This window comes from Mesorhizobium sp. B2-9-1 (assembly GCF_006439455.1).
Taxonomy (GTDB): Bacteria; Pseudomonadota; Alphaproteobacteria; order Rhizobiales; family Rhizobiaceae; genus Mesorhizobium.
The window spans coordinates 1-53,875 of sequence record NZ_VFTP01000022.1 but is presented as its reverse complement, the minus strand read 5'-3'; the positions used below and the strand labels follow the sequence as shown (position 1 = coordinate 53,875).

Sequence of the window (53,875 nt, the reverse complement as noted above, 5' to 3'; positions counted from 1 at the left end):
CCGGCTGCTGCACGGAATGGGTGGCGTCGAAGATCACCGGGGCGCCGATCTCGGCCATGACCGGCAGAGCACGCATGTCCGAGACTAGCGTGTTGTAGCCGAACGAGACGCCGCGCTCGGTGGTGAGCACATTCGGGTTGCCGGAGCCGGTGATCTTGGCGACGACATTCTTCATGTCCCAGGGCGCGAGGAACTGCCCCTTCTTCACGTTGATGACCTTGCCGGTCCTGGCGGCGGCGACCAGCATGTCAGTCTGGCGCGACAGGAAGGCGGGAATCTGCAGGATATCGACGTGGGGTGCTACGATCGCGCATTGCTCCTCGTTGTGGACGTCAGTCAGCACAGGAAGGCCAAACTCCTTGCGCAGATCGTCGAAGATCGGCATCGCCGCATCGAGCCCCGCGCCGCGCGTCGCCGACAGAGAGGTGCGGTTGGCCTTGTCGTAGCTGGTCTTGTAGACGAGGCCGATTCCCAGACGTTCCGTCAGTTCCTTCAGCGCGCCGGCCATGTCGAAAGCGTGCTGGCGCGATTCAAGCTGGCACGGGCCGGCGATTAGCGACAGCGGCGCATTGTTGGCGAAGACGACCTTGCCGACGGTTACCGATGCGTTGGGCGCCAGGGGCTTGCTCATGGGATCTCCCGGAAGATGAAGGCGGCGCCCTGTCCGGGCGCCGGCGGAACGACGATGTCACTGCCGTTCATGTCGTGATCGATGGCCCCGGCCACAAGCGCGTGCGCCGCTGTAGCTTTGTCGCGGATCGAGAAAACAACCGCCTGAAACCGTAAATGCGGTGAGGGTTCGGCCGCCAGGCCGAAGCGCTGCGCGTAGGTTTCGGGCGTGACGATGCTCAGGACCCCATTTGGCAGCCGCACCGCGTCACCGTCTGCCTCTGAGCCGGCGGCGATCGAGATCAATGCGATCTGCGCGGCAGGCACATCGCTCACGGCGATCACCTCGACGATGCCGGACACGCCATTGGCATGGGCCTGCAGCGCCGTGCGATCGATCTTCGGCGGGTTCACGCGCTCGCAGGCGAAGAGGAAGGCGTCCGTCGCTCCCTTGCCGGCCGCGAAGGCCAGCTTGAAGGACGCCGTGTCGCTCTTTCCGTTCGCATCGGTGAACGCGCGTGAGAAACGCAGCGTATCGCCGGCTGACAGACCGGCTTCGACAAAACGCATATGGTCGGCATCGGCATTGCCGGTTCCAAGCACGACGGCGGAAAAACCTTCCTCGCCCAGCCGCTCGCGAAAAAGGCGGTCGCGCGCTATGAAAACATTGCCGGCCGAAATCGCTTGTCTTGCCGCCCGTTCATTTCCCACCGCTAGCGGCTCGAGATAGGTGCCGTCGGCAAAAAAGACGCAGGCGTTCTCCGAGCCGAACGGGTGGATGCCCGTGGGGGCGACGACGAAGCCGAGCGAGGCCAGACGCGACCGCGCGGCATCGAGGTTCCGTGTCGGCAACACGAGATGGTCGAGCGGATGGGCGGAGTTTCTGGTCATGCCGGCGCGGTGTGCCTCATTCCGGCCGGCTGTTCAAGAGCGGCGGCCCGACGGACCGTGCTCTGCCGCTTCAGGCAGCGGCCACGACATCGGCCGAATAGCGCAGTTCGCGCAGCGGCTTCACCTTGCTGGTCGTATCCGCATAAATCGGATGCGCCTTGTAAGCGGCAAGCGCCGCCTCGTCCTCGAACTCGGCATAGACGACGACATCGATCGCATTGGAGAACTGATCGACCTTGGTGTTGAGCGTCACCTCGAAATGCTTCGAGTGCGGAATCTTGCCGAGCGCCAGCAGGCCCGAGCGCACAGTCTCGACATCTTCCTTGCGCCGCACGCTGAAGAAAACGATGTGCCGGATCAAGCCAGCCTCCCTGGTCTTCGTTTCAGCGGCGTTTTTGTGGGAGCGATGCCCAGGCGTCAACCGGCAACGATGTCGCGCCCGCTATGCGAAACCGGCGAGACCTTACCCGGTGACGTAGCGCACGATGCGCGAGACTTCCCGCACGGTCACGTCGAGGTAGTGGCCGCGATTGTAGAGGCCGTCCCAGAACAGGAAGAAGGTGATGGAGGCGATGACGATCACATAACGCATGGCTAAAACTATCCCATGCGGACGGCCGGAACCAGAGCGGCCGGGGCAGCGATTTTGGCAGTTCACTGCTTTTTGCCTGAAGCGCTTTCCCGTCAGCGACGGCGCGGGCAGCCGCGCAGGCAGCCGCGTCGACGCTGCACGATGTCAAAGCGTGATGCGGTATTTGGCGAAGCCTGCCTCGCCCTCGCCTGCCGGCTCGATCTTCAACGACTTGACCTCGGCAATGAAATCCTTGGCCCTCGGGCCGGTCTCGAAGACGACGCTGGCGCCGGGCAGAGGCGCGAACGACCAGTTGCCGTCTGCCGACGGATTGATGGTGCCCTCGCTGACGACGTAGCGCACGATCACGTCGCGGTTGGTGTCGGGCGCCTCATAGATGATCTTCGAGGCGTTGATATCGGGAAAATTGCCGCCGCCGCCGGCACGGTAGTTGTTGGTGGCAACGACGAATTTCGCTGCCGGATCAATCGGTTTTCCGTCGAATTTCAGGTCGGCGATGCGGTTGGAGCCTGCGTTCGCGACGCCGCCCTTGGCATCGTATTTCGGCGGCTGCGACAGGTCGATCCTGTAGGTGACGCCATCGATGACGTCGAAATTGTAGGACGGGAAATCGGTGTTGATGAGCGGCTGATCCGCCTTGCCCGGCTCGATATGGTTGAAGATGCCGGCCGACATCTCCAGCCATTCCTTCACCTCGGCGCCGGTGATTTCGACGGCGCGCACCGTGTTCGGATAGAGATAGAGATCGGCGACGTTCTTGATGGCAATATCGCCCACTGGAACGTCGGTATAATAGTCGGCGCCGTTGCGGCCGCCGGCCTTGAAGGGTGCCGCCGCCGATAGCAGCGGCACGTCCTTCCACCCAGTGCTCTTCAATATGTCCTTGAGATACCAGGTCTGCGCCTGGTTGACGATCTGCACCGACGGATCGTCGGCCACCAGAGCGAAATAGGAATAGAGCGGCGCCGAGGTCTTGCCGACGGCGCGGCGGACATAGGCAAGGGTTGCCTCGTGGTCCTGCTCGAGCGCCGCGATGATGCGCTTGTCGTCGCCAACCGTCGCCTTGTTCTTGTTGTCGACGCGCTCATAGATCGGCCGCGCCTCGGAGGTGGCCGAGACGACCCGCCATGTCGAGCCGTCGCGCTCAAGAAGCAGGTCGATCAGACCCATATGCGAGCCCCAGAAGCCACCCATGACCGCCGGCTTGCCCTGCAGCGTGCCCTTTTCGGTGTCGACGCCTGCGAGCGCCTGGAAATCCTTCTTGCCGGGGAAGACCAGGTGCTGGTGGCCGGTGAAGACCGCGTCGATGCCCTCGACGCCGGCGACGAAGAAGGAGGCATTCTCCATCTTGTCGCCCTGCTTGATGTCGATGCCGGAATGCGAGAGCGCGATGACGATGTCGGCGCCTTCTTCCCTGATCTGCGGCACCCAGGCCTCGGCCGCCTCGACGATGTCGCGCGTCTGGACGTTGCCTTCGAGGTTTTTCAGGTCCCAGACCATGATCTGGGGCGGCACGAAGCCGATGACGCCGATCCTGATCGGTTGCTCGGCACCCGACCCATCCTTGATCTTCCTGTCGAGGATCACATAGGGCTTGAGGTAGAGCTTGTCGTCGCGCGGGCTCGTGGCAAGCGTGGTGCCGCGGACCAGGTTCGCGCAAACGAAGGGAAAGTTGGCCCCGGCCAGCACCTTGTCGAGAAAGGACAGGCCGTAATTGAATTCATGGTTGCCGAGCGTCGAGCATTCATAGCCGAGCAGGTTCATGCCCTTCATGACCGGGTGCAGGTCGCCATCCTTCATGCCCTCCTCATAGGCGACATAGTCACCCATCGGGCTGCCCTGCAGCAGGTCGCCATTGTCGATCAGCATGGAATTGGTGGCTTCCTTGCGCACCGCATCGATCAGCGAGGCGGTGCGCGACAGGCCCATCGTGTCGTTCGCTTTGTCGGCGTAGTAATCGTAAGGCAACAGGTTCACATGGATGTCGGTCGTCTCCATGATCCTGAGATGCGCCTGGTTGGCCGCGGCGCGGGCGGAGAACGGATGCAGCATGATCAGTGCGCTGCCGGCAGCGACGCCGGCCAGGAATTCGCGACGGGAGATGGGCAGTCGTGACATTTTCTTCTCCTCTTCGACAACGCGACAACCCCTTGCCCCAGGCACGGAGCATGGCGCTGAAGGCGCGTTGAGTCCACGTGCGCGGACAGCCGTTCAATCACGACAAGGTGACGCGTCGATGAAGCAGGCTACAGCTGGCGATCAGCTTTTGTCGTCGTCGCCCTGCGTGATCAGGCGCGCGCTGCGCTGGCCCGTAAAATATATCCATAGCCAGCTAAGCGAGACCGCCAGGCGGTTGCGGAAATCTATCAGGAAATAGATGTGCGCTATGCCCCAGAGCCACCAGGCGAGCCAGCCGGTGAGCTTGATCCAGCCGAAATCGATGGCGGCGGCGCGCTTGCCGATCGTCGCCAGATCGCCGTCATGACGGTATTGGAAAGGACGCGTCGCCATGTCGCCGGCGAGCCGCGCCTTGATCGTCGCGGCAACATGCTTGCCCTCCTGCTTGGCAGAGGGTGCCACACCCGGCACCGGCTTTCCATCCGGCCGCAGCACATGCGCGGTGTCGCCGATGACGAAAATGTCTGGACTGCCCGGCACGGTGAGGTCGGGTTCGACGATTACCCTGCCCGCCCGGTCGGCCGGCGCTGCCAGCCATTCGGCCGCCGGCGAAGCGGCAACGCCAGCCGCCCAGATGATCGTTCTTGCAGGCAGGCGCTTGTCGCCGAAGACCACCCCTTCGGCATCGAGGTGCGTGACGGGGCGCCCGAGCTCGATGGTGACGCCCAGCCGTTCCAGCGCCTTGCGGGCATAGTCGGAAAGCTGCGGCGCGAAATTGGCCAGGATCCGGTCGCCGGCTTCGATCAGCACGACGCGCGCCTGGCTCGGGTCGATGTTGCGGAACTCGCCGCGCAACGTGTCATGCGCGAGCTCGACAATGGTACCGGCGAGCTCGACACCGGTCGGCCCGCCGCCGACGATGACCAGGGTCAGCAGCGCCTGGCGCTTCGCCGGATCCGTTTCGCGCTCGGCCTGCTCGAAAGCGAGCAGGATACGGCGCCGGATCGTCGTGGCATCCTCAAGCGTCTTCAGACCCGGCGCGAACGGCTCCCATTCGTCATGGCCGAAATAGGCGTGGCGCGCGCCGGTGGCGAGCACCAGCGTGTCATAAGGGATCGAGCTGCCGTCCTCGATCAGCACGCGCTTGCCGGCGCGGTCGATGCCGGTGACATTGCCGAGAAGCGTCGTCACGTCCTTGCGCCTGCGCAGAAGATGGCGGATCGGCCAGGCGACTTCCGAGGTCGCCAGCGACGTCGTCGCCACCTGGTAAAGCAGCGGTTGGAAGAGATGGTGGTTGCGCTTGTCGATCATGGTGATGCGCACCGGAGCTCCCGCCAGCGCGCGCGTGAGTTCGAGGCCGCCGAAGCCGGCGCCGACGACAACGACTTTATGCTCGGTTTCGCTCATTTCATTCCACCTCGCCAAAGTGCAATCCTACCGATGATGTAAGTATTTTTGTGCACTGCAACAATATTGCGCGTGGGCAACGGTCATGCCCGGGAGTCGTCGTGCGGCGTCGTGAATGCACATGCGGTCGCACAGGCGCGAGTATAGCGTGAAACAAAACGACAGGAGCCAAGCATGGCTGACAAACACGACGACGAAGGCCCGGCCCAATACGCCTCACCGCCCTGCTTCATGCACGAACTCGACCCGGAATACCGGGAGCCGCTCTCCGACTGGACGGATGTTCGGCGATGGCGCAAGGCCGAGCGAGAGCGACTCATCACCGGGCGCCTCGCCGTTTCAGCCGACGCGCGCGCCGCCATGTCGGCACGCATCGCGGAAGGCCTCGACGCGCTGATCGGCGACATAGCCGGCCGGATGGTCAGCCTCTACTGGCCGTTTCGCGGCGAGCCGGATCTGCGTGGCTGGATGGCCTCGATCAACGATCGCGGCGGGCGCACCGCGCTGCCCGTCGTCATCGAGAAGGGGCAGCCGCTGGTGTTTCGCGCCTACAAACAGGGCGACCGGCTGGAAAAGGGCGTGTGGAACATTCCGATCCCGGCCGAGGGCGACCCGGTGCTGCCCGACATCGTGATCTCGCCGATCGTAGGCATCGATCCAGGTAACTATCGGCTGGGTTATGGCGGCGGTTTTTACGATCGCACGCTTGCCGCAATGCCGTTCAGGCCGCTGGTCATCGGCGTCGGCTACGAATTGCAGCGCATCCCGACCATCTACCCGCAGCCGCACGATATCCCAATGACTACTGTGGTGACCGAAGCCGCAGCGGTCTAAGCCATCTCAGGCCGCAGCCCGACCGCCGTGCGATCGACGATCTCGCGCAGCGCGAAGGACGAGTTGATCTTGGTGACGTGCGGCATGGCTGACAGCCATTCCTTGTGGATGCGCTCATAGTCGACGAGATCCTTCGCCGCGATGCGCAGGATGTAGTCGTATTCGCCCGACATCAGATGACAGGAGAGCACGTTCGGGCAGCGCTTGATCGCCGCCTCGAAATCCGACAGCGTCTTTTCGAATTGCCCCGACAGCGATATGTGCACGATCGCCGTCATCTGGTGGCCGAGCGCGGAATTGGACAGCCGCGCGTGGTAGCCGCGGATGGTTCCGGACTTCTCCAGATTGTCGAGCCGGCGCGAACAGGCCGATTGGGAAAGGCCGACCTTCTCCGCGAGCGCCGCATTGGGGATCCGGCCATCCTTCTGCAAAGTCTCCAGAATGGCGATATCAATCCTGTCGAGCCGCATTTTTCGTGGTTCCTGCGAATTTCAAGTCGTTTTGCGCAACGATTATCGAAGAGCGACCATTGCCGCAAGTGCATTCGCAAACACATACGGAACGATTCGTGGTTGACTGCGGTTACTGCGTGTCCACCCTCCGTATTTTCGACCCGGTGACATGCACGAGCGACAGTGAGAGCGCCCCTTGAAGGGCGCGGACAGGGAGAAGAAAGATGCGTGTCGGCTGCCCCAAGGAAATCAAGAACCACGAATATCGCGTCGGCCTGACGCCGGGCTCGGTCCGCGAATATGTCGCGCATGGCCATGAAGTGCTGGTCGAGACCGGTGCTGGCGCCGGCATCGGCGCCGACGACAACGCCTATCGCGCCGCCGGCGCCACCATCGCCAAGACGGCCGCCGACGTGTTCGCCAAGTCGGACATGATCGTCAAGGTCAAGGAGCCGCAGCCCAACGAATGGGTGCAGCTGCGCGACGGCCAGATTCTCTACACCTATCTCCATTTGGCTCCGGATCCGGAGCAGACCAAGGGTCTTCTTGGCTCGGGCGTCACCGCGATTGCCTATGAGACCGTGACCGACGACCGCGGCGGCCTGCCGCTGCTCGCGCCGATGTCGGAAGTCGCCGGCCGCCTGTCGATCCAGGCCGGCGCGACTGCGCTGCAGAAGGCCAATGGCGGCCGCGGCGTGCTGCTCGGCGGTGTGCCCGGCGTGCTGCCCGGCAAGGTCACCGTGCTCGGCGGCGGCGTCGTCGGCCTGCATGCAGCCAAGATGGCTGTCGGCCTCGGCGCCGACGTCACCATCATCGACCGCTCGATCCCGCGTCTTCGCCAGCTCGACGACATCTTCGGCGGCCGCGTCCATACACGCTACTCGACCGTCGAAGCGCTGGAGGAAGAATGCTTCTCGGCCGATGTCGTCATCGGCGCCGTGCTGATCCCGGGCGCCGCCGCGCCCAAGCTCGTCACCCGCGAAATGCTTTCCGGCATGAAGAAGGGCTCGGTGCTGGTCGACGTCGCGATCGATCAGGGCGGTTGCTTCGAGACCTCGCATGCCACGACGCACGCCGATCCGACCTATGAGGTCGACGGCGTGATCCACTATTGCGTCGCAAACATGCCTGGCGCCGTGCCGGTCACTTCGGCGCACGCGCTCAACAACGCGACACTGCACTATGGCCTGCAACTCGCCGACAAGGGCCTGAAGGCGCTGGTCGACGATCACCATTTGCGCAACGGCCTCAATGTCCACAAGGGCAAGATTACCAACCGCGCCGTCGCTGAGGCGCTCGGCTACGAAATGGTCGAACCGAAGGCGGTCCTTGCCGCCTGATAAGTCGCAACGATTTCCTTCAGTCGCCCGCTGGGTCATTCCGGCGGGCTTTTTCTTGCGCGGAAACTGCGCTTCCGTCGAAAATCTAGGCAACAAAAAAGCGGAGCAAAAAGCCCCGCTTCCTCGACTGTTGCGATCTGCCGCCGGTCCATCCGCGGTCGACACATCGCAACCACTGCTTTTTAGCGCAGCAGTACGACGAGAATACGACGGTCTTGAAATGCGCCTCTTTTCGTTCTTCCGCCATTATGCGGCCTTGTGTGAAACGCTTCACATTCGCTCGACGAGAAACACGCCTAGAGACTGACCGTTACTGGCGGCCCGAGCTGCTTGCCGGGTCGGACGAGTCCGGCCCGGACGGCACTGGCCCGACAGCTTCTGTCAGACCCTCCAACAGCCCGTCCGACCATCGGCGGGCTTCTTTTTTGGGTCATGCCCGCTCGATGCGGCATTGATAGCAATTGTTGCGGGCCGAGCGGACATGGATGTAGGCGATGTCGGCGCGCCCAAACAGCGTCCGCGCGCGGGCGGCAATCTCGCCGGTCGGCGTGACGGCGCCGCTGCCATAAACGATGCGATCGTCCCTGCCGTAACCCCTGACGATATAGTCGCTGCTTTCGAGCATCTCCGGCAGCGCATCCCCTTCGGCTGCGCGCTCGCATTCCTCGGCATGCAGGAAGATCGGGCCGGTTTCGGCATAGGGCTGCAGTTCCGGAAACGGCCGGTAGGCAACGATCAGATAGCCGTCACCTTCGGCGACGTTCCTGAGGCAATGCCTGCATGGCACGCCGTCGCCGTCGGAAATGCGGTGCTCCGGGGTGCGGCCGTAGGCATCGGGCCCACCCCGCTGCAAGGCGCGCACGGCTTCGGTCGGCAAGGCTTTGAACTGGATGCTCATGGCAGATCTCCGGTGTCGATCTCCGGAAATTATGCCTCCTCGACGACGGCTCCCACCCGATTCCTGACTGGCGGAACCGTTTCTCACCAGTCCTGGAATTGCTCTAGGGTCGCATGACGCTGGCCGACCGCTCGGCGAAGGTCAGCGGATGCACGACCTCTCTCTTCTGCGCCACCGGCGTGAAGCCCAGCTTCTGGTAAAGCGGCAGAGCTGCCGGATGGTCGAGCGTGCAGGTCTGCACGGTGACGCGCCTTGGCCCATATGCCCAGGCCGCCGAGATGGCGGCGCCAAGGAACCAGCGGCCGATGCCTTGGCCGTGCGCATGCTCCATCATGCCGAAATAGGCGAGCTCCACCTCGTCCGGCAGATGCGGCTTCAGGTCGAAGAAGCCGGCGGGAGCGCCGTCGAGATAGAGCACGCGGATGTCGCGGTCCTCGCGGTGCAAGCCGGCGGCAAGCTCCTCGTCGCTGAGCCTCAGCACATTGACCCAATGCCATTTGCGACCGACGCGATCCATCAGATAGCGGTAGAAATGAAGCGGGATATCTTTCGTCTTCAGCAGCGCGATCTGGCGATTGTAAGGGATCGGCGGCGAAACCGTCGGAGCCGCGTGCATCTCCAGGAATGTAACCGTGACTTCGATATCCTGCGGCGTGCCGTTTTCCATCATTCTTTCCCCGTCACCACCGGTGTGTCGCTGAGACTGCCCCACTCAGTCCAGGACCCGTCGTAAAGCCGGTTGTCGGTGTGGCCGAGCGTCTCGAGCGCCAGCGTGATCGCCGCCGCCGTGATGCCCGAGCCGCAGGACGTCACGACCGGTTTCGACAGGTCGATGCCGGCATCCTCGATCACCTTGCGCAGGCGATCCTTCGGCAGCAATTCGCCATTCTCGGCAAGCGCCGTGACCGGAACGTTGTGCGCACCCGGCATATGGCCCGAACGGACGCCCGGACGCGGCTCCGGATCGGTTCCGGCAAAGCGGCCGGCCGAGCGCGCGTCGGCGATCTGGCTCTCATGGCTGCCGACGATCCTGCGCATCTCGTCGAGGCCGACAACACGGCCGGCATCGAAATCGGCATAAAAGACGCTCGGCGCGATCTTTGTCGGCTCGGCCGTCACGGGTCGCCCCTCGGCCTTCCAGCGGTCGATGCCGCCGTTCAGGATGTAGACCTGGAAGACGCCCATGACACGGAACATCCACCAGGCGCGCGGCGCCGAGAACAGGCCGGGGCCGTCATAGACGACGATGGTGTCGTCAGCCGAAACGCCCATGGCGCCGACATATTGGGCGAAGTGCTGCGGCGCTGCCAGTGTGTGCGGCAGTTTCGAATCCGGATCGGACACCGCATCCTGGTCGAGGAAGCGAGCACCCGGAATATGAGCGGCATCGTATTCGGCGCGGGCGTCGCGCTTTTGCGCCGGCAGATACCACGAAGCGTCGACAATGGTGAGACCCGGCTCGCCAAGTCGCTTTTCCAGCCAATCGGCGTCGACGATGAAGGGACTGTCCTGCGCCATTTTATTCTCCTGCCCCGCCTAGCTTTAACGTCAGTTCGCCGGCTTCGGTCCGAATCGGATGCGGAAGCGCCGGTTCTCGCGGCCTTTCTTCTCGATCTTGCCGATATGAATCTCGCCGACCTCGCCGGTCGACCTCACATGCGTTCCGCCGCATGGCTGGCTGTCGATCGAGCCGCTCTCGCCGATGCAGACCAGGCGGATCTTGCCGGTGCCGACCGGCGGGCGAACGTTCTTCGATTTGACCAGGCCGGGATTGGCGGCGAGTTCCTCGTCGGTGATCAGCCGGGTGAAGATCGGATGGTCGGCGCGCACCAGCTCCATCAGCCTCGCCGTCACATCCTCCTTCGTGAAGCCGGCGTCGGGAATGTCGAAGTCGACGCGGCTGTCGTCTTCTGCGACCGCTGCCCCGGTGATTGGGAAAGGGCAAACGACAGTCAGCAGGTGACAGGCGGAGTGCATGCGCATCAGGAGGTGCCGCCGCTCCCAGTCGATCAGGAGCTTCAGCTTTTCGCCGACCGCGGGCAGCGCCTGCTCCGGTGCCGGCACATGAACGATCTCGTCCTTGGTCTCGCCGGTGATGGTGGCGGCGATCGCAATGCGGTCGCCATCGGCGCGCTCTAATATCCCGGTGTCGCCCGGCTGGCCGCCGGACGTTGCATAAAAGACTGTCCGATCGAGAAGGATGCCCCCGCGATCGTTGATCGCGACGACCTCGGCCTCCGCCGTCTTCTGATAGGCGTCGTCGCGAAACTGCGCCTCGGTTTTGTACTCCATCATGCCACCTTTTCGAACGGCACTGAAATATCGGCTTTTTCTTCCATCCAGCCCGGCACCGGAAGGCTCTTGCCGCGCAGGAACTCCGGATTGAAGAGCTTGGCCTGGTAGCGCGTGCCGTAGTCGGCAAGGATCGTCACGATGGTGTGGCCGGGTCCGAGCTCGCGCGCCAGCCGGACGGCGCCGGCGATGTTGATGCCGGTCGAGCCGCCGACGCAGAGCCCCTCTTCCTGGATCAGGTCGAAAATGATGGGCAACGCTTCCTCGTCCGGGATCTGATAGGAGAAATCCGGCGAGAAGTCTTCCAGATTCGCGGTGATGCGGCCCTGGCCGATACCTTCGGTGATCGAGCTGCCGTCGGATTTCAACTCGCCGCTGGTGTAGAAACTGTAGAGGGCGGCACCCAGCGGGTCGGCGAGCGCGATCTTGACGTCCTTGCTCTTGCCCTTGAGCCCGAGAGCGACACCCGCAAGCGTGCCGCCGGAGCCGACGGCCGAGACGAAGCCATCGATCTTGCCGCCGGTCTGAGCCCATATCTCCTGGGCCGTCGTGCGGATGTGGCCGTCGCGGTTGGCGACATTGTCGAACTGATTGGCCCAGATCGCGCCGTTCGGCTCCGAACGTGCCAGTTGCTCGGCAAGGCGGCCGGACAGTTTTATGTAATTGTTGGCGTTTTTGTAGGGCACCGCCGGCACTTCGATGAGCTCCGCGCCCAGGATCTTGATCGTGTCCTTCTTTTCCTGGCTCTGCGTGTCGGGGATGACGATGACGGTGCGGTAGCCAAGCGCCTTGGCGACCAACGTCAAACCGATGCCTGTGTTGCCGGCAGTGCCTTCGACGATCAGCCCCCCGGGCTTGAGCAGGCCGCGCTGCTCGGCATCGCGGATGATGAACAGGCCGGCCCGATCCTTTACCGATTGCCCCGGATTCATGAACTCGGCCTTGCCGAGGATCTCACAGCCGGTCGCTTCCGAAGCCTTGTTGAGCCGGATCAGGGGCGTGTTGCCGATCGCTTCGATCACAGAACGGGGCATGCGGGATTCCTTTATGTGTGCGGCGAGACCCTAAAAACCGGACGCCCCGGTTTCAAGGTAAGATTTTGTCTGGTCCAGTCGCATTCTGGACGCTGCAATGCTTGCGATCATTTCAACGCCAAGCGCAAAAGCGCTCTTTTCATTCGATTTCTTCGCCGCTACAGCAAGCCCGAACATTCGCAGGACATCACATGACACTCTACCGGGCCAATCCGAAGGACGGTGTCGCCTGGATCACGGGCGGCAGCAGCGGGCTTGGGCGCGCGTTGGCCAAGGATCTTGCCAATCAAGGCTATGCCGTCGCGGTGACCTCTCTGCCGGAAGATCCGGCCGACACGCTGGTCGTCGAAACGGCGCAAATGTCGGGACATGTGAAATCCTTTCCCTGCGACGTCACCGACGAGCAGGGCATGGCGCGTACGGCCGCCGCAATCGAGGAGCAGATGGGGCCCATCGTGCTTGCCGTCTTCAACGCCGGCAACTACATCGCCACCCCCGGCGAGAATCTTGTTGTGCGCGATTTCCACCGCTCCTTCGCCGTAAACTATTTCGGCATAGTCAACGGCGTGGTGCCTGTCGTCGAGCATATGCGCGTGCGCGGACGCGGCCATATCGTTCTGGTGGGATCGGTCACCGCTTATTCCGGCTGGCCGACCACGGCGGCCTATGGCGGCACCAAGGCCGCGATCAACATCCTGGCGGAGTCGCTGAAATACGATTTCGACAAGATGAATATCCGCATCCAGGTCATCAACCCGGGCTTCGTCGACACGCCGCTGACGGAAAAGAACAAGCTGCCGATGCCGGGCCTCATGCCTGTGCATCGCGCGTCGCGCCGCATGGCACGCGGTATCCGGAAGGGCGGCTTCGAAGTCACCTTCCCGTACCATATTAGCTTGCCGTTGAAGGTGCTCGGCCTGCTGCCGCGGCCGATCGGCCGCTTCGTCATCGGGCTCACCACCCACTGGTGGGGGCGGCCATTGCATTTCGATCGCAGGCTGCCTGGCGACAAGAACCCATCCCGCGACAAGGCGGCATAAGCCGGCGAAACGGCGATTGCCTGCCGGCGGGGACGGCCATAGGTTGAGAATCATTGCTTGGAGACTGTAATGGGGCGGCGGATCGTGCTTGCGGTGCTTGGCCTTGCAGTCGTCCTGACAGCCGTTTTCTTCCTCGGCCCACGCGTGCCGGTCGACACCACAATCCGGTTCAATCCGTCGGCGATCGGCGACGATCCGCAGGCCTATCTGGCGCGTGAAGAGGCCGCCGTGCCCAACATCCGCGACGGGCTCGACAAGGAGATCATCTGGGCGAACCCGATGGTCCATGCCAAGACGCCCTTGGCCATCGTCTATATCCATGGCTTTTCCGCCTCGAAGGGCGAGGTCCGCCCCTTGCCGGACGACATTGCGGATGAACTGGACGCCAACCTCTTCTACACGCGTCTGACCGGCCACGGCCAGAACGGCGCGGCCATGGCGCAAGGCAGTGTCAATGCCTGGGTCAACGACTATGAGGAGGCTTTGGCCATCGGCCGTGCCATCGGTGACAAGGTGATCGTCATCGGGACCTCGACCGGCGGTTCGCTGGCGGCATGGGCCGCAACCCGGCCCGGTGCATCGGACGGCGTCGCCGCTATCGCGTTCATATCGCCAAATTTCGGCGTCAAGGCCTCCGGCGCTGAGGTTCTCACCATGCCCTGGGGCGGACAAATCGCCGAGCTTGTCGGCGGCAAGGAGCGCAGTTTTCCCGCGCGCAACGCACTGCACGAGAAATTCTGGACCACCAAATATCCCATGAAGGCGGTGCTGCCGATGGCGGCGCTCACCAATCTCGCCTACGAGGCCCCGGTCGAGAAGGCGAAAATCCCTGCCCTGTTCATCTTCTCGGATGCCGACAAGGTGGTGCGGCCGGACCGCACGCGCGAGATAGCCGGGCGCTGGGGTGCGCCGCATGAGCTGGTGCCGGTCGACGACACCGGCGATCCGGACAATCACGTCATCGCCGGCGATGTGCTGTCGCCGCAGACCACAGCCTTCCTTACCCAGCGTATCGTGGTGTGGGTGAAGGCGCTGATGCAGCAGCAGTCGGGCCAGTGAAGTCAGCCCAATGGAATGAAAAACGGCCGAAGCATCATCGCTCCGGCCGTTCCTGTTCGCGTGGTTCTGCTAGAGCATGATGCCGAAAAGTGTGGAGCGGTTTTCGGACGACATCATGCTCTATGTCTTTGATTTAGAGCCGGATTCAGATTTCAGGTCGACTCGACCTGAAATCATCCGGCTCTTGGCTCAGGCAGCCCGGTTCGCCGGACGCTTGCCGCCGAAGCGGCGCTTGTTGTTACCTTTGAAGCGCTTGAAGCCATCGGGCTTGCTCGAGCCGTTCGGCTTGGCCGCGGCCGGGCGTTCGCCCTGCGGCTTCGGAGCGCGCTCGCCATGAGGCTTGCCGCCGAAGCGCTTGTTGTCGCCACCGTTGCCCGGGCGGCGGCCATCGCGACGGGCACCGTGATGCTCGCGGTCATTGGCCGGTTCGAAATGACGCTCGGCCTTTTCCCTGGGGTCGCGCTGCGGATCCGGGCTGCCGAGATGGTCGGCGACGACCGGCAGCTTCATGCGGATGATGCGCTCGACCTGCCGCAGCTTGGCGTTTTCCGAAGGATCGCACAGCGTGATCGCAATACCGTCCCTGCCGTTGCGGCCGGTGCGGCCGATACGATGGACATAGCTCTCCGCTTCGTCGGGCAAGTCGAAATTCACGACGTGGCTGATGCCGGGCACGTCGATGCCGCGCGCCGCGATATCGGTCGCGACCAGGATGCGAACCGAGCCGTCGCGGAAATCGTTGAGCGCCTTCTGGCGCGCGTTCTGCGACTTGTTGCCGTGGATGACGGCCGCCTCGAAACCGTCACGGGCAAGGTCCTTGGTGACGCGGTCGGCACCATGCTTGGTGCGCGAGAACACGATCACCGAGCGCATCGCCTCGTCGGCCAGCATCTTTGACAGCACCTGGCGCTTCTGCTTGGTGCGGGCGAGCACCAAGCTCTGCACGATCTCGACCGCAGCGGTGCTTTGCGGCGAGACTTCGATGCGGACGGGGTTCTTCAGCAAGCCCTTGGCAAGCTCTGCGATCTCATCGGGCATGGTGGCCGAGAACAGTGCCGTCTGCCGGTCCGGCGCGGTCGCCTTGGCAATACGCTTGACATCGTTGATGAAGCCCATGTCGAGCATGCGGTCGCCCTCATCGAGCACCAGCCATTTGGTGTCGGCAAGGATGAGGTCGCCCTCGCGCACCAGGTCGGTCAGGCGGCCGGGCGTGGCGATCAGAATGTCGACGCCGGGCGCAACCTTCTTGACCTGACTGAAGCGCGAGACGCCGCCCAGCACCAGCGCGGTCGAGACATGCGCGCCCTTGGCGAGGATCTTGATGGTGTCCTCGATCTGCACGGCGAGCTCGCGCGTCGGCGCCAGGATGAGCGCCCGCGTCGTCTTCGGCCGGCGCTTGGTGCCGAGCCCGATGATCTTCGAGAGAATCGGCAGCGCGAAGGCCGCCGTCTTGCCCGAGCCGGTCTGGGCGATACCGAAAATATCGCGCCCTTCCATCTGCGGTGGGATCGCCTGCGTCTGGATAGGCTTCGGATCGGTGAACCCGGCGGCATGGGTCGCCTTGAGCAGCGCGCCGGAAATTCCCAGTGCTGCGAAACCGTTCAGTTCCGCTGTGTTTTCGTTGGTCAAAATAATCTTCTTTCACGCGGCCTTGTGGCCGCAAACATCAATGGCGGCAGGGCGCAACCTGCCGTCGGATAAATTGTCATGAAACGACAAGGCGGCGGACGGTTCCGTCCGCGCGGCTGCGCTGTCGTGCCCGCAAGCATCATGCCTCGGGGCTTTTTCGCCAGCTTGCCGATCGACCAGGGCCGATTTGCCGGAAAGAGGGAAAACAGACGCAACCAGTCTCATTCGTCGAGAAGGCCGGATTCATTCCCGGCCCAAGCGCCTATACCGCTGCATATGGCTGAGTTCGTCCCGAAATGCAAGGGGCGTCATGTTGCGGTGCAACAAAAAGCCAGAACGAGGAAGCCTAGATGTCATCAAATGTCGTCCGGCCACGCCCTCGCCCTAGCCAGCACGTTGGTTAAGCCCATATCCGCCTATTCTCCATCAAAATCGACCAAGACGGAGTTATCGTCAGCTATCGCGCGGATACTAATAATTTGTAGGACGTATTCCTCAAGAAGAAGGAATTCTTCTTTCGATACTAAAGAGTTTATATTTACTTTTGCGAGTATATCTTGGGACGACGAAGGAGCATCTGAGACCAGTGTGATCCATGTATATCTGAATCGGAGATTGCCCGTCGAATATCCACGGATAGCTTCGAATACTGAGGCATAGTCTCCTTGGCTTATTTCGTCATTCATTGCCGCTCTGGCCCACTCGGAGTCAATGCCCATTGGTGGTCGTGTGGGTTGGTATGGACAACGGGCCTTTCATGATCTGTATCTTAACCGGTCCCCATCGGCGTCAAATTCTGTCGCTTGCGGTCCTTTTTCTCGGGGAAGCGGCTGTGCTCCCTTCCGTTGCTGGATCCGGCGCGGGCCCGATGAGTTAGCTCCCAATCATCAGGAGACAGCCTGCCAACGGAGCCTAGGCTGGCCGGTTAACGCAACACAAATTGCTCGATCCCACCACGCTTGCGCTCTCCTGCGGGTGCCATTACCACAAAATGCAGCCTGCTCTGGAGATCGGCCATGAAGGATGTACTCAGGGAACTCGAGCGCCGCCGCGAGATTGCCCGCATGGGCGGCGGCAAGGACCGCATCGAGGCGCAGCACAAGAAGGGCAAGCTTACCGCGCGCGAGCGTATCGAGATATTCCTCGACGAGGGCTCGTTCGAGGAGTTCGACATGTATGTCGAGCACCGCTCGACCGATTTCGGCATGGAGAAGACCAAGATTGCCGGCGACGGCGTCGTCACCGGCTGGGGCACCGTCAATGGGCGCCCGGTCTATATCTTCGCCAAGGATTTCACCGTGTTCGGCGGCTCGCTGTCGGAAGCGCATGCCGAGAAGGTCATCAAGGTCCAGGAGATGGCGCTGCGCAATCGCGCGCCGATCATCGGCCTCTATGACGCCGGCGGCGCACGTATCCAAGAAGGCGTGGCGGCGCTTGGCGGCTACGCGGAGATCTTCCAGCGCAATGTGCTCGCATCCGGCGTCATCCCGCAAATTTCGTTGATCATGGGTCCCTGCGCCGGCGGCGACGTCTACTCGCCCGCCATGACCGATTTCATCTTCATGGTGCGCGATACATCCTACATGTTCGTCACCGGACCGGACGTGGTGAAGACGGTGACCAACGAGACGGTGACCGCGGAAAGCCTCGGCGGCGCAAGCGTGCACACCACCAAATCCTCAATCGCCGACGGCGCCTATGACAATGATGTCGAGGCGCTGCTGCAGATGCGCCGGCTGGTCGATCTTCTGCCAGCGTCGAACACGGCCGAAATCCCGGAAATCGAGTGCTACCAGTCGGTGACGGACCACGACCTGTCGCTCGACCGGCTGATCCCCGATAATGCCAATAAGCCCTACGACATCAAGGAGCTGATCCTGAAGGTCGCCGACGAAGGCGATTTCTTCGAGATTCAGCAGAGTTTCGCCAGGAACATCGTCACCGGCTTCGGCCGCGTCGAGGGCCGCACCGTCGGTTTCGTCGCCAACCAGCCGATGGTGCTGGCCGGCGTGCTCGATTCCGACGCCAGCCGCAAGGCGGCGCGCTTCGTGCGCTTCTGCGATTGTTTTTCCATTCCAATCGTCACTTTCGTCGACGTGCCGGGCTTCCTGCCGGGCACCGCGCAGGAATATGGCGGGCTGATCAAGCATGGCGCCAAGCTGCTTTTCGCCTATGCCGAGGCGACCGTGCCGAAGATCACCGTCATCACCCGCAAGGCTTATGGCGGCGCCTATGACGTGATGGCCTCGAAGCATCTGCGCGGCGATATGAACTATGCCTGGCCGACGGCGCAGATCGCGGTGATGGGCGCCAGGGGCGCGGTCGAGATCATCTATCGCAAGGATATCGGCGATCCGGAGAAAATCGCCGCCCATACAAAGACTTACGAGGACCGCTTCCTGTCGCCCTTCGTCGCCGCCGAACGCGGCTATGTCGACGAGGTGATCATGCCGCATTCGACCAGGCGCCGCGTAGCGCGAGCGCTGCGCATGCTGCGCAACAAGGACATGCAGAACCCTTGGAAGAAGCACGACAACATTCCGTTGTGAAAAGCTGCACCGATAAGAAATGCGCATAACCCTTGCAGCCCAGAGCCTTATTCCAGCGATGGGGTATGGCGGCACACAGCGCCAGGTCGAATGGCTGATCACCGAACTGGTCAGGCTCGGCCACCATGTGGTCCTGATCGCCGCGCCGGGGTCGTCGCATCCGCTCTGCGAGGTCAGGCATGCGATCAGCGATGCCGAATGCCGGGCGGCGATCCCACGCGACACCCAGATCGTCAATCTCCACGCCTGGAAGGTCGAGGTACCCTTTCCGACGCTCAACACCGAGCACGGCCATCTTCCGGATTATCCGCGGCCACAGCCCAACTGGAATTTCCTCAGCGCCCGCCATGCCGAGCTGCATGGCCGCAAGACCTTCGTCTATAACGGCTTTCCGGTGGACGCCTATCAGCTAGCGCCGTCGAAGAACGACCATCTGTTTTTCATGGCGGCCATCGCCCGGGCCGGAAAGGGCTTGAACCGGGCGGTGGACTTGGCAAAGAAATTCGACTTCACCCTCGATATCGCCGGCGGCTCGCGCTGGAAGCTGCTCGGCCGCAGCAAGACGCGTCGCGAGGGCGTGTTCTTCAAGAGCCTTTCCGCCCGCTACCGGTTTCACGGCATGGTCGACGGCCAGGACAAATTGCGCCTGTTGGGCGAATCGAAGGCATTCCTCAACCCGATCTCCTGGGAGGAGCCGTTCGGCATGGCGCAGGTCGAGGCCATGCTATGCGGCACGCCCGTGCTCACCACGCCGCGCGGCGCGCTCGTGGAAACCGTCGATGCGGATACCGGACGCTTCTTCGAGTCCGACGAGGAGTTCGGGCGCGCCCTTGGCGAGATCGGAGACCTGTCCGCGCAGCGATGCCGGCAGTCTGCCGCGGACAGGTTCCCGATCGAGAAAACGGCGAAAGCCTATCTGGAGCTCTATCACCGCGTCCTTGATGGCGAAGCGCTTCCGTGACAAATCACCGTCATGCTCGCCATTGGCAGCGGCTGTTCCGGATCGAAAAGGTAGCGCTTGTTGCGTCCCATCCTCGTCTTCTGCTTGCCGGCGATCGGTGACTTCATCCGCTGCCATTCGGCAATCCGGATACTTGCCGAGAAATTTCCCGGGCATCCGATCGACGTCGCCACCTCGCCGCTCGCCGCGCCGCTGGCGCGGCTGATGCCGCATATCCGCAAAACCTGGATCGTTGAGAAGCACTGGAAGCCCGGGCTGAAAGAGCGCGCGGGTCTGGCACGCGAAATCCGCAAGGAGAACTACCAAGCGGCCTATATGCTCACCAGCAGCACCAAGGCTTCGCTGGTGCCGTGGCTCGCCGGAATTCCGGAACGCATCGGCTATCCGCGCGAGTTCCAGTTCGGCATCATCAACCGCCTGCCCGCCGGCTGGCCGAAGAGCTTCGTGGCGTTCGGCCCGCGCAAGACAAGGTTGTTCGAGCAAGTCTGCGCGATCGCGATGCTGGGCGAGAAACCTGGCGATGACATGCGCCTGCCTGCTCCGCAAATGGCGGTCTCAGCCGAGGAACTTGCCGATTGGCGCGCCCGGCATGGAATCGATCCGGCGAGGCCGGCGCTGGCGCTCTACACCTCGGCTTTCACCAATTTCCGTTCATGGCCGGCGGAGCGTTTTATCTCGGTTGCGCAGGATCACGCCAGGCGCGGCTGGTCGGTCTGGCTCATCGGCGGCCCGCGCGAGCGCGAGGCCGCGGCTCAGATCCGGGCTGCGCTCCCCGAGGCGGTGGATTTCACATCGACGCCGCAACTGACCGACGCCATATGCCAGATCGCCGCCTCGACTGCGTTTCTCGGGGTCGATGGCGGGCTCTGCCACGCGGCCGCGGCCTTGGGCGGACCATGCGTGCTTATCTTCGGATCGAACCGCTCCTATGAGACCGGACCGGTGAACGACCAGGTGCGCTATCTCGAGCCGCCGATTTCGACACCGAGTTGGGTCCAGGACACACGCGGTGTCAGCGAGGAACGCGTTCTTGCCGCTTTGGCCGACGCCGTGAGGCAGCCGCGCTCGAGGTAGGTTGCCTGACCTATTCCCCGGCACCCGCGCCCATGCGGGGTCGGGCGCGCCGCTTCATAGGACAGCGCTCTGCGCCAGCTCGCGAAGAACCGGCACCATGGCCAGAGGCAGGTCTTCTGCGATCAAACCCGGCCCGAACCGGCTGCCGGCTTCGGCATGGACCCAGACCGCGGCGCAAGCCGCTTCGAAGGCCGGCATGCCTTGCGCCAGGAGCCCGGCAATGATGCCCGCCAGCACGTCGCCCGAACCGGCGGTGGCGAGCCATGGCGCGCCGTTGCTGTTGATCGCGGCGCGGCCGTCCGGCGCGGCGATCACGCTGTCGGCGCCCTTATAGACGATCACGGCGTTGGCGCGCAGCGCGGCTTCGCGCGCCTTGGCCAGCTTCGACGACGTCTTGTTGCCGGCAATGTCGGCAAACAACCTGCCGAACTCACCCTCATGCGGCGTCATGATCAACGCCGGCGCATCCGGTCTGGCCGCTGCCTCGAACAGCGTCGAGGCCGCATTGCGGAAAGACGTGATGCCGTCGGCGTCGAGCACGAGGCCCTCGACACCGCCGTCCTGCCGGTTTTTGGCGAGCACGGCGAGCGCGAAATCGCGCGCCTTGTCACCGATGCCGAAGCCGGGGCCGAGGACGAAGGCGGACGGCCGGCGATCGCCGATAAGATCATGCACATCCTCGATCGCGTCGACCTTGCGCAGCATGATCGAGGTCAGATGCGCCGCGTTGACCTGCATGGCCTTGGCGGGCGAGAGCACGGTGACGGCCCCTGCTCCGCTTCTGGCGGCCGCAAGCGCCGACAGCCGCGCCGCGCCCGTCGCCGATGGTCCGCCCGAAAAGACGCTGGCATGGCCGCGCTTGTATTTGTGCGTGTCCAGGGCGGGCGCGGGAAAGCTTGCGATCCAGAGCCCGGGGCGGTTCTCAAAGGCCCGCGGCGCGACCTCGTCGATGATCTCGTCGCGGATGCCGATGTCGGCCAACACGATCTCGCCGCATCGCTCGCGGCCAGGCAGCAGCAGATGCCCAGGCTTCTTTCGTGCGAAGGTCACCGTGAGAGCCGCGCGAAATGCCGAGCCGAGGACTTCGCCGCTTTCGCCTGAAACGCCCGAAGGCAGGTCGATCGCGACAACCGGCAGGTTCATGCCCGTCGCGGTGTCGACCGCGCCTCTGGCGTCGCCGGCGAGAGGCTTCGACAGGCCCGCACCATAGATGGCGTCGACAACCAGCGATCCAGCTTCCGCGGTGAAGGCTGAAAGCGGGTGCCGCTCCAGAGCGCAATCAGCCGCCGCGAGCGCGGCGTCGCTGCCTGCCTTCGGTTCGCCTGACGCCCACAGGGCCACATCGACGCCGGCCTCGGCCAGCAGCCGCGCCACGACGTAGCCGTCGCCGCCATTGTTGCCCGGGCCGCACAGCACATGCACCTTCTTCGCGCCAGGATAGCGCGCCAGCACGACGGCAGCGACCGCCTCGCCGGCGCGTAGCATCAAGCGATAGCCGTCGAGCGGTCCGGCCGCGATTGTCAGCTTGTCGGCCTCGGCCATTTCCGCCGGCGATAGAAGTTCATTGCGCATGGGATTGCCGATCTCCATGCGATCAAGCATTGTCCAGTTTTCGGTTCGAAGCAAACCAGTGACCGCGCATTGTCTTGCAAATGCGGTCGCATCCGGGAGGGGTTCAGCCTGCAAATTGCGCTGTCTGCCCATTTTTTGCGCAGACGCGAGGAGGAGCGATGTATACGGTTTGGGCGTCCATGACGCATCCGATGCAGCCGATGACGCGAATTTGCATCCGGACGCGGCATGGGCGCGAAAACGCCCCTCCCCGTCTGCACTCCTCAGGATTGGCACGCTTCGTGCTTAATGAAGGCGCAAGCGGGGCACACAACCCGTCTTCTTGGCAGTGGAGGCCACTTTTTACATGAAAAAGATCGAAGCGATCATCAAGCCATTCAAGCTGGACGAAGTGAAGGAAGCGCTTCAGGAGGCCGGACTGCAAGGCATCACCGTCACCGAAGCGAAGGGTTTCGGCCGTCAGAAGGGCCATACCGAGCTCTATCGCGGCGCCGAATATGTCGTCGATTTCCTGCCCAAGGTGAAGATCGAGGTGGTGCTTGGCGACGAGGCTGTCGAAGGCGCCATCGAGGCCATCCGCAAGGCGGCGCAGACCGGCCGCATCGGCGATGGAAAAATCTTCGTCTCCAACATAGAGGAAGTCGTGCGCATCCGCACGGGCGAGACCGGCATCGACGCCATCTGACCAAAACCTACAATCCATTTCCGGACGTCATCACACAGGGAAGAAATGACATGACGACAGCCAAAGACATCATGAAGCAGATCAAGGACAACGACGTGAAATTCGTTGACCTGCGCTTCACCGATCCGCGGGGCAAGCTGCAACATGTGACGATGGATGTCGTCGAGGTGGAGGAAGACATGTTCGCCGACGGCGTCATGTTCGACGGCTCCTCGATCGCCGGCTGGAAGGCAATCAACGAATCCGACATGGTGCTGATGCCGGACACCGATACCGTCCACATGGATCCGTTCTTCGCCCAGTCGACCATGGTCATCCTGTGCGACATCCTCGATCCGATTTCGGGCGAGGCTTACAACCGCGATCCGCGCGGCACCGCCAAGAAGGCCGAGGCCTACATGAAGGCGGAAGGCATCGGCGACACCATCTATGTCGGTCCCGAGGCCGAATTCTTCGTGTTCGACGACGTCAAGTACAAGGCCGATCCCTACAACACCGGCTTCCGTCTCGACTCGACCGAACTGCCCTCCAATGACGACACCGACTACGAGACCGGCAATCTCGGCCACCGTCCGCGCATCAAGGGCGGCTATTTCCCGGTGCCGCCGATCGATTCCTGCCAGGACATGCGTTCCGAGATGCTGACCGTGCTCGCCGAAATGGGCGTGCGCGTCGAAAAGCACCACCATGAGGTCGCCGCCGCGCAGCACGAGCTCGGCATCAAGTTCGACACGCTGGTGCGCAACGCCGACAAGATGCTGATCTACAAGTATGTCGTGCACCAGGTCGCCAACGCCTACGGCAAGACAGCCACCTTCATGCCGAAGCCGGTGTTCGGCGACAACGGCTCGGGCATGCACGTCCACCAGTCGATCTGGAAGGGCGGCAAGCCGACCTTCGCCGGCAACGAATATGCCGGCCTGTCGGAGAGCTGCCTCTATTACATCGGCGGCATCATCAAGCACGCCAAGGCGATCAACGCCTTCACCAACCCGCTGACCAACTCCTACAAGCGTCTGGTGCCGGGCTATGAGGCGCCGGTGCTGCTCGCTTATTCGGCGCGCAACCGCTCGGCTTCCTGCCGCATTCCGTTCGGCAACTCGCCGAAGTCGAAGCGCGTCGAGGTCCGCTTCCCCGATCCGGGCGCGAACCCCTATCTCGGCTTCGCCGCCATGCTGATGGCCGGCCTCGACGGCATCAAGAACAAGATCCACCCTGGACAGCCGATGGACAAGGATCTCTACGACCTGCCGCCGAAGGAGCTGAAGAAGATCCCGACCGTTTGCGGCTCGCTGCGCGAAGCGCTGCAGAACCTCGACAAGGACCGCGGCTTCCTGAAGGCCGGCGGCGTCTTCGACGACGATCAGATCGACTCCTATATCGAGCTCAAGATGGCCGAGGTCATGCGCTTCGAAATGACCCCGCATCCGGTCGAATACGACATGTATTATTCGGTCTAAGCTTCTGATCGGATAGAAAATTCCGCCCTTGGAAGGCACTCCCTTCCAAGGGCTTTTCATTTCAGAAGACGGGTTTTCGCGCTGGCGCGGCGCGTGCCGCTCGGCCTGGCGCGTGCGGGCACTATCGGCTCGCATTTCTCCGGCAACATCTTCATCGCCTTGGTCAACCGCGACGGGAACCGCACGCCGCGCCCTGCCCCACGCCAAGATATGGCGGGCAGCGCTCAAATCGCGTGACGTCATTGCCACCTGACAGCGGCAGGCGGACCTGTATTGCCGGCTTATCCCATGCAAAAAAAGCCCCAGCGGGTTTCCGCTGGGGCTTTCCTAGCGTGCTCATCGTGCCGGGGGGCCTGCGCCCCTAGCAAGCGAGGAGATCAGGCGGCGGCCGAAACCGCGGCGGTCGAAACCTGCGAGATCGTCTTCAGCACCTGCGAGGCGATCTGGTAGGGGTCGCCCTGCGAGTTCGGGCGACGGTCTTCCAGGTAGCCCTTGTAGTCGTTCTTGACGAAGGAGTGCGGAACGCGGATCGAAGCGCCGCGGTCGGCGACGCCGTAGGAGAACTTGTTCCACGGCGCGGTTTCGTGCTTGCCGGTCAGGCGCTTGTCGTTGTCCGGGCCGTAGACCGCGATATGATCCATCAGGTTCTTGTCGAACTGCGCCATCAGCGCCTCGAAATAGGCCTTGCCGCCGACTTCACGCATGTACTTGGTCGAGAAGTTGCAGTGCATCCCCGAGCCGTTCCAGTCGGTGTCGCCGAGCGGCTTGCAGTGGAACTCGATGTCGATGCCGTATTTTTCGGTCAGACGCAGCAGCAGATAGCGCGCCATCCAGATCTGGTCGGCGGCCTTCTTGGAGCCCTTGCCGAAAATCTGGAATTCCCACTGGCCCTTGGCCACTTCGGCGTTGATGCCTTCATGGTTGATGCCGGCGGCGAGGCAAAGGTCGAGATGCTCCTCGACGATCTGACGGGCGACATCGCCGACGTTCTTATAGCCGACGCCGGTGTAATACGGACCCTGCGGGGCCGGGTAGCCGCTCTCGGGGAAGCCAAGCGGACGGCCGTCCTTGTAGAAGAAATATTCCTGCTCGAAGCCAAACCAGGCATCCTCGTCGTCGAGGATGGTCGCGCGGCTGTTGGATTCATGCGGGGTGACGCCATCCGGCATCATCACTTCGCACATGACCAGAATGCCGTTGGTGCGGACCGGGTCCGGATAAAGCGCGACCGGCTTCAGCACGCAATCAGAGCTGCGGCCCTCGGCCTGGTTGGTGGAGGAACCGTCGAAGCCCCATAGCGGCAGCTGCTCGAGCGCCGGGAACTCGGCGAATTCCTTGATCTGGGTCTTGCCGCGCAGGTTGGGGACCGGTGTGTAGCCGTCCAGCCAGATATACTCGAGCTTGTATTTGGTCATTCTAGAGCCTCTCGTTGCTTGATCACCGCCAAAGGGTGGCGACGCTCGGCCGGCTCGAGCCGGCCTGCCGACGGTCAAAAAGCAATTCATATGCCACTCGGCCTTCGCGGGGTGCGGCAAAATGGTCATGGCAACACGTTGATTTTGTTGAGCCGTCTCAGCAATGCGACCGGATCGTTCAGGTGCCGTTTTTGCTTATAAAATAGGCATTTGCTGATCTTTTTGTAAGCATATTGCCTAAAGGAATCGCAGGGCATATTTTGATGGGAAGGTGAATCGGTACGCTCCTGAAAAGGCGAGGAGATCGGCAATGCAAGTCACGCCATCGCGGCCATCGGCAAAAGTCCTGCTGTTCCCGCTCGCAGCACGTAAGCCTGCCTCAAATTTAGGCGCCAAGGCCAAATTCGCGGCAGAACTTGCAGCACTTCGCGGCGAGCACGCCGACTTCGACGGCTGGTACCACGAAGCGGCGATCGAGGAAGAGAACCAGCAGCGCAAGAGCTGAGCTGACCGCTTTCTTCCAATTGGGCATGAAAAAAGCCCGGCGTGATCGCTCACGCCGGGCCTTCTGTTTGAACAGGATGACCGAGGTCATTCCTTGGCGTGGAGGTCTGTGCCGAGCGTATCCCTGACGAAGATCATGCCGATGATAAGCGACATTGCCGCGATGATCACCGGATACCAGAGACCGTAGTAGATATCGCCCTTGTAGGCGCTGAGCGCGAACACCGTTGCCGGCAGCAGACCGCCGAACCAGCCATTGCCGATGTGGTAGGGCAGCGACATGCCGGTGTAGCGAATGCGGGTCGGGAACATCTCGACCAGGATGGCCGCGATCGGCCCATAGACCATGGTCACGAACAGCACCAGGATGAACAGGATGCCGATCGTGAGCGGCCAGTTGATGGCTGCCGGATCGGCAGTCATGGCGAACGGACCGCCGCCCGGGATGTTGTAGACGGTGACTTCGGGCGCACCCGCCGCCTCGTCCTTGGTCAGCAGCTTGTCGGCGATCGCCTTGTCGGCCGAAACCGTCGCCTTTTCGCCGCCGCGGATGGCCGCGGCATCGAGCTTGAGTTCGGGATTGGCCGCGATGAAGGCGTCGAGCTTCTGGTCCGGAACCTTGGCTGCTGCGCGCTTCAGCGGATAGCCGCCGTCCCGCAGCGACGTGTTCACCGCTTTCTGGAAGGCCGCCTCCTTGGCCTTGGCCTGATCGCCAGCGGCAACGGCGTCATAGGACGCCACCGTCTCATTGCCGATCTTGACCGTGGCAGCCGTGCCGGGCGCCGCCGTCGCAACGACGTCGTAAGGCACCGAGTTCTTGGTCAGGAACGACGTCGCGATATCACAGGATGTCGTGAACTTCGCCGTGCCGACCGGATTGAACTGGAACTTGCAGTCGCCGGGCGCCGCCGTCACCGTCGCGCGGGTGTTCTGCTGCGCGGTGGCCAGGGCCGGATTGGCGGCCCAGGTCAGCGCCTTGAACAGCGGGAAGGTGCAGACGATGCCCAACGCAAGCCCGGCCATGATGATGGGCTTGCGGCCGATCTTATCCGACAGCCAGCCGAACACGACGAAGAAGATCGAGCCGACGGCAAGCGCGATAGCGATCATGATGTTGACCGACCACGCATCGACCTTCAGCACGTTCGTGAGGAAGAACAGGGCGTAGAACTGCCCGTTGTACCAGATCACGGCCTGGCCGGCGGTGAGGCCGAGCAGCGCCAGCAGCGCGATCTTGGCGTTCTTCCATTGACCGAAGGCTTCCGACAGCGGCGCCTTGGAGCCCTTGCCCTCTTCCTTCATGCGCTGGAAAGTTGGCGACTCCGAGAGCGACAGCCGGATCCAGATCGAAATGGCAAGCAACAGGAAAGAGACGATGAAGGGAATGCGCCAGCCCCAGACGGCGTAGGTTTCCTTGCTGAGCGAGCCTTGCACGACCAAGATGACGATCAGCGACAGGAACAGGCCGAGCGTCGCCGTGGTCTGGATCCACGATGTGTAGTAGCCGCGGCGGTCGTCAGGCGCGTGCTCGGCGACATAGGTCGCGGCACCGCCATATTCGCCGCCGAGCGCCAGGCCTTGCAACATGCGCAACCCGATCAGGATCACGGGAGCCAAGATGCCCAAGGTTGCGTAGCCAGGCAGCAAGCCGACCAGGAAGGTCGACAGGCCCATGATCGTCATGGTGACGAGGAAGGTATATTTGCGGCCGACAAGATCGCCGATGCGCCCGAAAAGCAGCGCGCCGAACGGGCGGACAAGGAAGCCGGCGGCAAAGGCAAGCAGCGCAAAGATGTTGCGCGTCGCCTCGGGAATCGCCGGGCTGAAGAAGGTTGAGCCGATGAAGGCGGCCAGCGAGCCGTAGAGATAGAAATCGTACCATTCGAAAACGGTGCCGAGCGAGGAGGCGAAGATGACTTTCTTCTCCTCCCGCGTCATGCCGCGGCTGGTTCTGCCGGCGGTCGAGGCCATTGCCATTGATGTATCCTCCCGTGAGATCCCGTCTGTCCTCGATGGCTGCGCGCCACCGTCCGCGCTCCTGCGAACGCAGATTCGAAAACGCAGCCAACGAAGGAAAAATGACAGAAAGGGCGCGCGAAAGGCACCGCGACGATGGGATTATGACTTTCGTATTAGGTGCAGTGCGAAGGCGTGGAGTGGCTCGGCTCTGGAGATTGCCGACCCACTCCAGGTTTTGTTTACGCAATTCCGGACGGAAAACCGCTACGCACTTTTCCTGGAATTGCTTTGGCCTGTAGTGCCTCGAGCAGGCTGACCGCCGCCATCATGTCGCGCTTGCGCGCCAAGCGGCGCGCCAAGGCCTCCGCATCCTGGCCCCAATGCTCGATCTGCCAATCCTCGTCGACATGGCCGGCCGCCCAGGCTTCCTCGCCGTCGAGCTCGCCGAAATCGACCGCTAAAGCCAGCAGCGCCGAGCCGGTCAGCGCGGTCATGACATGGATGGCGGCCAGCCGCATCGGCTCCGAGCGCTGGCCAAGATGCGCGCCGAGGACGGCGATGGTCTCGCGCGGCTGCTCGACATGGATGACGCCTTCGGCAAGGTTGAAGCGTGCGCCGAGGTGGCCGCGCGCCCAGTCCAGCACCGGGTCCCAATGCTTGTTCTGGCGATCGACCAGGCCTTGCGGGCCATCGGCGCGGTAGCAAAGAAGATCGGACGAGGCGAAGCGCAGGATATCTTCGAGCACCGCCTGCGGATCGGAGGCGACGCCGTCGATGGCGGTGTTCACCAGCCGCATGACCGGCATCGTCACGGGATCGATGACCTCGCCTTGTGCGCTGAATTCCGCGGCCACAAGTGCTGCAGCCTTTTCGGTCGGCAGCACCATCACAGCCTTGCCCGGCGTGCGCACGGGGCGGCCGTCCAGATGAACGGCAAAGCCATTCTCGACAGGAGCTACCGAAACAGCCTTGTAGAAACGCTTCGGCAGCGGCGTCTTCATCTGGATCTGGGCGCGGCGCACAGGATCGGGATCCGAAAGCAGCTTACCGGCTTCGAGGTCTTCGAGGATGTCGCGCATGCCGAACTCCTTAAAGCAATTTGAGGAAAATTGTGAAGCGGTTTTCCGTCCGCAATCGCGTCAACACAAAGAGATAGGGCAGCCTTGCCGTTCCGCGAGCTGATCTATGGTGTGGGTTGTCTGCGCGCCGGCCGATTGACGATGACCAGTCCGGCGGCAATCAGGCCGAGCGCCAGGAAAATCCTGGTCGTCGGCAGCTCGCCCAACAGCACCGCGCCGCACAGGACGCCGAACACCGGCGACAGAAAGGCGAAGCTCGACAAGCCGGCCGCCGGATAGCGCGTGAGCAGCCAGAACCACAACACATAGGTGAAGGCGACGATATAGAAAGACTGGAACAGCAGCGCCAGTGTCGGCAGGACGGCAAGCGCGCGGATGGGCGGGCCGGCGAAAGGCATCACCAGGAGGCCGACGACGGCGGCGCCGGCCAGCTGATAGAGCAGCAGTTTCTCCGCGCGCATCTCGACCAGCCTCGATCGCTTGATGACGATGCTGGTCGCCGCCCAGAGAATGCCCGAGCCGAGACTGAGCAGATCGCCGGTCAGTGTCGCGCCGCTGCCGGCAGTGATGCCGTCGGAGAAGACCGCCGCCAAGCCGCAGAAGGCGAGAACAAGCCCACCGAGCTTGCGCGCGTTGATGCGCTCGCCAAGCAGGAAATGTCCGCCGATCAGCACCCAGAACGGCATGGTGTTGACCAAGAGCGTGTTGCGGGCAACGGTCGTATATTCGAGGCCGATATAGAGGCACAGGAACTCGACGCCGAAGAGCACGCCGACGACGATGCCGGCGGCCAGAGTCCTATCCGCTTCGAAGAGCTTGATGCCACGCAGCCGGCACCAGGCGAACACGCAAGCTCCCCCGATGAGCGAACGTGCGATCGAGACGAAGACGGGATCATAGCCTGCGTAGGAGACTTTTGCGGCGACATAGTTCAGCCCCCAGGAAAAGGTCAGTCCGACCATGATGGCCGCCGCCGCCATATCGACTGCATCGCGTCTGTCCAATGCGGGGGCGACAGTCAAGTCAGTCTTCCGCGCTCTGGTCGTCGAAGCCGATCAGGTTCCAGCTCTGGCGCATATGCGGCGGCATCGGCGCCGTGACGTCGATGACGCCATGGTCTGGATGCGGGATGATGATGCGGCGCGCATGCAGGTGCAGGCGGTTTTGAATGCCGCCCGGGAAATCCCAGTTGGTATCGGCCTCGAAATATTTGGGATCGCCGATGATCGGGCAACCTATGTAGGCGGCGTGAACGCGAAGCTGGTGCGTGCGGCCGGTATAGGGCTCCATCTCCAGCCAGGTCATCGTCTGCGCCGCCTGCTCGATGACGCGGTAGTAGGAGACGGCGTGGTCGGCGCCCTTCTCGCCATGCGCGGCCACGCGCACGCGGTCGCCATCCTCCGTCGGCTCCTTGATCAGCCAGGTCGAGATCTTGTCCTCGCGCTTGGGCGGCACGCCCTTGACCAGCGCCCAGTAGGTTTTCTTGGTCTCGCGCGCGCGGAACGCTTCCGACAGCTTCATCGCGGCAAGACGGGTGCGGGCAACCACCAGCACGCCGGAGGTGTCACGGTCGAGGCGGTGGACGAGGCGCGGCTTCTCGCCCTTCTGGCTGCGCCAGGCTTCCAGCATGTCGTCGACATTGCGGGTGACGCCGGAGCCGCCCTGCACGGCGAGCCCCGCCGGCTTGTTGAAGACGAAGACTTTCGGGTCCTCATGCAGAAGCATCTTGGCGAGCACGTCGGCATCGCCCTGGTTGCGGATCGAGTGGCCGGTGAGCGGCGCATCCCCCTTCTTATCGACGTCGAGCGGCGGAACGCGAACAGACTGGCCTGGCTCGACACGCGTGTCGGCCTTCACCCGGCCGCCATCGACGCGGATTTGCCCCGACCGAAGCAGTTTCTGCAGATGGCCGAAGCCGAGGCCCGGATAATGGACCTTGAACCAGCGATCGAGCCGCATGCCCGCCTCGCCGGCCTCAACCGTGATCTGTTCAACACCCGCCATAACTTCGCTTTTCCATTCCAAAGCGGCGCCATAGCACTAAGGCGAACAGGTTGCGAGCCAAAGACCAACAAAGCGCGACGATTACCCCAATTGTCGCGTCATCAGATCAACTCTCCGAAGGTACCGCGCATATGGTCGAGCGGGTCAGGAAGCGCTTCTCGCGGCCATTATCGAGCGAGAACATGCCGCCCCTGCCCTTCACCACGTCGATGATGAGGTCGGTGTGCTTCCACGCCTCATATTGCGAGGCGCCGATATAGACCGGCGTATCGCCGATTTCGCCCAATTTCACGTCATTGTCGCCGATTATGAACTCGCCACGCGGGTAGCACATCGGCGAAGAGCCGTCGCAGCAACCACCGGACTGGTGGAACAGAACCGGGCCGTGATCGGCGATGATCTCGGCAAGCAGCGCCTCGGCCTCCGGCGTGGCCGACACCTTGCTCAACGAAGGCTTGTCCATCAAATCCTCCTCGACTGACGGGAGGACGCGGGTGGGCCGCGCCCTCCTCTTCGCCCAGGGAGGATCAGAAGAAGCCGAGCTTCTTCGGGCTGTAGCTGACCAGCATGTTCTTGGTCTGCTGATAGTGGTCGAGCATCATCTTGTGCGTCTCGCGGCCGATGCCCGACTGCTTATAGCCGCCGAAGGCGGCATGCGCCGGATAGGCGTGATAGCAGTTGGTCCAGACACGTCCGGCCTGGATAGCGCGGCCGAAGCGGTAGCAGCGGTTCGCGTCGCGGCTCCAGATGCCGGCGCCGAGGCCGTAGAGGGTGTCGTTGGCGATCGACAGCGCCTCGTCATCGTCCTTGAAGGTCGTCACGGACACGACGGGTCCAAAGATCTCCTCCTGGAAGATGCGCATCTTGTTGTTGCCCTTGAACACGGTCGGCTTGACATAGTAGCCGCCGGCAAGGTCGCCCGGCAGATGGTTCTGCTCGCCGCCGGTCAAGAGCTCGGCGCCTTCCTGGCGGCCGATGTCGAAGTAGGACAGGATCTTTTCCAACTGCTCGCTCGAGGCCTGCGCGCCGATCATGGTGGCGGGATCGAGCGGATCGCCCTGGACGATTGCCTCGACACGCTTCAGCGCGCGCTCGATGAACTTATCGTAGATCTTCTCGTGCACCAGCGCGCGGCTGGGGCACGTGCAGACCTCGCCCTGGTTGAGCGCGAACATGACGAAGCCCTCGATCGCCTTGTCGAAGAAATCGTCGTCTTCGGCGGTCACGTCCTGGAAGAAGATGTTGGGCGATTTGCCGCCAAGCTCGAGCGTCACCGGAATAAGGTTCTGGCTGGCATATTGCGAGATCAGGCGGCCGGTGGTGGTCTCGCCGGTGAAGGCGATCTTGGCGATGCGGTTCGACGAGGCCAGCGGCTTGCCGGCCTCCAGGCCGAAGCCGTTGACGATGTTGAGCACGCCTTCGGGCAAGAGGTCACCGATGAGGTCGGCCCACAGCATAATCGTGGCGGGTGTCTGCTCGGCGGGCTTCAGCACCACGCAATTGCCGGCGGCGAGCGCCGGCGCCAGCTTCCACACCGCCATCAGCAACGGGAAGTTCCACGGAATGATCTGGCCGACGACACCGAGCGGCTCATGGAAATGGTAGGCGACGGTGTCGTGGTCGATTTCGGAGATCGAGCCTTCCTGGCTGCGCAGCACGCCGGCGAAATAGCGGAAATGGTCGATGGCCAGAGGCAGGTCGGCGGCGTTCGTCTCGCGGATCGGCTTGCCATTGTCCCAGGTCTCGGCGAGCGCCAGCAGATCGAGATTGTCCTCCATGCGGTCGGCGATGCGGTTGAGGATCAGCGCGCGGGCCGCGGGGCTGGTCTTGCCCCAGGCGTCCTTGGCCTTGTGGGCGGCATCAAGCGCGGCCTCGATGTCATTTGCGTCCGACCGGGCAATCTCGCAGAGCGGCCGGCCGGTGACCGGCGAGATGTTTTCGAAATATCTGCCGGAGAGCGGCGCCGTCCATTTGCCGCCGATGAAGTTGTCGTAGCGTTTGGCGAAAGGAACCTTGGCCGTGCGCGAGAATTCCACCTTGTTCATCACTGCCTCCCAATGAGCACGCCGCGGGATGCGGCGCTATGGAGGAAGGGTTGCGGATGGGCTCAGGTTTGTCATCCCGGGGCTGGATGATCGTGGCGCCCGACTGTCGCAGAACTGCGACAGTCGGGTCTGCAATCAATGCGGGCGGCGAATGTCGAAGCGGGCGAGCTTGCGATGCAGGGTGGCGCGGGAGATGCCGAGGTTCTGCGCGGCGGCCGAGACGTTGCCGCCGGCGCGCGCCAGCGCCCGCTGAACCACACCTCGTTCGGCATCGTCCAAATCCTCAGCGGTCTTTGCGCAGTCGCCGAGAATATCGGTGGCAAGCAGTCCTCTCGCCAGCGCTTCCCGCGTTATGCCCAGACCAAGACGGGCAGAGCGCGTCGCGCCGATCACAAGATCATCCGAATCGACCGCTATCAGCGCACCGGCGCTGCGCTCGGTGACGGGTGCGAGCAAGATGCGGGCATCCGAAAACACCATGCGGAAGTTTTCCGCTTCGATCCGGCGCGCAGCGTCGCCGACCGCAACCGCGATGAGCTGGACAAAGCCCTCGGTCAGGTCCGACCGGCAGGACGAGACATCGAGCGCCGCCGCCAGATTGCCCTCATGGTCATAGACCGGAGCCGTGGTGCAGCTCAGCAGCGTGTTGCGGGAGAAGAAATGCTGATCGCGGTGGATGGTCAGAGCGCGCTGGTCGGCGATGCAGGTGCCGATGCCGTTGGTGCCTTCGCTGTCCTCGCTCCAGACGGTGCCGGTCCACAGGCCCCATTCATCGAATGTCTCGTCGTCCGCGACCGCGCCCCGGCGCTCGACCGGGATGCCGTCGCGATCCGCCAGCATGACGCAGCAGCCGACGCCGCCCACGGCGAGATAGAGCCGATTGAGGCTGGGTTCGGCCGCGCGGATCAATCGCTCCATGCGCTGCCTCGTGAGCCTGAGCTCGCCTTCGGTCAGCCGCCTCGGCGCCGTGCGTGCTGCGGGGTCCAGGCCGTGCAATTGGAGGGATCGCCGCCAGGAGGCGACGACCGCCGAATGGGCTGCATCGCTCTTGGCGACCGAGGCCTGGACCTGGTCCGCGTGCACGGCTGGTTGCCGTCCAATCAACCTAATCCTCCCGGTGAGCGGAACCTCCTGCCGCTCCGTCATCATGCTCGCTGGAATATTTCCAGTTGCGGGTCAGCTTTCGATAGAACGCCGGCCGGAACGCGTATTTGATCTTGCGCAATTCCCGACGAAAAATCGCTACGCGTGTCCTGGAATTGTGCCGGAGTCCTAGCGGTCGCGGTTCGTCCGCGCCATTGGACGTTGGTTTAAGGCGGATTGAGGCGGGGTTCCGCCGTGGTCAGTTGCCGGCCGCCTTCGGCTTGGACGAGCCGATCATCTTCCAGTTCTTGTAGAAGACCGAATTGATGCGCTCCACGCTGACCGAGACGATGGCGAGAAGGCCCGCGATCAGCCTCGGAAACGGCGACGGCCGGATGATGTCGACGAAGACGCAGTAGCGTCGGCCGTCATATTCGTTGACCGAGCGGTGGAACAGCGTGTCGTCGAAGATGAACAGCGGATTGTCGTACCAGTAGTTCTTCTTGCTGCCGCACTGGACGAAGATCTCGGCCTTGATCGGTATCAGATTGTAGAGGATGCGCAGGCTGAGCCGGAGCGGACCGAAGTGCCAGGACGTCGATTCGCGCTTGCTGAAAACCGATACCGCGATCGTCTTGATGTATTTGTAATCCTTGTTGAATTCGGGGACGTTATCGATCTTGTGCTTGCCGTACCACTGGTAGACATACATGCCGCGTCGGCCGGCGCCGAAATTGGCATCGATATCGGCGATGATCTCGTCCTTGCGCGCCTTGAAGACGCCCAGCACCTCGTTGATCTCGCGCTGATAGTCCTCGGGGAACTGCTCGGGCTTCCAGACGCCGGGGTTGCGGTAGCTGAGAAGGTCGACGATCAGGTTGAACGGCGACAACAGCCAGGTGAACAGGCCATTGCCGAGGAAGTAGCGCTCGAACAGGTTCTGGTTCTTCTGGTCATTGCGCATGACATCGATCAGGCCGCAGACGACCCAGATGGTGGTCAGGATCGGGATGAAGTAGAAGGCGAGCGCGAGAACTACGACGGCGATGGCGGCCTTGCGGAGCGTCTTGACGGTTTGCTTTGTCATTGTCATTCGCGCGGGAGCGCGATCCTGTTCGATGGGACAACATCACGGCGACCCCCGCCAGCCGTGCGTCTTGATAGGATTTTTTGTTTCCCGGCACAATGCCGCAGCAGGTGTGGTCCACCACAACGCGGCTTCGCGTCGAAGCGTGCCGACCGCCGGGCCGCGCAACTCAGCTGCTCCGTTCGCCGCGCAGCTTTGCCCAGTATTCCAGCCGCTTGCGGATATCGCGCTCGAAACCGCGTTCCGGCGGATCGTAGAAAGTGCGCCGGCCCATCTTCTCCGGAAAATAGTCCTGTCCCGAAAACGCCTCCGGCTCATCATGGTCGTAGCGATAGCCGGCGCCGTAATCCTCCTGCTTCATCAGCTTGGTCGGGGCATTGAGAATGTGCTTCGGCGGCAGCAGCGAGCCGAACTCCTTGGCCGCCGCGGTCGCGGCCTTGAAGGCCGTGTAGACGGCGTTCGATTTCGGCGCCGTCGCCAGATAGATTGTGGCCTGGGCGAAGGCGAGCTCGCCCTCGGGCGAGCCGAGATAGTCGTAGGCGTCCTTGGCCGCATTGGCCACGACAAGCGCCTGTGGGTCAGCGAGCCCGATATCCTCCACCGCCATGCGCACGAGGCGGCGGCCGAGATAAAGCGGATCCTCGCCGGCATCGAACATGCGAGCAAGATAGTAGAGCGCAGCATCCGGATCGGAGCCGCGTACCGATTTGTGTAGCGCCGAGATCAGATTGTAATGGCCGTCCTGGCCCTTGTCATAGATCGGCGCACGGCGCTGGATGACGCGCTGCAGGCCTTCCGGCCCGAACACCTCGCCTTTCTTGGCGGCGCGCCAGACTTCCTCAGCCAGCGTCAGCGAGGCGCGGCCGTCGCCATCCGCCATGCGGATCAGCATGGCGCGCGCTTCTTCGTCAAGCGGCAGCGCCCTGCCCTCGGTTTCTTCCGCCCGGGCCAGAAGCTTGGCGATGCTGTCCTCACCCAGCGAACGGAACACCAGCACGCGCGCGCGCGACAGAAGCGCCGCATTCAGCTCGAAGGACGGGTTCTCCGTGGTGGCGCCGACCAACACCACGGTGCCGTCTTCCATCACCGGCAAAAACCCGTCCTGCTGGGCGCGGTTGAAGCGATGGATCTCGTCGACGAAGAGCAGCGTCTGGCGGCCGTTGGAGCGCCTGAGCTTGGCCGCCTCGAACACTTTCTTGAGGTCCGCGACACCGGAAAACACGGCCGAGATCTGCTCGAAGGCAAGATTGGTCTCGCCGGCGAGCAGCCGCGCCACTGTCGTCTTGCCGGTACCGGGCGGACCCCAGAAGATCATCGAGCCGAGCGAACCCGAATCGATCAACCTGGTCAGCGCGCCGTCAGGTCCGGTCAGATGCTCTTGCCCGACGACCTCGCCGAGGTTTTTTGGGCGCAACCGATCTGCCAGCGGCCGCCCGGGCGGCGCCTTTTCCGGCTCATCGGAACTGAACAGATCGGCCATGCAAGTCTTTTGTTTGAACGCGGTTCCGCTCGTTTGAGAGCATGATCTTGTCCGAACACCGGTCCCCACTTTTTGCTACGCGGGCCTTCAATTCGGGATCATGCTCTAAATGGGCAGATCGCCTCAATAACGCAACACCTGGCGCAGTATCTGCCCGCCGCGCTCAACGGTAAAGCGCCACCAGCGCGTGTCCTGCTGGGCAACCTGCGCCAGTGTCGCCGCGGTCTCGATGGTGGTGCCGTTCACCTCGCGCACGATATCGCCGGGCTGGAAACCGAAATCGGCGGCCGGCGAATCGCGGCTGATATCGATGACGGTGACGCCCTTGAGGTCGGTGCGAAGGCCAAGCCGCTGGGCAAGCCTGGGCGACAGTTCCGCCACCTTGGCTCCGGAAAAGGGGCTGCGGCCACGCAAGGTCATCTCGCTGGGCTTGGCGCCTTCCGGCGCGCGCTCCAGCGCGATTTCCAGCGTCGCCTGCTGCCCCTTGCTCAGCACGGCGAAGGTCGCCTTGGTGCCGATCGACAGCGTCGCCATGCGATAGTCGAGCGCCTCGATGCTTTCGACCGGCGTGTTGTTGAGCGACAGGATGACGTCGCCAGCCTTGAGCCCTGCCTTGCCCGCCGGCCCGGCCGCGTCCACGGACGACACCAATGCGCCGGTGGGTTTCTCCATGCCGAGCGACTCTGCGATCTGCGGCGTCACCAGTTCGAATTCCGCTCCGATATAGGGACGCTCGAAGAAGTCGAGCCCGGCCTTGGCGGCGTCGGCGAAGGCGCGTACCATGTTCGAGGGAATGGCGAAGCCGATGCCGATCGAACCGCCGCTGCGGCTGTAGATGGCCGTGTTGATGCCGACCAGCTGGCCGCCCATGTTGATCAGCGCGCCGCCGGAGTTGCCGGGATTGATGGCGGCATCGGTCTGGATGAAATAGCCCGAATCCGAAACGCCGATATGGCTGCGGGCGAGCGCCGAGACAATGCCGCTGGTGGTGGTCTGGCCGACACCGAACGGATTGCCGATGGCGAGCACAAGGTCGCCGACCTCAAGCGCGTCGGAATCGCCGATGGCGATCACAGGAAACGGCTTGTCGGCCGAGATCTTGAGCACGGCGAGATCGAGCGTCTCGTCCTTGAGCATGACCTTGGAGGTGAACTCGCGTCCGTCGGCGGTTGCGACCTTCACCTCGTCGGCGTCCTTGATGACGTGGAAGTTGGTGACGATCACGCCGCTCGGATCCACCAGCACGCCGGAGCCCAGCGAGGATTGCGCGCGCGGCTGCGCACGGCCGAAGAACTCCTCGAAGAAGGGATCGCCTTCGAATGGCGAGGTCACCTTGGCGGTTTGCGAGGCATAGACATTGACGACGGCCGGCGCCGTCTGCTTGACCAGCGGCGCGAAGGAGAGCTGCACCTCCTCGCGGCCGAACGGCACGCGCTTGTCGGGGCCGGACGTGCCGTTCTCGCCTTCGACGCCATGCAAGAGATCGGTCAGCACGTCGGAGAGGCCCGGATCGGCCGGCTTGGCGGCGTCCTCGGCAAAAGCCTGTCTTGCGGCCGGTGCCGCGGCAAAGACCGCCAGCGCGGCAACAAGAAACAGTCGTTTGAGGTGCATTCTCGAATCCCTCCAGATAGGGCGCCATTGTCTCGACGAATGTGCAGAATGAAAGGCTAATGCACACAAATGCGACACTTGTCGCGCAAAAGCTTGAGCCTGGGCGTGAAATTCCGCTCACCCCGCTCAGACCTGATCCAAATGCAAAAAGGGGCCCGCAGGCCCCTCGAAGTCATTGGCGAAACAGCGACCTCAGGCGGCCGCGGCTTCCTCGTTGGCGCCCTCAGCCTCTATGCGGGCGCGGTCGGCGGCGCCCTTGGCCGAGGTATCGCGATCGACGAATTCGATCACCGCCATCGCGGCGTTGTCGCCCTTGCGGAAGCCCGCCTTCATGATGCGCAGATAGCCGCCATTGCGGGTGGCGTAGCGCGGGGCGATGGTCTCGAACAGGCGCTTGACGACGCCTTCATTGCCGATCTGCGCGATCACCTGGCGGCGGGCGTGCAGGTCGCCGCGCTTGCCGAGCGTCACGAGCTTCTCGACGATCGGACGCAGGTCCTTCGCCTTCGGCAAGGTGGTGACGATCTGCTCGTGCTCGATCAGCGAGACGGCGAGATTGGCGAACATCGACTTGCGGTGGCTGATGCTGCGGGCGAAACGACGGCCTTTGAAACCGTGGCGCATGGCTCTTTTCCTTCTTCAGTTGTTCAAGAGGCCACGGCCTCTGATGGTTTTCCGCATGACCGTCGGATCGAGCGGCTCTCGCCGCCGATCCTTGGAATTCATGCTCAATATTGGTCTTCGTAACGCTTGGCGAGGTCTTCGATGTTTTCCGGCGGCCAGTCCGGCACTTCCATGCCGAGATGGAGGCCCATGGCCGCCAGCACTTCCTTGATCTCGTTCAGCGACTTGCGGCCGAAGTTCGGGGTGCGCAGCATCTCGGCTTCGGTCTTCTGGATCAGGTCGCCGATGTAGACGATGTTGTCGTTCTTCAGGCAGTTGGCCGAACGCACCGAAAGCTCGAGCTCGTCGACCTTCTTGAGCAGCGCCGGGTTGAAGGCGAGCTCGGTGACGGCCTCGGTGGCGACTTCCTTCTGCGGCTCGTCGAAGTTGACGAACAGGCCAAGCTGGTCCTGCAGGATGCGGGCGGCGAAAGCGACCGCGTCCTCGCCCGAGATCGAGCCGTTGGTCTCGATCGTCATGGTCAGCTTGTCATAGTCGAGAACCTGGCCCTCGCGGGTATTCTCGACCTTGTAGGAGACCTTCTTGACCGGCGAATAGAGGCTGTCGACCGGGATCAGCCCGATCGGCGCGTCCTCGGCGCGGTTGCGCTCGGCCGGCACATAGCCCTTGCCGGTGTCGACGGTGAACTCCATGCGGATCTCGGCGCCCTCGTCCAGCGTGCAGATGACGTGGTCGGGGTTGAGGATCTCCACGTCGCCGACCGTCTGGATGTCGCCGGCGAGCACTGCGCCCGGGCCCTGCTTGCGCACGACCATGCGCTTGGGGCCATCGCCTTCCATGCGGATGGCAATTTCCTTGATGTTGAGCACGATGTCGGTCACGTCCTCGCGCACGCCGGCGATGGACGAGAATTCATGCAGCACGCCGTCGATCTGCACGGCGGTGACAGCCGCGCCGCGCAACGAAGACAAAAGCACACGCCGCAGCGCGTTGCCCAGCGTCAGGCCAAAGCCGCGTTCGAGCGGCTCGGCCACCAGCGTGGTCAGCGTCTTCTTCTTCGACGAGAACTCGATCTTGTTCGGCTTGATCAGTTCCTGCCAGTTTTTCTGGATCATAAAAGTCTTCCTTCCTTTGCCCCGCCACCATCCAATCGTGGCGGGCGACACGGAAAACCGCGGAGGAACGCCTTGGCGTTCGCGCGGCGTTTAAAAATCAGACGCGGCGCTTCTTGCGCGGACGGCAGCCATTGTGCGGGATCGGCGTCACGTCACGGATCGAGGTGATGGTGAAGCCCGCCGCCTGCAGCGCGCGGAGCGCCGATTCACGACCGGAGCCGGGTCCGCAGACCTCGACTTCGAGCATGCGCATGCCGTGTTCCTGCGCCTTCTTGGCGACGTCCTCGGCAGCCATCTGGGCTGCGAACGGGGTCGACTTGCGCGAACCCTTGAAACCCTGGGCACCGGCCGACGACCAGGCGATCGAATTGCCCTGCGCGTCGGTGATGGTGATCATGGTGTTGTTGAAGGTCGAATTGACGTGGGCAACGCCCGACGAAATGTTCTTGCGTTCGCGACGGCGAACACGAGCGGCTTCCTTGGCCATGGTATTCCTTTCAGTTGATCTCTACACCGCCGTAATGCCAGCGGCTCCACCTTGGAAAAGCGAGTAGTGAGTAGGGAATAGCGAATAGGGTCCCCTACTCGCTAACCGCTACTCGCTATTCGCTCAATTACTTCTTCTTGCCGGCGATCGCCTTGGCCGGGCCCTTGCGGGTGCGGGCGTTGGTATGCGTGCGCTGGCCGCGGACCGGCAGCGAGCGACGGTGACGCAGGCCGCGGTAGCAGCCGAGGTCCATGAGCCGCTTGATGTTCATCGAGACTTCGCGGCGCAGGTCGCCTTCGACCTGGTAGTCGCGGTCGATCGTCTCGCGGATCTGCAGCACTTCCGCGTCGGTCAGCTGGTTGACGCGGCGGTCCGCCGGGATGCCGACCTTGTCGACGATCTCCTGGGCAAACTTCTTGCCGATGCCGTGAATGTACTGAAGCGCGATGACGACGCGCTTGTTGGTCGGAATGTTGACGCCGGCTATACGAGCCATTTTCTTCTCTTTCTCCATTTGGGCCGGACAAGCCGGCGCTGTCGAAGTTGCCCCGCGTCCGGTGGAGGCCGGCCCTTGCGGGAGTTTCCTGGTTCAAAGCGGATGCCTTGCCCGCAAGGGCAAGCAAAGTCCATGCCTGATAGGAAGACGGGCCGCCATACCCCAACGGCCCATCCTAGTCAAGCGCAATCTTTAATTGTCGACCCGGTCTACTTCACCGCAGCCGCGAGGGCCTTGCCGATCTCGGCGGTCACCGCATCGATACTGGCCATGCCGTCGACGGTCTTGAGCCTACCTTTGGCGTAGTAGTAGCCGATCAGCGGCGCCGTCTTCTTGTAGTATTCGCGCAGGCGCTCTTCGAACACCGCCGGATTGTCGTCCTTGCGCACCGGCTGGCCGGCGACCTTGGCGTCTTCGGCGCGTTTGACGATTCGGCCAACCAACGCCTTGTCGTCGACGACGAGCTCGATGACGGTGTCGAGCGCTATGCCGCGTTCGGCAAGCATGGCCTCGACCGCGTCGGCCTGGATCAGCGTGCGCGGATAGCCGTCGAGGATGAATCCCTTGGCGCAATCCGGCTGATCGATACGCTCGGCGACGATGGCGTTGACGATCGCATCCGAGACCAGCTCACCGGCATCCATCACCGCCTTGGCACGCTTGCCGACCTCGGTTCCGGCCTGGACGGCGGCACGCAGCATGTCACCCGTCGAGAGCTGGGGGATGCCGTGTTTTTCAACCAGTCTTTGTGCTTGTGTCCCCTTGCCCGCTCCTGGCGGCCCAAGCAAAATCAGCCTCATCTGCTCCTCTTCCCCCCGCGCAACTTCGACTTCTTGATCAGGCCCTCATACTGGTGCGCGATCAGGTGACCCTGAATCTGCGCCACCGTATCGAGCGTGACACTGACCACGATCAGAAGCGATGTGCCACCGAGGTAGAAAGGTACGCCAGTCGCCGAAATCAGGAACTCCGGCAGCAGACAGACCAGCACCAGGTAAATGGCGCCGATGACGGTTACGCGCGTCAGAACATAGTCGATATAGTCGGCGGTACGCTCGCCCGGACGATAGCCCGGGATGAAGCCGGAGTGCTTCTTGAGCTGGTCGGCCGTGTCCTTCGGGTTGAAGACGATCGCCGTGTAGAAGAAGGCGAAGAAGACGATCATGCCCGCATAGAAGATCATGTAGAGCGGCTGGCCGTGGCCGAGCGAAGCGAGGATCGTGCTTGCCCAGGCCGGCAGGTTGGTCGCCTGCGAGAAGCCCGCCACGGTCGCCGGCAGAAGCAGCAGCGAGGACGCGAAGATCGGCGGGATGACGCCGGAGGTGTTGAGCTTCAGCGGCAAATGCGAGGTATCGCCCTGGAACATGCGATTGCCGACCTGGCGCTTGGGATACTGGATGAGCAGGCGCCGCTGCGCGCGTTCGAAGAAGACGATGAGCGCAATGACGATAATGGCCAGCACGATGATCGCGAGGATGAGGCCCGTCGACAGCGCGCCGGTACGGCCGAGCTCCAGCGTGCCGGAGATCGCACGCGGCAGGCCGGCGACGATGCCGGAGAAGATGATCAGCGAAATGCCGTTGCCGATGCCGCGCGCGGTGATCTGCTCGCCGAGCCACATCAGGAACATGGTGCCGCCGACCAGCGTGACGACTGTCGAGATGCGGAAGAACATGCCGGGATCGTTGACGATGCCGTTGCCGCCCTCGAGGCCGATCGAAATGCCGTAGGCCTGGATCAGCGCCAGGAGCACGGTGCCGTAGCGCGTGTACTGGTTGATGATCTTGCGGCCCTGCTCGCCTTCCTTCTTCAGCGTTTCCAGCGACGGGATGACCGAGGTCATCAGCTGCATGATGATGGAGGCGGAGATGTAGGGCATGATGCCCAGCGCGAAGATCGCCATGCGCTGCACGGCGCCGCCGGCGAACATGTTGAACATGCCGAGCACGCCCTTGCTCTGCGAGGAGAAGGCCTGGGCGAAAGCATCGGGGTTGATGCCGGGAAGCGGGATATAGGTGCCGAGGCGGTAGACGAGCAGCGCGCCGATGGTGAACCAGATGCGCTTCTTGAGATCCTCGGCCTTGGCGAAGGCCGCGAAATTCAGATTGGAGGCTAGTTGTTCAGCAGCCGAGGCCATGCCTGATTCTCCGCTAGAGCACGATGCCGAAAAATGTGGAGCGGTTTTCGGACGACATCATGCTCTACTTCTTTGATTTCTACGTCGCGCTCGATGCCGCAGCTCAGGCGGCGCGTGTCACCGAAGCTCACGAGATAAGCTCGGGACCGTAAACATGCAAGCGGCCGCGTTGACGCGGCCGCCCAATTCATCCGGTCAAAGCGCGGTTCGACGGAATATGCGAAATCATCCCGGTCGGCCGCGCTTCAAATCGCCGTTACTCGGCGGCGGCCGCTTCCGGCAGCTTCACCGAACCGCCGGCCTTCTCGATCTTCTCGATCGCGGCCTTGGAGGCGCCGGCGACGTCGAAGGACAGCTTGGCCTTGAGTTCGCCGTCGGAGAGCACGCGCACGCCGTCCTTGGCGCGGCGGATGACGCCGGCGGCAACCAGGGCCTCGGCCGTCACGGTCGCCTTGGCGTCGAGCTTCTTGGCGTCGACAGCAGCCTGGATGCGGGCCAGCGACACGACCGTGAAGCTCTTGGCGAAGATGTTGTTGAAGCCACGCTTCGGCAGGCGCCGGTAGAGCGGCATCTGGCCACCCTCGAAGCCGTTGATGGCAACGCCGGAGCGGGCCTTCTGGCCCTTGACGCCGCGACCGGCGGTCTTGCCCGAGCCGGAACCGATGCCGCGGCCGAGACGCTTCTTGGAGTGCGTCGCGCCGTCCTTGTCACGCAGATCGTTGAGTTTCATGTTTCTTCTCCTGCCCTTCCGTTCAGGCCTCGTCCACGACGCGGACGAGGTGCTGGACGGCGGCGATCATGCCGCGCACCGAAGGGGTATCTTCCAGCGTGCGCCGCTTGTGCATCTTGTTCAGGCCGAGGCCGACCAGCGTCGCGCGCTGCTCCTTCGGCCGGCGGATCGGGGAGCCGATCTGCTCGACGGTGATGGTCTTGGTAGCTTTCTTGGCCATGGTCGAAATCCCTGGTCAGCGTCGACTATTCTTCAGCCGCAACGGCGGTGCCGCGGCGGGCCTGAAGGGTCGAGTACTTGATGCCGCGCGCGGCAGCCACATCCTTCGGATGCATCTGGCTCTTCAGCGCGTCGAAGGTGGCGCGAACCATGTTGTAGGGGTTCGACGAACCCATCGACTTGGCGACCACGTCATGCATGCCGAGCGTCTCGAAGACGGCGCGCATCGGACCGCCGGCGATGATGCCGGTACCCTGCTTGGCGGCGCGCAGCAGAACGCGTCCGGCGCCCCAGCGGCCCTCGACGTCGTGATGCAGCGTGCGGCCCGAACGCAGCGGCACGAAGATCATGTCGCGCTTGGCCGACTCGGTCGCCTTGCGGATCGCTTCCGGCACTTCGCGCGCCTTGCCGTGGCCGAAGCCGACGCGGCCCTTCTGGTCGCCAACGACGACGAGAGCGGCAAAGCCGAAACGACGGCCGCCCTTCACCACCTTGGCGACGCGGTTGATGTGGACGAGCTTGTCCACCATACCGTCGTCGCGCTCTTCGCGCTCGCGGCCGCGGCCGCCATCCCTACGTTCCTGTGCCATATCCTGTTCCTTGTTCTTTTCCGGAAGCACGGGTTGCTGTTTGCCGACGCCTCATTCGGGTCGTCAGCGGCGAACTTTTCCTTTGCATGATCTTATCCGAAAAGTCTGCAACTTTTCGCTGCGCGGACCTCTCGGTTCGGGATCAAGCATTAGAAGCTGAGACCGCCTTCGCGGGCAGCCTCGGCCAGCGCCTTGACGCGGCCGTGATAGATGTACGGGCCGCGGTCGAAGACGACTTCCTTGACCCCGGCCTTCGTGGCACGCTCGGCGATCAGCTTGCCGACCGCGGCCGCGGCTGCGGTGTCGGCGCCGGTCTTGAGCGAACCCTTGAGGTCCTTCTCCAGCGTCGAGGCGGCGGCGAGCGTATGGCCGTTGGCGTCGTCGATCACCTGCACGTAGATGTTCTTCGAGGTGCGGTGCACCGAAAGCCTCGGACGCTCGCCGGCGACCTTCTTCAGCTGGCGGCGCACGCGCTGCGCGCGGCGCTGGATGGTTTCTTTGGGGCTTGCCATAATGTCAGTTCCTTGCCTTCAGAAAACGGGGGCAACCCTGTGCGGTAGGCCAAGCCTCCCGCGGCCGCTCCCCGCGGCGTTACACATCTGCGGCTTGGCCCTTTCCGAAAAGTCTGCAACTTCTCGAGGCCAGGCCTATTACTTCTTCTTGCCTTCCTTGCGCACGATGCGCTCGTTGGCATAGCGCACGCCCTTGCCCTTGTAAGGCTCGGGACCGCGATATTCGCGGATCTCGGCGGCGACCTGGCCGACCTGCTGCTTGTCGATGCCCGACACCGTGATTTCGGTCGGCTTCGGCACCGTAATGGTGATGCCCTGCGGCGTCTGATAGACCACGTCGTGGCTGAAGCCGAGCGCCAGTTGCAGGTTCTTGCCCTGCAACGCCGCACGATAGCCGACGCCGGTGATCTCGAGCTTCTTCTCGAAGCCGTCCTTTACGCCCTGCAGGATGTTGACGATCTGCGTGCGCGACATGCCCCACTTGGAGCGGGCGGTCTTGGTCTGGTCGCGCGGCTCGACGGAGATCTCGTTGTTCACCATCTTCACCAGCACTTCGTCGTTCACCACGAAGTTCAGCTCGCCCTTGGGGCCCTTCGCCGTCACGGTCTGGCCGTTGACGGACGCGGTCACGCCTTGCGGCAGCGAAACGGGTTTCTTTCCGATACGAGACATCGTTGTCTCCTTCTTTCCTTAACTGCTGTGAATGGTGAATGGTAAAATGGTGAATAGCCCGGTCGAAGTTCCGCGCAGTTTCACCATTCACTATTCACCATTGACCATTCGCCCCTAGAATATCTGGCAGAGGATTTCGCCGCCGACATTCTGCTCGCGCGCTTCATGGTCGGCCATGACGCCCTTCGGCGTCGAAAGGATGGCGATGCCGAGGCCGTTGGCGACGTGCGGGATCGACTTGGCCGAGACATAGACGCGACGGCCAGGCTTCGAGACGCGCGCAATCTCGCGCACAACCGGGGCACCGTCGAAATATTTCAGCTCAATCTCGATTTCCGACTTGCCGTTTTCGAAGTCGGTCTGGCTGTAGTCGCGGATATAGCCTTCCGACTTCAGCACTTCGAGGACGCGGGCACGCAGGCGCGAGGCCGGGGTCGAAACGCTCGACTTCTTGCGGCCATAGGCGTTGCGGATGCGGGTCAGCATATCGCCGAGAGGATCGCTCAATGACATCTCAGTGTCTCCTTACCAGCTCGACTTGACCAGGCCCGGGATCTGGCCGGTATTGCCAAGATCGCGAAGCGCGATACGCGAAAGCTTCAGCTTGCGATAATAGGCGCGCGGACGGCCCGTCACCTCGCAGCGGTTACGGATGCGGATCTTTGCCGAGTTGCGCGGCAGCGCCGAAAGCTTCAACTGGGCGCGAAAACGCTCTTCCATCGGCTGGGACTGATCCATGATGATGGCCTTGAGCGCCGCGCGCCTGGCGGCGTACTGGTCGGCGAGCTTGCGGCGCCGGTTGTTCTTCTCGACTGAGCTGGTCTTTGCCATTTCAGATGTTTCCTTTTTCGCTGCCGTTACTGGCGGAAGGGGAAGTTGAAGGCCTTGAGCAGCGCTCTAGCCTCGTCGTCCGTCTTCGCCGTCGTACAAACGATGACGTCCATGCCCCAGACCTGATCAACCTTGTCGTAGTTGATCTCCGGGAACACGATGTGTTCCTTGATGCCCATGGCGTAGTTGCCACGGCCGTCAAAGCTCTTCGGGTTCAGCCCGCGGAAGTCGCGAACGCGCGGCAGCGCGATGTTCACGAGGCGGTCGAGGAACTCGTACATGCGTTCCTTGCGCAGCGTGACCTTGGCGCCGATCGGCATGTTCTCGCGCACCTTGAAGCCGGCAATCGAGTTGCGGGCGCGGGTGACGACGGCCTTCTGGCCGGCGATCATCGCGAGATCCTCGGCCGCGACCGAGGGCTTCTTGGAGTCCGCGGTTGCTTCGCCGACACCCATGTTCAGCACGATCTTGTCGATGCGCGGAACCTGCATGTCGTTGTCGTAGCCGAACTGCTCCTGCATCGCCTTGCGGATGGTCTCGTTGTAGACCTTCTTGAGGCGCGGCTCGTTCTTGGCAGTTGCCTGCTTGGTTTCAGCCTTAGCCATTGATGACTTCTCCCGAACGCTTGGCGACGCGCACCTTCTTGCCATCCTTCTGGATGGTGAAGCCGACGCGGGTCGGCTTGCCGTCCTTGGGGTCGGCCAGCGCGATATTCGACAGGTGGATCGGCGCTTCCTTGGTGATGATCCCAGCCTCTTGCGACTGGGTCTGCTTCTGGTGACGGCGAATGAGGTTCACGCCGCGGACGACCGCGGTGTCTTCCTTCGGCTGCACCGACAGGACTTCGCCCGAACGGCCCTTGTCCTTGCCGGCAAGCACGACGACCTTGTCGCCTTTTTTGATCTTTTGCATTGGTCCGGCTCCTTACAGCACTTCAGGCGCGAGCGAGATGATCTTCATGTGGTTCTTGGCGCGCAACTCGCGCGGAACCGGTCCGAAGATACGGGTGCCGATCGGCTCTTTCTTATTGTCGACGAGAACGGCCGCGTTCTTGTCGAAACGGATCACGCTGCCGTCCGGGCGGCGGATGTCCTTGGCCGTGCGAACCACGACCGCCTTCATCACATCGCCCTTCTTAACGCGGCCGCGCGGAATGGCTTCCTTGATCGACACCACGATGATGTCGCCGACGGAGGCGTATTTCCGCTTCGAGCCGCCCAGCACCTTGATGCACATGACACGACGGGCGCCGGAATTATCCGCGACGTCGAGGTTTGTTTGCATCTGAATCATGACTGGCCGCCTTCTTCTTTTCTAACGGGACGGGTTCTTCACCCCTCCCCGGTCTGTCCAAAATTCGGTTCGTCGCCCGGATCAAGCCTGATCCGAAGAGACGACAACCCAGCGCTTGTCCTTGGAAATCGGCTTCGATTCCTGGATGAACACCTGGTCGCCGACCTTGTGGGCGTTGTTCTCGTCGTGCGCCTTGTACTTCTTGGTCATGCGCACGGTCTTCTTCATCACGGGATGCGTGAAGCGACGCTCGACCTTGACCACGACCGTCTTCTCGTTCTTGTCGCTGACGACGGTGCCCTGCAGGATGCGCTTTGGCATGGTCTTAACCCTTCTTGGCCGCGGCTTTTTCCGCGGCGATGGTCTTGATGCGCGCGATGTCCTTGCGGACCTGCTTCACGCGCGCGGTCTTTTCGAGCTGGCCGGTGGCCTTCTGGAAGCGCAGGTTGAACTGCTCCTTCTTGAGAGCGGCCAGGTCGTCGGTCAGCTGATCCTGGGTCTTGGTCCGGATGTCTTCGGCTTTCATGATCGCCTGTCCTTATTCTGCGATGCGCTGCACGAAGCGCGTCTTGACCGAGAGCTTGGCGGCGCCGAGACGCAGCGCTTCACGAGCGGTCTCCTCGCTGACGCCGTCGATCTCGAACATGATACGGCCGGGCTTGACGCGCGCCGCCCAGTAGTCGACGGCGCCCTTGCCCTTACCCATGCGGACTTCGGTCGGCTTCGAGGTGACCGGCAGGTCCGGGAACACCCGGATCCAGACGCGGCCGGCGCGCTTCATCTCGCGGGTGATCGCGCGGCGGGCCGCCTCGATCTCGCGCGCGGTGACGCGGTTCGGCTCAAGCGCCTTCAGCCCGAAACCGCCGAAATCCAGATTGGTGCCGCCCTTGGCGGTACCGTGGATACGGCCCTTGAACTGCTTGCGGAACTTTGTGCGCTTTGGCTGCAGCATCGTTCTAACTCCAAATTCTCAAATGTCTCAGGCGTTCTCGCGACGGCGGCCGCGTTCGCGCTCACCGCCAGCACCGCCGCCGCCATGCGCGGCATCGCCTTCGGTTGCACGGCGCTCGGAAGCCATCGGGTCATGCTCGAGGATCTCGCCCTTGAACACCCACACCTTGACGCCGCAGATGCCGTAGGCCGTGTTCGCCTCGGCCGTGCCGTAGTCGACGTCGGCGCGCAACGTATGCAGCGGCACGCGGCCTTCGCGGTACCACTCCATGCGCGCGATCTCGGCGCCGCCGAGACGGCCGGAGCAGTTGATGCGGATGCCTTCGGCGCCGAGACGCATGGCCGATTGAACGGCACGCTTCATGGCGCGGCGGAACGCGATGCGGCGCTCGAGCTGCTGGGCGATCGACTGGGCGACCAGCGTAGCGTCGATTTCCGGCTTGCGCACTTCAACGATGTTGAGGTGCGTTTCGGACTTCGTCATCTCGGTCAGCTTCTTGCGAAGCTTCTCGATGTCGGCGCCCTTCTTGCCGATGATGAGGCCCGGACGCGCGGCGTGGATGGTCACGCGGCACTTCTTGTGCGGACGCTCGATCACGACTTTCGAGATCGCGGCCTGCTTGAGTTCCTTCTCGAGATACTTGCGGATCTTGAGGTCCTCGTGCAGCAGCTGGCCGTATTCGCCGGTGTTCGCGAACCAGCGCGAATCCCAGGTACGGTTGATGCCGAGACGCAGCCCGATCGGATTGACTTTCTGGCCCATTATGCGGCCTCCCCTTTTTCCTCGACTTCACGAACGACGATCGTGAGGTGCGAGAACGGCTTTTCGATACGGCTGGCGCGGCCGCGGCCACGAGCGTGGAAACGCTTCATGACGATCGACTTGCCGACATAGGCTTCCGCCACGATCAGAGCGTCGACGTCGAGGTCGTGATTGTTTTCCGCATTGGCGATCGCCGATTCCAGCGTCTTCTTGACCGTGCCGGAAATCCGCTTGGCCGAGAATTCGAGGTCGGAAAGCGCTGTCGCGACCTTCTTGCCGCGGATCAGCGCGGCAACCAGGTTGAGCTTCTGCGGGCTGATGCGGATCGTGCGCAGAACGGCACGCGCCTCGTTATCAGCAAGCCTGCGCGGAGCTTTGGCCTTGCCCATGATTATTTCCTCTTCGCCTTCTTATCCGCGCCGTGACCGTAATAGGTCCGGGTCGGAGCGAATTCACCGAACTTGTGGCCGACCATGTCCTCGTTCACCGAGACGGGAACGTGCTTCTGGCCGTTGTAGACACCGAAGGTGAAGCCGACGAACTGCGGCAGGATGGTGGAGCGACGGCTCCACATCTTGATCACCTCATTGCGACCACCTTCACGAACCTTGTCCACCTTCTTGAGAAGGTAGCCGTCGATGAAGGGGCCTTTCCAAATCGAACGAGTCACTTGGCGTTACCTCTTCTTAGCTCTTGCGCTGATGACGCGAGCGCAGGATGAACTTGTCGGTCGCCTTGTTGGACCGCGTCTTCTTGCCCTTGGTCGGCTTGCCCCAGGGCGAAACCGGATGACGGCCACCCGAGGTGCGGCCTTCGCCGCCGCCATGCGGATGGTCGACCGGGTTCATGGCCACGCCGCGATTGTGCGGGCGCTTGCCGCGCCAAACGGTGCGACCGGCCTTGCCGTCGTTGATGTTGCCGTGGTCGGGGTTCGACACGGCGCCGACGGTGGCCATGCAGGAACCGTGCACGACACGCTGCTCGCCCGAGTTGAGGCGCAGGATCGCCATGCCCTGGTCGCGGCCGACGAGCTGGGCGTAACCGCCAGCCGAACGGGCGACCTGGCCGCCCTTGCCCGGCTTCAGCTCGATGTTATGGACGATCGTGCCGACCGGCATCGAGGCCAGCGGCATCGCGTTGCCCGGCTTCACGTCGACCGCTTCGCCAGCCACGATCTTGTCGCCGGCAGCAAGACGCTGCGGGGCCAGGATGTAGGACAGCTCGCCGTCGTCATACTTGATCAGCGCGATGAAGGCGGTGCGGTTCGGATCGTATTCGATACGCTCGACCGTGCCGACGACGTCGTACTTCTTACGCTTGAAGTCGATGATGCGGTACGAACGCTTGTGACCGCCGCCGATGAAGCGGGCCGTGATGCGGCCGTAGTTGTTGCGGCCGCCCGACTTGGTCAGGCCTTCAGTCAGGCCCTTGACGGGCTTGCCCTTGTAGAGGCCCGAGCGGTCGACGATGACCAGCTGGCGGGTGCTCGGCGTTACCGGGTTGAATTTCTTAAGTGCCATTGTCCTGTCCTCGCGGCCTTGCTCAGAGACCCGTCGCGACGTCGATCGACTGGCCCTCGGCCAGCGTCACAACCGCCTTCTTGACGTCGCCCTGGCGGCCAACGGTGCCGCGGAAGCGCTTGATCTTGCCCTTGCGGACGAGCGTGTTCACAGCCGTCACCTTGACGCCGAAGAGAGCCTCCACGGCAGCCTTGATTTCCGGCTTCGACGCCTTCTTGGCGACGTTGAAGACGACCTGGTTCTGCTCGGAAGCCATGGTCGACTTTTCGGTGATCGCCGGCGAGACGATCACGTCGTAGTGACGGAGGTCGGTCATTTAAAGCGCTCCTCGAGAGCCTCGACAGCGGCCTTCGAAAGGACCAGCGTGCCGCGGCGCAGAATGTCGTAGACGTTGATGCCCTGGATGGGCAGCACGTCGATGTTCGGAATGTTGGTCGCCGCCAGCTTGAAGTTCTGGTCAAGCTCGGCGCCACCGATCACCAGGGCGTTGGTCAGCCCCAGCGTCTCGAAATTCGCCACCAGCGCCTTGGTCTTGGCTTCGGTGAGCTTCAGCTCGTCGACGATGATCAGCGAAGCGCTCTTGGCCTTGGCCGAGAGAGCGTGCTTGAGGCCAAGCGCACGGACCTTCTTCGGCAGCTCGTGCTCATGGCTGCGAACGACCGGGCCGTGTGCCTTGCCGCCGCCGCGGAACTGCGGAGCGCGAGCCGAGTGGTGACGGGCGCGGCCCGTACCCTTCTGCTTGTACATCTTGGCGCCGGTGCGCGCGATTTCGGCGCGGCCCTTGGCCTTGTGCGTGCCCTGCTGCTTCTTGGCGAGCTGCCAGCGCACGACGCGCTGCAGGATGTCCTCGCGCGGGTCAAGGCCGAAAATCTCCTCGGAGAGTTCCACCTTGCCGGCGTCCTTGCCGCCCAGCGTTGTGATCTTGAGATCCATTATTCGGCTCCCTCAGTGGCCGGGGCTTCGTTCTTGGCGGCAGCGGCGCGGATCGCGGCCGGCTTCGGCGCATTGGCCGGCAGCGCAACCTTGGCGGCGTCGCGAACCAGGATCCATGCGCCCTTGACGCCGGGAACCGCGCCGCGGATCAGGATCAGGCCGCGATCGGCGTCGGTCGAGACGACCTCGACGTTCTGCGTGGTGACGCGGGTATCGCCCATGTGGCCGGCCATCTTCTTGCCCTTGAACACCTTGCCGGGGTCCTGGCGCTGGCCGGTCGAGCCGTGCGTGCGGTGCGAGACCGAGTTACCGTGCGTGGCGCGGCCACCGCCCATGTGGTGCCGCTTGATCACGCCCTGGAAACCCTTGCCGGTCGAGGTGCCGGTGACGTCCACCTTCTGGCCGGCGACGAAATGCTCGACGGTCAGCTCGGCGCCGACGTCGATCATGTTGTCGGCGGAGACGCGGAACTCGGCGACCTTGGCCTTCGGCTCGACGGAAGCGGCGGCGAAATGGCCGCGCATCGCCTTCGACGTGTTCTTCACCTTGGCAAGGCCAACGCCGAGCTGGACGGCGGTGTAGCCGTTCTTCTCCTGCGTGCGCTGGGCCACGACCTGGCAGTTCTCCATCTGGAGAACGGTGACGGGAACGTGTTCGCCGGCATCGTTATAGATGCGGGTCATTCCCACCTTTTTTGCAATCACACCTGAACGCATCGGTTCAATTCCTTTAGAGTTCCGGGCCAGGGGCACCGCCCCTTACCGCTCTCTTATTCCCTTAGAGCTTGATCTCGACGTCGACACCGGCGGCCAGATCGAGCTTCATCAAAGCATCGACCGTCTGCGGGGTCGGATCGACGATGTCGAGCAGCCGCTTGTGCGTGCGCATCTCGAACTGTTCGCGGCTCTTCTTGTCGACGTGGGGCGACCGGTTGACCGTGAATTTTTCGATCCGCGTCGGCAGCGGGATGGGGCCGCGGACGTTGGCGCCGGTGCGCTTGGCGGTCGACACGATTTCGCGCGTCGAGGCGTCGAGCACCCGGTGGTCAAACGCCTTAAGGCGGATGCGGATATTCTGTCCGTTCATGCGTCAATTCCTTGTTCTGGCGCGGCGCGGGCAGCTCCCGCGCCCGCGACAGATCGGTTTCAGTCCAAATTACTCTTTGATGGTGACGACGATGCCGGCACCGACGGTGCGGCCGCCTTCACGGATGGCGAAGCGCAGCTTCTCTTCCATCGC

The 53,875-nt window shown here is 63.0% G+C and carries 62 protein-coding genes and 1 pseudogene (1 of these 63 cut by a window edge); 10 read left to right on the top strand and 53 right to left on the bottom strand.

The annotated features are described in order from the left end of the window. From kdsA to FJW05_RS25080, 6 genes are all read right to left on the bottom strand, one after another. A protein-coding gene (gene kdsA / locus FJW05_RS25100; protein ID WP_140542894.1) for a 3-deoxy-8-phosphooctulonate synthase crosses the window boundary here: on the bottom strand, window positions 1-631 show its 5' portion. 215 nt of this gene lie to the left of the window's left edge; only the first 631 of its 846 coding nucleotides appear in the window; the start codon lies at window positions 629-631; its stop codon lies off the left edge, out of view. Next, complete coding sequence (locus FJW05_RS25095) at window positions 628-1,500, bottom strand: VOC family protein (RefSeq protein ID WP_140636548.1); 873 nt, start codon at window positions 1,498-1,500, stop codon at window positions 628-630. Before FJW05_RS25095 ends, kdsA begins: the two co-directional genes overlap by 4 nt. A gap of 70 nt (window positions 1,501-1,570) precedes the next feature. After that, window positions 1,571-1,861, bottom strand: a complete 291-nt coding sequence (locus FJW05_RS25090) for a Dabb family protein (RefSeq protein WP_095765474.1) — start codon at window positions 1,859-1,861, stop codon at window positions 1,571-1,573. A 102-nt stretch (window positions 1,862-1,963) separates the two neighbouring features. Next, a complete protein-coding gene (locus FJW05_RS27955) occupies window positions 1,964-2,092 on the bottom strand; it encodes a hypothetical protein (RefSeq protein WP_263481783.1) in 129 nt (42 codons plus the stop codon). A 144-nt stretch (window positions 2,093-2,236) separates the two neighbouring features. Next, entirely contained in the window at window positions 2,237-4,210 is a 1,974-nt protein-coding gene (locus tag FJW05_RS25085; protein ID WP_140636546.1) for a bifunctional 2',3'-cyclic-nucleotide 2'-phosphodiesterase/3'-nucleotidase, read from the bottom strand. Between the two features lie 141 nt (window positions 4,211-4,351). Beyond that, window positions 4,352-5,617 carry an NAD(P)/FAD-dependent oxidoreductase gene (locus FJW05_RS25080; protein ID WP_140636544.1) on the bottom strand — a complete coding sequence of 422 codons (1,266 nt, stop codon included), beginning with the start codon at window positions 5,615-5,617 and terminating at the stop codon, window positions 4,352-4,354. Window positions 5,618-5,791: 174 nt separating this feature from the next. Between FJW05_RS25080 and FJW05_RS25075 the strand changes: the two genes are divergently transcribed. Further along, window positions 5,792-6,451: a 5-formyltetrahydrofolate cyclo-ligase gene (locus tag FJW05_RS25075; protein ID WP_140636542.1), complete on the top strand. Its 660-nt coding sequence runs from the start codon at window positions 5,792-5,794 to the stop codon at window positions 6,449-6,451. Here FJW05_RS25075 and FJW05_RS25070 read toward each other — a convergent pair. After that, complete coding sequence (locus tag FJW05_RS25070; RefSeq protein WP_040982960.1) at window positions 6,448-6,921, bottom strand: Lrp/AsnC family transcriptional regulator; 474 nt, start codon at window positions 6,919-6,921, stop codon at window positions 6,448-6,450. The two genes, FJW05_RS25075 and FJW05_RS25070, sit on opposite strands and share 4 nt — an antisense overlap. Window positions 6,922-7,127: 206 nt before the next feature. On the opposite strand from FJW05_RS25070, the gene ald reads away from it, so the two are divergent. Beyond that, window positions 7,128-8,243, top strand: coding sequence for an alanine dehydrogenase (ald, locus tag FJW05_RS25065; protein WP_140636540.1), 1,116 nt, complete (start codon window positions 7,128-7,130; stop codon window positions 8,241-8,243). A 430-nt stretch (window positions 8,244-8,673) separates the two neighbouring features. Here the strand turns inward: ald and FJW05_RS25060 are convergent, their stop codons facing one another. From FJW05_RS25060 to FJW05_RS25040, 5 genes are all read right to left on the bottom strand, one after another. Then, complete coding sequence (locus FJW05_RS25060; protein ID WP_140636538.1) at window positions 8,674-9,141, bottom strand: DUF1203 domain-containing protein; 468 nt, start codon at window positions 9,139-9,141, stop codon at window positions 8,674-8,676. 103 nt (window positions 9,142-9,244) lie between these two features. Further along, window positions 9,245-9,808 (bottom strand): GNAT family N-acetyltransferase, encoded by a 564-nt coding sequence (locus FJW05_RS25055; protein WP_140636536.1) that lies wholly within the window; start codon window positions 9,806-9,808, stop codon window positions 9,245-9,247. Further along, window positions 9,808-10,659, bottom strand: a complete 852-nt coding sequence (gene sseA, locus FJW05_RS25050) for a 3-mercaptopyruvate sulfurtransferase (protein ID WP_140636534.1) — start codon at window positions 10,657-10,659, stop codon at window positions 9,808-9,810. The genes FJW05_RS25055 and sseA overlap by 1 nt, the downstream gene beginning before the upstream one ends. Before the next feature lie 30 nt (window positions 10,660-10,689). Continuing rightward, entirely contained in the window at window positions 10,690-11,433 is a 744-nt protein-coding gene (locus FJW05_RS25045) for an alanyl-tRNA editing protein (RefSeq protein ID WP_140636567.1), read from the bottom strand. Continuing rightward, window positions 11,433-12,467, bottom strand: a complete 1,035-nt coding sequence (locus tag FJW05_RS25040) for a cysteine synthase A (RefSeq protein WP_140636532.1) — start codon at window positions 12,465-12,467, stop codon at window positions 11,433-11,435. The genes FJW05_RS25045 and FJW05_RS25040 overlap by 1 nt, the downstream gene beginning before the upstream one ends. 191 nt (window positions 12,468-12,658) lie before the next feature. On the opposite strand from FJW05_RS25040, the gene FJW05_RS25035 reads away from it, so the two are divergent. Further along, window positions 12,659-13,507, top strand: coding sequence for an SDR family NAD(P)-dependent oxidoreductase (locus FJW05_RS25035; protein WP_095765482.1), 849 nt, complete (start codon window positions 12,659-12,661; stop codon window positions 13,505-13,507). Between the two features lie 69 nt (window positions 13,508-13,576). After that, entirely contained in the window at window positions 13,577-14,566 is a 990-nt protein-coding gene (locus FJW05_RS25030) for an alpha/beta fold hydrolase (protein WP_140636530.1), read from the top strand. A gap of 189 nt (window positions 14,567-14,755) precedes the next feature. Here the strand turns inward: FJW05_RS25030 and FJW05_RS25025 are convergent, their stop codons facing one another. Continuing rightward, window positions 14,756-16,195 (bottom strand): DEAD/DEAH box helicase, encoded by a 1,440-nt coding sequence (locus FJW05_RS25025; RefSeq protein ID WP_181165068.1) that lies wholly within the window; start codon window positions 16,193-16,195, stop codon window positions 14,756-14,758. Between the two features lie 1,016 nt (window positions 16,196-17,211). Here FJW05_RS25025 and FJW05_RS25020 point away from each other — a divergent pair. Genes FJW05_RS25020 through waaF form a run of 3 tightly spaced genes read left to right on the top strand, consistent with a single transcriptional unit; the run spans window position 17,212 to window position 20,779 of the window. Then, window positions 17,212-18,744 (top strand): acyl-CoA carboxylase subunit beta, encoded by a 1,533-nt coding sequence (locus FJW05_RS25020; protein WP_140636526.1) that lies wholly within the window; start codon window positions 17,212-17,214, stop codon window positions 18,742-18,744. Window positions 18,745-18,763: 19 nt separating this feature from the next. After that, window positions 18,764-19,705, top strand: a complete 942-nt coding sequence (locus FJW05_RS25015; protein ID WP_140636524.1) for a glycosyltransferase — start codon at window positions 18,764-18,766, stop codon at window positions 19,703-19,705. 57 nt (window positions 19,706-19,762) lie between these two features. Next, the gene (gene waaF / locus FJW05_RS25010) at window positions 19,763-20,779 is read left to right on the top strand and encodes a lipopolysaccharide heptosyltransferase II (protein ID WP_246673631.1); all 1,017 of its coding nucleotides are present in this window, start codon (window positions 19,763-19,765) and stop codon (window positions 20,777-20,779) included. 54 nt (window positions 20,780-20,833) lie between these two features. Here waaF and FJW05_RS25005 read toward each other — a convergent pair whose 3' ends face one another. Next, the gene (locus FJW05_RS25005) at window positions 20,834-22,351 is read right to left on the bottom strand and encodes an NAD(P)H-hydrate dehydratase (RefSeq protein ID WP_140636563.1); all 1,518 of its coding nucleotides are present in this window, start codon (window positions 22,349-22,351) and stop codon (window positions 20,834-20,836) included. A 346-nt stretch (window positions 22,352-22,697) separates the two neighbouring features. Here FJW05_RS25005 and FJW05_RS25000 point away from each other — a divergent pair, with 346 nt between their 5' ends. Then, a complete protein-coding gene (locus FJW05_RS25000) occupies window positions 22,698-23,036 on the top strand; it encodes a P-II family nitrogen regulator (RefSeq protein WP_018428041.1) in 339 nt (112 codons plus the stop codon). A gap of 50 nt (window positions 23,037-23,086) precedes the next feature. Continuing rightward, the gene (gene glnA, locus FJW05_RS24995) at window positions 23,087-24,496 is read left to right on the top strand and encodes a type I glutamate--ammonia ligase (protein WP_095765489.1); all 1,410 of its coding nucleotides are present in this window, start codon (window positions 23,087-23,089) and stop codon (window positions 24,494-24,496) included. A gap of 377 nt (window positions 24,497-24,873) precedes the next feature. Here glnA and FJW05_RS24990 read toward each other — a convergent pair whose 3' ends face one another. Beyond that, window positions 24,874-25,911: a glutamine synthetase beta-grasp domain-containing protein gene (locus FJW05_RS24990; protein ID WP_140636522.1), complete on the bottom strand. Its 1,038-nt coding sequence runs from the start codon at window positions 25,909-25,911 to the stop codon at window positions 24,874-24,876. 310 nt (window positions 25,912-26,221) lie between these two features. Between FJW05_RS24990 and FJW05_RS24985 the strand changes: the two genes are divergently transcribed. Then, entirely contained in the window at window positions 26,222-26,416 is a 195-nt protein-coding gene (locus FJW05_RS24985) for a DUF2735 domain-containing protein (protein WP_140636521.1), read from the top strand. 86 nt (window positions 26,417-26,502) lie between these two features. Here the strand turns inward: FJW05_RS24985 and FJW05_RS24980 are convergent, their stop codons facing one another. The 38 genes and pseudogenes from FJW05_RS24980 to FJW05_RS24795 all read right to left on the bottom strand — a co-directional run. Then, window positions 26,503-28,392, bottom strand: coding sequence for an MFS transporter (locus tag FJW05_RS24980; RefSeq protein ID WP_140636519.1), 1,890 nt, complete (start codon window positions 28,390-28,392; stop codon window positions 26,503-26,505). Window positions 28,393-28,613: 221 nt separating this feature from the next. Continuing rightward, window positions 28,614-29,453 (bottom strand): ATP12 family chaperone protein, encoded by an 840-nt coding sequence (locus FJW05_RS24975; protein ID WP_140636517.1) that lies wholly within the window; start codon window positions 29,451-29,453, stop codon window positions 28,614-28,616. Between the two features lie 104 nt (window positions 29,454-29,557). Then, complete coding sequence (locus tag FJW05_RS24970) at window positions 29,558-30,433, bottom strand: DMT family transporter (protein WP_140636561.1); 876 nt, start codon at window positions 30,431-30,433, stop codon at window positions 29,558-29,560. A 43-nt stretch (window positions 30,434-30,476) separates the two neighbouring features. Continuing rightward, complete coding sequence (locus FJW05_RS24965; RefSeq protein ID WP_140636515.1) at window positions 30,477-31,457, bottom strand: RluA family pseudouridine synthase; 981 nt, start codon at window positions 31,455-31,457, stop codon at window positions 30,477-30,479. 106 nt (window positions 31,458-31,563) lie between these two features. Then, window positions 31,564-31,920: a DUF779 domain-containing protein gene (locus FJW05_RS24960; protein ID WP_140636513.1), complete on the bottom strand. Its 357-nt coding sequence runs from the start codon at window positions 31,918-31,920 to the stop codon at window positions 31,564-31,566. A gap of 64 nt (window positions 31,921-31,984) precedes the next feature. Further along, window positions 31,985-33,502 (bottom strand): aldehyde dehydrogenase, encoded by a 1,518-nt coding sequence (gene adh, locus FJW05_RS24955; RefSeq protein ID WP_140636511.1) that lies wholly within the window; start codon window positions 33,500-33,502, stop codon window positions 31,985-31,987. Between the two features lie 135 nt (window positions 33,503-33,637). Further along, complete coding sequence (locus tag FJW05_RS24950; RefSeq protein ID WP_224638986.1) at window positions 33,638-34,585, bottom strand: helix-turn-helix domain-containing protein; 948 nt, start codon at window positions 34,583-34,585, stop codon at window positions 33,638-33,640. Between the two features lie 259 nt (window positions 34,586-34,844). Beyond that, window positions 34,845-35,672 (bottom strand): aspartyl/asparaginyl beta-hydroxylase domain-containing protein, encoded by an 828-nt coding sequence (locus FJW05_RS24945; protein ID WP_140636507.1) that lies wholly within the window; start codon window positions 35,670-35,672, stop codon window positions 34,845-34,847. A 169-nt stretch (window positions 35,673-35,841) separates the two neighbouring features. Next, window positions 35,842-37,152: a replication-associated recombination protein A gene (locus FJW05_RS24940; protein ID WP_140636505.1), complete on the bottom strand. Its 1,311-nt coding sequence runs from the start codon at window positions 37,150-37,152 to the stop codon at window positions 35,842-35,844. Window positions 37,153-37,275: 123 nt separating this feature from the next. Beyond that, window positions 37,276-38,763, bottom strand: coding sequence for a DegQ family serine endoprotease (locus FJW05_RS24935; RefSeq protein ID WP_140636503.1), 1,488 nt, complete (start codon window positions 38,761-38,763; stop codon window positions 37,276-37,278). Window positions 38,764-38,955: 192 nt separating this feature from the next. Then, window positions 38,956-39,387 carry a 50S ribosomal protein L17 gene (gene rplQ / locus FJW05_RS24930; protein WP_140544883.1) on the bottom strand — a complete coding sequence of 144 codons (432 nt, stop codon included), beginning with the start codon at window positions 39,385-39,387 and terminating at the stop codon, window positions 38,956-38,958. A gap of 104 nt (window positions 39,388-39,491) precedes the next feature. Beyond that, entirely contained in the window at window positions 39,492-40,502 is a 1,011-nt protein-coding gene (locus FJW05_RS24925) for a DNA-directed RNA polymerase subunit alpha (RefSeq protein ID WP_027170350.1), read from the bottom strand. Window positions 40,503-40,599: 97 nt separating this feature from the next. Continuing rightward, on the bottom strand, window positions 40,600-40,989 hold the full coding sequence (rpsK, locus tag FJW05_RS24920) for a 30S ribosomal protein S11 (protein WP_006205444.1): 390 nt from the start codon (window positions 40,987-40,989) through the stop codon (window positions 40,600-40,602). 127 nt (window positions 40,990-41,116) lie between these two features. Then, window positions 41,117-41,485, bottom strand: a complete 369-nt coding sequence (gene rpsM, locus FJW05_RS24915) for a 30S ribosomal protein S13 (protein ID WP_027170351.1) — start codon at window positions 41,483-41,485, stop codon at window positions 41,117-41,119. A gap of 209 nt (window positions 41,486-41,694) precedes the next feature. Further along, window positions 41,695-42,285 (bottom strand): adenylate kinase, encoded by a 591-nt coding sequence (locus tag FJW05_RS24910; RefSeq protein WP_140636501.1) that lies wholly within the window; start codon window positions 42,283-42,285, stop codon window positions 41,695-41,697. Then, entirely contained in the window at window positions 42,282-43,622 is a 1,341-nt protein-coding gene (gene secY / locus FJW05_RS24905; protein ID WP_140544879.1) for a preprotein translocase subunit SecY, read from the bottom strand. The genes FJW05_RS24910 and secY overlap by 4 nt, the downstream gene beginning before the upstream one ends. Before the next feature lie 256 nt (window positions 43,623-43,878). Continuing rightward, the gene (rplO, locus tag FJW05_RS24900; RefSeq protein WP_095765506.1) at window positions 43,879-44,352 is read right to left on the bottom strand and encodes a 50S ribosomal protein L15; all 474 of its coding nucleotides are present in this window, start codon (window positions 44,350-44,352) and stop codon (window positions 43,879-43,881) included. 22 nt (window positions 44,353-44,374) lie between these two features. Beyond that, window positions 44,375-44,572, bottom strand: a complete 198-nt coding sequence (gene rpmD / locus FJW05_RS24895; RefSeq protein ID WP_027170355.1) for a 50S ribosomal protein L30 — start codon at window positions 44,570-44,572, stop codon at window positions 44,375-44,377. Between the two features lie 25 nt (window positions 44,573-44,597). Continuing rightward, on the bottom strand, window positions 44,598-45,161 hold the full coding sequence (gene rpsE, locus FJW05_RS24890) for a 30S ribosomal protein S5 (RefSeq protein WP_036260404.1): 564 nt from the start codon (window positions 45,159-45,161) through the stop codon (window positions 44,598-44,600). 149 nt (window positions 45,162-45,310) lie between these two features. Further along, window positions 45,311-45,673, bottom strand: a complete 363-nt coding sequence (rplR, locus tag FJW05_RS24885) for a 50S ribosomal protein L18 (RefSeq protein ID WP_027170356.1) — start codon at window positions 45,671-45,673, stop codon at window positions 45,311-45,313. A 138-nt stretch (window positions 45,674-45,811) separates the two neighbouring features. Then, window positions 45,812-46,345 carry a 50S ribosomal protein L6 gene (rplF, locus tag FJW05_RS24880; RefSeq protein WP_140636499.1) on the bottom strand — a complete coding sequence of 178 codons (534 nt, stop codon included), beginning with the start codon at window positions 46,343-46,345 and terminating at the stop codon, window positions 45,812-45,814. Window positions 46,346-46,459: 114 nt separating this feature from the next. After that, the gene (gene rpsH, locus FJW05_RS24875) at window positions 46,460-46,858 is read right to left on the bottom strand and encodes a 30S ribosomal protein S8 (protein ID WP_027170358.1); all 399 of its coding nucleotides are present in this window, start codon (window positions 46,856-46,858) and stop codon (window positions 46,460-46,462) included. 12 nt (window positions 46,859-46,870) lie between these two features. Further along, entirely contained in the window at window positions 46,871-47,176 is a 306-nt protein-coding gene (rpsN, locus tag FJW05_RS24870; RefSeq protein WP_140544873.1) for a 30S ribosomal protein S14, read from the bottom strand. Window positions 47,177-47,202: 26 nt separating this feature from the next. Then, window positions 47,203-47,781 (bottom strand): 50S ribosomal protein L5, encoded by a 579-nt coding sequence (rplE, locus tag FJW05_RS24865; protein WP_036260373.1) that lies wholly within the window; start codon window positions 47,779-47,781, stop codon window positions 47,203-47,205. Continuing rightward, window positions 47,774-48,088, bottom strand: coding sequence for a 50S ribosomal protein L24 (gene rplX / locus FJW05_RS24860; RefSeq protein WP_095765510.1), 315 nt, complete (start codon window positions 48,086-48,088; stop codon window positions 47,774-47,776). Before rplX ends, rplE begins: the two co-directional genes overlap by 8 nt. Before the next feature lie 12 nt (window positions 48,089-48,100). Next, complete coding sequence (gene rplN / locus FJW05_RS24855; RefSeq protein WP_006205457.1) at window positions 48,101-48,469, bottom strand: 50S ribosomal protein L14; 369 nt, start codon at window positions 48,467-48,469, stop codon at window positions 48,101-48,103. Window positions 48,470-48,550: 81 nt separating this feature from the next. Further along, window positions 48,551-48,790 carry a 30S ribosomal protein S17 gene (rpsQ, locus tag FJW05_RS24850; RefSeq protein ID WP_023675136.1) on the bottom strand — a complete coding sequence of 80 codons (240 nt, stop codon included), beginning with the start codon at window positions 48,788-48,790 and terminating at the stop codon, window positions 48,551-48,553. Window positions 48,791-48,794: 4 nt separating this feature from the next. After that, the gene (rpmC, locus tag FJW05_RS24845) at window positions 48,795-48,995 is read right to left on the bottom strand and encodes a 50S ribosomal protein L29 (protein WP_042642190.1); all 201 of its coding nucleotides are present in this window, start codon (window positions 48,993-48,995) and stop codon (window positions 48,795-48,797) included. 12 nt (window positions 48,996-49,007) lie between these two features. Next, window positions 49,008-49,421 (bottom strand): 50S ribosomal protein L16, encoded by a 414-nt coding sequence (gene rplP / locus FJW05_RS24840; protein WP_027170364.1) that lies wholly within the window; start codon window positions 49,419-49,421, stop codon window positions 49,008-49,010. A 27-nt stretch (window positions 49,422-49,448) separates the two neighbouring features. Next, window positions 49,449-50,183, bottom strand: a complete 735-nt coding sequence (gene rpsC, locus FJW05_RS24835) for a 30S ribosomal protein S3 (RefSeq protein WP_095765512.1) — start codon at window positions 50,181-50,183, stop codon at window positions 49,449-49,451. Beyond that, complete coding sequence (gene rplV / locus FJW05_RS24830) at window positions 50,183-50,572, bottom strand: 50S ribosomal protein L22 (RefSeq protein ID WP_006205462.1); 390 nt, start codon at window positions 50,570-50,572, stop codon at window positions 50,183-50,185. The genes rpsC and rplV overlap by 1 nt, the downstream gene beginning before the upstream one ends. 2 nt (window positions 50,573-50,574) lie before the next feature. Beyond that, the gene (rpsS, locus tag FJW05_RS24825; RefSeq protein ID WP_006205463.1) at window positions 50,575-50,853 is read right to left on the bottom strand and encodes a 30S ribosomal protein S19; all 279 of its coding nucleotides are present in this window, start codon (window positions 50,851-50,853) and stop codon (window positions 50,575-50,577) included. Window positions 50,854-50,869: 16 nt separating this feature from the next. Beyond that, on the bottom strand, window positions 50,870-51,703 hold the full coding sequence (gene rplB / locus FJW05_RS24820) for a 50S ribosomal protein L2 (protein ID WP_126084116.1): 834 nt from the start codon (window positions 51,701-51,703) through the stop codon (window positions 50,870-50,872). A gap of 22 nt (window positions 51,704-51,725) precedes the next feature. Continuing rightward, window positions 51,726-52,019 (bottom strand): 50S ribosomal protein L23, encoded by a 294-nt coding sequence (locus tag FJW05_RS24815; protein ID WP_140544867.1) that lies wholly within the window; start codon window positions 52,017-52,019, stop codon window positions 51,726-51,728. After that, entirely contained in the window at window positions 52,016-52,636 is a 621-nt protein-coding gene (gene rplD, locus FJW05_RS24810; RefSeq protein ID WP_095765514.1) for a 50S ribosomal protein L4, read from the bottom strand. The genes FJW05_RS24815 and rplD overlap by 4 nt, the downstream gene beginning before the upstream one ends. Beyond that, window positions 52,636-53,352: a 50S ribosomal protein L3 gene (rplC, locus tag FJW05_RS24805; protein WP_095765515.1), complete on the bottom strand. Its 717-nt coding sequence runs from the start codon at window positions 53,350-53,352 to the stop codon at window positions 52,636-52,638. The genes rplD and rplC overlap by 1 nt, the downstream gene beginning before the upstream one ends. A 61-nt stretch (window positions 53,353-53,413) precedes the next feature. Next, on the bottom strand, window positions 53,414-53,722 hold the full coding sequence (gene rpsJ / locus FJW05_RS24800; RefSeq protein WP_006205468.1) for a 30S ribosomal protein S10: 309 nt from the start codon (window positions 53,720-53,722) through the stop codon (window positions 53,414-53,416). A gap of 69 nt (window positions 53,723-53,791) precedes the next feature. Then, window positions 53,792-53,875, bottom strand: a pseudogene (locus tag FJW05_RS24795) (elongation factor Tu); the annotation flags it as partial.

Bases quoted from the DNA above. Each gene is read 5' to 3' on its own strand.
- FJW05_RS25095 (WP_140636548.1), bottom strand. From the start codon at position 1,500: ATGACCAGAAACTCCGCCCATCCGCTCGACCATCTCGTGTTGCCGACA.
- FJW05_RS27955 (WP_263481783.1), bottom strand. From the start codon at position 2,092: ATGCGTTATGTGATCGTCATCGCCTCCATCACCTTCTTCCTGTTCTGG.
- FJW05_RS25085 (WP_140636546.1), bottom strand. From the start codon at position 4,210: ATGTCACGACTGCCCATCTCCCGTCGCGAATTCCTGGCCGGCGTCGCT.
- FJW05_RS25080 (WP_140636544.1), bottom strand. From the start codon at position 5,617: ATGAGCGAAACCGAGCATAAAGTCGTTGTCGTCGGCGCCGGCTTCGGC.
- FJW05_RS25075 (WP_140636542.1), top strand. From the start codon at position 5,792: ATGGCTGACAAACACGACGACGAAGGCCCGGCCCAATACGCCTCACCG.
- FJW05_RS25070 (WP_040982960.1), bottom strand. From the start codon at position 6,921: ATGCGGCTCGACAGGATTGATATCGCCATTCTGGAGACTTTGCAGAAG.
- ald (WP_140636540.1), top strand. From the start codon at position 7,128: ATGCGTGTCGGCTGCCCCAAGGAAATCAAGAACCACGAATATCGCGTC.
- FJW05_RS25060 (WP_140636538.1), bottom strand. From the start codon at position 9,141: ATGAGCATCCAGTTCAAAGCCTTGCCGACCGAAGCCGTGCGCGCCTTG.
- FJW05_RS25055 (WP_140636536.1), bottom strand. From the start codon at position 9,808: ATGGAAAACGGCACGCCGCAGGATATCGAAGTCACGGTTACATTCCTG.
- sseA (WP_140636534.1), bottom strand. From the start codon at position 10,659: ATGGCGCAGGACAGTCCCTTCATCGTCGACGCCGATTGGCTGGAAAAG.
- FJW05_RS25045 (WP_140636567.1), bottom strand. From the start codon at position 11,433: ATGGAGTACAAAACCGAGGCGCAGTTTCGCGACGACGCCTATCAGAAG.
- FJW05_RS25040 (WP_140636532.1), bottom strand. From the start codon at position 12,467: ATGCCCCGTTCTGTGATCGAAGCGATCGGCAACACGCCCCTGATCCGG.
- FJW05_RS25035 (WP_095765482.1), top strand. From the start codon at position 12,659: ATGACACTCTACCGGGCCAATCCGAAGGACGGTGTCGCCTGGATCACG.
- FJW05_RS25030 (WP_140636530.1), top strand. From the start codon at position 13,577: ATGGGGCGGCGGATCGTGCTTGCGGTGCTTGGCCTTGCAGTCGTCCTG.
- FJW05_RS25020 (WP_140636526.1), top strand. From the start codon at position 17,212: ATGAAGGATGTACTCAGGGAACTCGAGCGCCGCCGCGAGATTGCCCGC.
- FJW05_RS25015 (WP_140636524.1), top strand. From the start codon at position 18,764: ATGCGCATAACCCTTGCAGCCCAGAGCCTTATTCCAGCGATGGGGTAT.
- FJW05_RS25005 (WP_140636563.1), bottom strand. From the start codon at position 22,351: ATGCGCAATGAACTTCTATCGCCGGCGGAAATGGCCGAGGCCGACAAG.
- FJW05_RS25000 (WP_018428041.1), top strand. From the start codon at position 22,698: ATGAAAAAGATCGAAGCGATCATCAAGCCATTCAAGCTGGACGAAGTG.
- glnA (WP_095765489.1), top strand. From the start codon at position 23,087: ATGACGACAGCCAAAGACATCATGAAGCAGATCAAGGACAACGACGTG.
- FJW05_RS24990 (WP_140636522.1), bottom strand. From the start codon at position 25,911: ATGACCAAATACAAGCTCGAGTATATCTGGCTGGACGGCTACACACCG.
- FJW05_RS24985 (WP_140636521.1), top strand. From the start codon at position 26,222: ATGCAAGTCACGCCATCGCGGCCATCGGCAAAAGTCCTGCTGTTCCCG.
- FJW05_RS24980 (WP_140636519.1), bottom strand. From the start codon at position 28,392: ATGGCAATGGCCTCGACCGCCGGCAGAACCAGCCGCGGCATGACGCGG.
- FJW05_RS24975 (WP_140636517.1), bottom strand. From the start codon at position 29,453: ATGCGCGACATCCTCGAAGACCTCGAAGCCGGTAAGCTGCTTTCGGAT.
- FJW05_RS24970 (WP_140636561.1), bottom strand. From the start codon at position 30,433: ATGGCGGCGGCGGCCATCATGGTCGGACTGACCTTTTCCTGGGGGCTG.
- FJW05_RS24965 (WP_140636515.1), bottom strand. From the start codon at position 31,457: ATGGCGGGTGTTGAACAGATCACGGTTGAGGCCGGCGAGGCGGGCATG.
- FJW05_RS24960 (WP_140636513.1), bottom strand. From the start codon at position 31,920: ATGGACAAGCCTTCGTTGAGCAAGGTGTCGGCCACGCCGGAGGCCGAG.
- adh (WP_140636511.1), bottom strand. From the start codon at position 33,502: ATGAACAAGGTGGAATTCTCGCGCACGGCCAAGGTTCCTTTCGCCAAA.
- FJW05_RS24945 (WP_140636507.1), bottom strand. From the start codon at position 35,672: ATGACAAAGCAAACCGTCAAGACGCTCCGCAAGGCCGCCATCGCCGTC.
- FJW05_RS24940 (WP_140636505.1), bottom strand. From the start codon at position 37,152: ATGGCCGATCTGTTCAGTTCCGATGAGCCGGAAAAGGCGCCGCCCGGG.
- FJW05_RS24935 (WP_140636503.1), bottom strand. From the start codon at position 38,763: ATGCACCTCAAACGACTGTTTCTTGTTGCCGCGCTGGCGGTCTTTGCC.
- rplQ (WP_140544883.1), bottom strand. From the start codon at position 39,387: ATGCGCCACGGTTTCAAAGGCCGTCGTTTCGCCCGCAGCATCAGCCAC.
- FJW05_RS24925 (WP_027170350.1), bottom strand. From the start codon at position 40,502: ATGATCCAGAAAAACTGGCAGGAACTGATCAAGCCGAACAAGATCGAG.
- rpsK (WP_006205444.1), bottom strand. From the start codon at position 40,989: ATGGCCAAGGAAGCCGCTCGTGTTCGCCGTCGCGAACGCAAGAACATT.
- rpsM (WP_027170351.1), bottom strand. From the start codon at position 41,485: ATGGCTCGTATAGCCGGCGTCAACATTCCGACCAACAAGCGCGTCGTC.
- FJW05_RS24910 (WP_140636501.1), bottom strand. From the start codon at position 42,285: ATGAGGCTGATTTTGCTTGGGCCGCCAGGAGCGGGCAAGGGGACACAA.
- secY (WP_140544879.1), bottom strand. From the start codon at position 43,622: ATGGCCTCGGCTGCTGAACAACTAGCCTCCAATCTGAATTTCGCGGCC.
- rplO (WP_095765506.1), bottom strand. From the start codon at position 44,352: ATGAAACTCAACGATCTGCGTGACAAGGACGGCGCGACGCACTCCAAG.
- rpmD (WP_027170355.1), bottom strand. From the start codon at position 44,572: ATGGCCAAGAAAGCTACCAAGACCATCACCGTCGAGCAGATCGGCTCC.
- rpsE (WP_036260404.1), bottom strand. From the start codon at position 45,161: ATGGCACAGGAACGTAGGGATGGCGGCCGCGGCCGCGAGCGCGAAGAG.
- rplR (WP_027170356.1), bottom strand. From the start codon at position 45,673: ATGGCAAGCCCCAAAGAAACCATCCAGCGCCGCGCGCAGCGCGTGCGC.
- rplF (WP_140636499.1), bottom strand. From the start codon at position 46,345: ATGTCTCGTATCGGAAAGAAACCCGTTTCGCTGCCGCAAGGCGTGACC.
- rpsH (WP_027170358.1), bottom strand. From the start codon at position 46,858: ATGTCATTGAGCGATCCTCTCGGCGATATGCTGACCCGCATCCGCAAC.
- rpsN (WP_140544873.1), bottom strand. From the start codon at position 47,176: ATGGCAAAGACCAGCTCAGTCGAGAAGAACAACCGGCGCCGCAAGCTC.
- rplE (WP_036260373.1), bottom strand. From the start codon at position 47,781: ATGGCTAAGGCTGAAACCAAGCAGGCAACTGCCAAGAACGAGCCGCGC.
- rplX (WP_095765510.1), bottom strand. From the start codon at position 48,088: ATGCAAAAGATCAAAAAAGGCGACAAGGTCGTCGTGCTTGCCGGCAAG.
- rplN (WP_006205457.1), bottom strand. From the start codon at position 48,469: ATGATTCAGATGCAAACAAACCTCGACGTCGCGGATAATTCCGGCGCC.
- rpsQ (WP_023675136.1), bottom strand. From the start codon at position 48,790: ATGCCAAAGCGCATCCTGCAGGGCACCGTCGTCAGCGACAAGAACGAG.
- rpmC (WP_042642190.1), bottom strand. From the start codon at position 48,995: ATGAAAGCCGAAGACATCCGGACCAAGACCCAGGATCAGCTGACCGAC.
- rplP (WP_027170364.1), bottom strand. From the start codon at position 49,421: ATGCTGCAGCCAAAGCGCACAAAGTTCCGCAAGCAGTTCAAGGGCCGT.
- rpsC (WP_095765512.1), bottom strand. From the start codon at position 50,183: ATGGGCCAGAAAGTCAATCCGATCGGGCTGCGTCTCGGCATCAACCGT.
- rplV (WP_006205462.1), bottom strand. From the start codon at position 50,572: ATGGGCAAGGCCAAAGCTCCGCGCAGGCTTGCTGATAACGAGGCGCGT.
- rplB (WP_126084116.1), bottom strand. From the start codon at position 51,703: ATGGCACTTAAGAAATTCAACCCGGTAACGCCGAGCACCCGCCAGCTG.
- FJW05_RS24815 (WP_140544867.1), bottom strand. From the start codon at position 52,019: ATGACCGACCTCCGTCACTACGACGTGATCGTCTCGCCGGCGATCACC.
- rplD (WP_095765514.1), bottom strand. From the start codon at position 52,636: ATGGATCTCAAGATCACAACGCTGGGCGGCAAGGACGCCGGCAAGGTG.
- rplC (WP_095765515.1), bottom strand. From the start codon at position 53,352: ATGCGTTCAGGTGTGATTGCAAAAAAGGTGGGAATGACCCGCATCTAT.
- rpsJ (WP_006205468.1), bottom strand. From the start codon at position 53,722: ATGAACGGACAGAATATCCGCATCCGCCTTAAGGCGTTTGACCACCGG.